Origin of the sequence: Burkholderia mycopellens, assembly GCF_964265025.1 — a bacterium.
Lineage (GTDB): Bacteria > Pseudomonadota > Gammaproteobacteria > Burkholderiales > Burkholderiaceae > Burkholderia.
In genome coordinates, this window is sequence record NZ_OZ183802.1 from 2,505,907 (window position 1) to 2,562,307 (window position 56,401).

Annotated in this window: 55 protein-coding genes (2 of these 55 running past the window's edge); 17 read left to right on the forward strand and 38 right to left on the reverse strand. The window is 66.4% G+C overall.

What is annotated here, in order from left to right; translation table 11 throughout:
• The 7 genes from ACPTTC_RS11560 to ACPTTC_RS11590 all read right to left on the reverse strand — a co-directional run.
• On the reverse strand, window positions 1-154 hold the 5' end (the start) of the coding sequence (locus ACPTTC_RS11560) for an aspartate/glutamate racemase family protein (protein ID WP_174960932.1). Its footprint begins 638 nt before the window's first position; 154 of the gene's 792 nt are visible here — the first part of the coding sequence; the start codon lies at window positions 152-154; the stop codon falls past the left edge of the window.
• 10 nt (window positions 155-164) lie between these two features.
• Window positions 165-1,649: an NCS1 family nucleobase:cation symporter-1 gene (locus ACPTTC_RS11565; RefSeq protein ID WP_423392560.1), complete on the reverse strand. Its 1,485-nt coding sequence runs from the start codon at window positions 1,647-1,649 to the stop codon at window positions 165-167.
• A 150-nt stretch (window positions 1,650-1,799) separates the two neighbouring features.
• A complete protein-coding gene (locus ACPTTC_RS11570; protein ID WP_175953363.1) occupies window positions 1,800-2,504 on the reverse strand; it encodes a GntR family transcriptional regulator in 705 nt (234 codons plus the stop codon).
• 307 nt (window positions 2,505-2,811) lie between these two features.
• Window positions 2,812-3,750 carry a muramoyltetrapeptide carboxypeptidase gene (ldcA, locus tag ACPTTC_RS11575; RefSeq protein WP_226196820.1) on the reverse strand — a complete coding sequence of 313 codons (939 nt, stop codon included), beginning with the start codon at window positions 3,748-3,750 and terminating at the stop codon, window positions 2,812-2,814.
• A gap of 109 nt (window positions 3,751-3,859) precedes the next feature.
• On the reverse strand, window positions 3,860-4,456 hold the full coding sequence (gene tadA / locus ACPTTC_RS11580) for a tRNA adenosine(34) deaminase TadA (protein ID WP_423392561.1): 597 nt from the start codon (window positions 4,454-4,456) through the stop codon (window positions 3,860-3,862).
• Window positions 4,453-4,854: a DnaJ family domain-containing protein gene (locus tag ACPTTC_RS11585; protein ID WP_012328731.1), complete on the reverse strand. Its 402-nt coding sequence runs from the start codon at window positions 4,852-4,854 to the stop codon at window positions 4,453-4,455. Before ACPTTC_RS11585 ends, tadA begins: the two co-directional genes overlap by 4 nt.
• Before the next feature lie 269 nt (window positions 4,855-5,123).
• Window positions 5,124-6,353: an MFS transporter gene (locus tag ACPTTC_RS11590; protein ID WP_423392562.1), complete on the reverse strand. Its 1,230-nt coding sequence runs from the start codon at window positions 6,351-6,353 to the stop codon at window positions 5,124-5,126.
• A 323-nt stretch (window positions 6,354-6,676) separates the two neighbouring features.
• On the opposite strand from ACPTTC_RS11590, the gene ACPTTC_RS11595 reads away from it, so the two are divergent.
• The 8 genes from ACPTTC_RS11595 (at window position 6,677) to ACPTTC_RS11630 (ending at window position 12,866) form a co-directional block, all read left to right on the forward strand.
• Window positions 6,677-7,447: a GntR family transcriptional regulator gene (locus ACPTTC_RS11595; RefSeq protein ID WP_423392563.1), complete on the forward strand. Its 771-nt coding sequence runs from the start codon at window positions 6,677-6,679 to the stop codon at window positions 7,445-7,447.
• Entirely contained in the window at window positions 7,444-9,183 is a 1,740-nt protein-coding gene (locus ACPTTC_RS11600; protein WP_423392564.1) for a fumarate reductase/succinate dehydrogenase flavoprotein subunit, read from the forward strand. The genes ACPTTC_RS11595 and ACPTTC_RS11600 overlap by 4 nt, the downstream gene beginning before the upstream one ends.
• Before the next feature lie 10 nt (window positions 9,184-9,193).
• Window positions 9,194-9,439, forward strand: coding sequence for a 4Fe-4S dicluster domain-containing protein (locus tag ACPTTC_RS11605; RefSeq protein WP_175969541.1), 246 nt, complete (start codon window positions 9,194-9,196; stop codon window positions 9,437-9,439).
• A gap of 31 nt (window positions 9,440-9,470) precedes the next feature.
• Window positions 9,471-10,466 (forward strand): HEAT repeat domain-containing protein, encoded by a 996-nt coding sequence (locus ACPTTC_RS11610; protein ID WP_423392565.1) that lies wholly within the window; start codon window positions 9,471-9,473, stop codon window positions 10,464-10,466.
• Entirely contained in the window at window positions 10,463-10,750 is a 288-nt protein-coding gene (locus ACPTTC_RS11615) for a gamma-butyrobetaine hydroxylase-like domain-containing protein (RefSeq protein WP_423392566.1), read from the forward strand. The genes ACPTTC_RS11610 and ACPTTC_RS11615 overlap by 4 nt, the downstream gene beginning before the upstream one ends.
• 97 nt (window positions 10,751-10,847) lie before the next feature.
• The gene (locus ACPTTC_RS11620; RefSeq protein WP_423392567.1) at window positions 10,848-11,732 is read left to right on the forward strand and encodes an NAD(P)-dependent oxidoreductase; all 885 of its coding nucleotides are present in this window, start codon (window positions 10,848-10,850) and stop codon (window positions 11,730-11,732) included.
• A 50-nt stretch (window positions 11,733-11,782) separates the two neighbouring features.
• Complete coding sequence (locus ACPTTC_RS11625; protein WP_423392568.1) at window positions 11,783-12,274, forward strand: NUDIX hydrolase; 492 nt, start codon at window positions 11,783-11,785, stop codon at window positions 12,272-12,274.
• A 127-nt stretch (window positions 12,275-12,401) separates the two neighbouring features.
• Window positions 12,402-12,866 carry an acetyltransferase gene (locus ACPTTC_RS11630; protein WP_423392569.1) on the forward strand — a complete coding sequence of 155 codons (465 nt, stop codon included), beginning with the start codon at window positions 12,402-12,404 and terminating at the stop codon, window positions 12,864-12,866.
• Window positions 12,867-12,979: 113 nt separating this feature from the next.
• Here the strand turns inward: ACPTTC_RS11630 and ACPTTC_RS11635 are convergent, their stop codons facing one another.
• Complete coding sequence (locus ACPTTC_RS11635; protein ID WP_423392570.1) at window positions 12,980-13,534, reverse strand: TetR/AcrR family transcriptional regulator; 555 nt, start codon at window positions 13,532-13,534, stop codon at window positions 12,980-12,982.
• 257 nt (window positions 13,535-13,791) lie between these two features.
• On the opposite strand from ACPTTC_RS11635, the gene ACPTTC_RS11640 reads away from it, so the two are divergent.
• On the forward strand, window positions 13,792-14,409 hold the full coding sequence (locus ACPTTC_RS11640; RefSeq protein ID WP_423392571.1) for a PolC-type DNA polymerase III: 618 nt from the start codon (window positions 13,792-13,794) through the stop codon (window positions 14,407-14,409).
• A 155-nt stretch (window positions 14,410-14,564) separates the two neighbouring features.
• Here the strand turns inward: ACPTTC_RS11640 and ACPTTC_RS11645 are convergent, their stop codons facing one another.
• The 6 genes from ACPTTC_RS11645 to ACPTTC_RS11670 all read right to left on the reverse strand — a co-directional run bounded on the left by ACPTTC_RS11645 (window position 14,565) and on the right by ACPTTC_RS11670 (window position 21,110).
• Window positions 14,565-14,858, reverse strand: coding sequence for a hypothetical protein (locus tag ACPTTC_RS11645; RefSeq protein WP_226196801.1), 294 nt, complete (start codon window positions 14,856-14,858; stop codon window positions 14,565-14,567).
• Between the two features lie 565 nt (window positions 14,859-15,423).
• Entirely contained in the window at window positions 15,424-17,043 is a 1,620-nt protein-coding gene (guaA, locus tag ACPTTC_RS11650) for a glutamine-hydrolyzing GMP synthase (RefSeq protein WP_175969535.1), read from the reverse strand.
• 116 nt (window positions 17,044-17,159) lie between these two features.
• Entirely contained in the window at window positions 17,160-17,762 is a 603-nt protein-coding gene (locus tag ACPTTC_RS11655; RefSeq protein ID WP_423392572.1) for a hypothetical protein, read from the reverse strand.
• Between the two features lie 6 nt (window positions 17,763-17,768).
• Entirely contained in the window at window positions 17,769-19,229 is a 1,461-nt protein-coding gene (gene guaB, locus ACPTTC_RS11660) for an IMP dehydrogenase (RefSeq protein ID WP_048020927.1), read from the reverse strand.
• Between the two features lie 278 nt (window positions 19,230-19,507).
• Window positions 19,508-20,368: a DUF2182 domain-containing protein gene (locus ACPTTC_RS11665; RefSeq protein WP_423392573.1), complete on the reverse strand. Its 861-nt coding sequence runs from the start codon at window positions 20,366-20,368 to the stop codon at window positions 19,508-19,510.
• Entirely contained in the window at window positions 20,346-21,110 is a 765-nt protein-coding gene (locus ACPTTC_RS11670) for a DUF899 domain-containing protein (protein WP_423392574.1), read from the reverse strand. The genes ACPTTC_RS11665 and ACPTTC_RS11670 overlap by 23 nt, the downstream gene beginning before the upstream one ends.
• 114 nt (window positions 21,111-21,224) lie before the next feature.
• On the opposite strand from ACPTTC_RS11670, the gene ACPTTC_RS11675 reads away from it, so the two are divergent.
• From ACPTTC_RS11675 to ACPTTC_RS11685, 3 genes are all read left to right on the forward strand, one after another.
• A complete protein-coding gene (locus tag ACPTTC_RS11675; protein WP_423392575.1) occupies window positions 21,225-22,445 on the forward strand; it encodes a helix-turn-helix domain-containing protein in 1,221 nt (406 codons plus the stop codon).
• A 31-nt stretch (window positions 22,446-22,476) separates the two neighbouring features.
• The gene (locus ACPTTC_RS11680; RefSeq protein WP_423392576.1) at window positions 22,477-23,163 is read left to right on the forward strand and encodes a DUF5074 domain-containing protein; all 687 of its coding nucleotides are present in this window, start codon (window positions 22,477-22,479) and stop codon (window positions 23,161-23,163) included.
• Between the two features lie 167 nt (window positions 23,164-23,330).
• Complete coding sequence (locus ACPTTC_RS11685; RefSeq protein WP_423392577.1) at window positions 23,331-24,314, forward strand: DMT family transporter; 984 nt, start codon at window positions 23,331-23,333, stop codon at window positions 24,312-24,314.
• Between the two features lie 54 nt (window positions 24,315-24,368).
• On the opposite strand, the gene ACPTTC_RS11690 is transcribed toward ACPTTC_RS11685, so the two are convergent.
• A complete protein-coding gene (locus ACPTTC_RS11690) occupies window positions 24,369-24,692 on the reverse strand; it encodes an RnfH family protein (RefSeq protein WP_175953379.1) in 324 nt (107 codons plus the stop codon).
• 4 nt (window positions 24,693-24,696) lie between these two features.
• The gene (locus ACPTTC_RS11695) at window positions 24,697-25,134 is read right to left on the reverse strand and encodes a type II toxin-antitoxin system RatA family toxin (protein ID WP_034181130.1); all 438 of its coding nucleotides are present in this window, start codon (window positions 25,132-25,134) and stop codon (window positions 24,697-24,699) included.
• Between the two features lie 98 nt (window positions 25,135-25,232).
• Here ACPTTC_RS11695 and smpB point away from each other — a divergent pair, with 98 nt between their 5' ends.
• A complete protein-coding gene (gene smpB, locus ACPTTC_RS11700) occupies window positions 25,233-25,679 on the forward strand; it encodes an SsrA-binding protein SmpB (RefSeq protein WP_006478511.1) in 447 nt (148 codons plus the stop codon).
• A gap of 245 nt (window positions 25,680-25,924) precedes the next feature.
• On the opposite strand, the gene ACPTTC_RS11705 is transcribed toward smpB, so the two are convergent.
• From ACPTTC_RS11705 to ppsA, 3 genes are all read right to left on the reverse strand, one after another.
• A complete protein-coding gene (locus tag ACPTTC_RS11705; RefSeq protein ID WP_423392578.1) occupies window positions 25,925-26,860 on the reverse strand; it encodes an SPFH domain-containing protein in 936 nt (311 codons plus the stop codon).
• 33 nt (window positions 26,861-26,893) lie between these two features.
• Window positions 26,894-27,328 carry an NfeD family protein gene (locus ACPTTC_RS11710; RefSeq protein ID WP_423392579.1) on the reverse strand — a complete coding sequence of 145 codons (435 nt, stop codon included), beginning with the start codon at window positions 27,326-27,328 and terminating at the stop codon, window positions 26,894-26,896.
• Window positions 27,329-27,581: 253 nt separating this feature from the next.
• Window positions 27,582-29,981 (reverse strand): phosphoenolpyruvate synthase, encoded by a 2,400-nt coding sequence (ppsA, locus tag ACPTTC_RS11715; RefSeq protein WP_226196785.1) that lies wholly within the window; start codon window positions 29,979-29,981, stop codon window positions 27,582-27,584.
• A 376-nt stretch (window positions 29,982-30,357) separates the two neighbouring features.
• Between ppsA and ppsR the strand changes: the two genes are divergently transcribed.
• Window positions 30,358-31,173, forward strand: a complete 816-nt coding sequence (ppsR, locus tag ACPTTC_RS11720; protein WP_006483812.1) for a posphoenolpyruvate synthetase regulatory kinase/phosphorylase PpsR — start codon at window positions 30,358-30,360, stop codon at window positions 31,171-31,173.
• 78 nt (window positions 31,174-31,251) lie between these two features.
• Here ppsR and ACPTTC_RS11725 read toward each other — a convergent pair whose 3' ends face one another.
• The 16 genes from ACPTTC_RS11725 to rpsB all read right to left on the reverse strand — a co-directional run bounded on the left by ACPTTC_RS11725 (window position 31,252) and on the right by rpsB (window position 46,885).
• Complete coding sequence (locus ACPTTC_RS11725) at window positions 31,252-32,034, reverse strand: TrmH family RNA methyltransferase (RefSeq protein WP_423392580.1); 783 nt, start codon at window positions 32,032-32,034, stop codon at window positions 31,252-31,254.
• Entirely contained in the window at window positions 32,031-32,675 is a 645-nt protein-coding gene (gene rnhB, locus ACPTTC_RS11730) for a ribonuclease HII (RefSeq protein WP_226196781.1), read from the reverse strand. The genes ACPTTC_RS11725 and rnhB overlap by 4 nt, the downstream gene beginning before the upstream one ends.
• Complete coding sequence (lpxB, locus tag ACPTTC_RS11735; protein ID WP_226196779.1) at window positions 32,672-33,841, reverse strand: lipid-A-disaccharide synthase; 1,170 nt, start codon at window positions 33,839-33,841, stop codon at window positions 32,672-32,674. The genes rnhB and lpxB overlap by 4 nt, the downstream gene beginning before the upstream one ends.
• Window positions 33,842-33,844: 3 nt before the next feature.
• Window positions 33,845-34,633 (reverse strand): acyl-ACP--UDP-N-acetylglucosamine O-acyltransferase, encoded by a 789-nt coding sequence (gene lpxA / locus ACPTTC_RS11740; protein ID WP_423392581.1) that lies wholly within the window; start codon window positions 34,631-34,633, stop codon window positions 33,845-33,847.
• 58 nt (window positions 34,634-34,691) lie between these two features.
• On the reverse strand, window positions 34,692-35,159 hold the full coding sequence (fabZ, locus tag ACPTTC_RS11745) for a 3-hydroxyacyl-ACP dehydratase FabZ (protein WP_011352450.1): 468 nt from the start codon (window positions 35,157-35,159) through the stop codon (window positions 34,692-34,694).
• A gap of 129 nt (window positions 35,160-35,288) precedes the next feature.
• Window positions 35,289-36,383, reverse strand: coding sequence for a UDP-3-O-(3-hydroxymyristoyl)glucosamine N-acyltransferase (lpxD, locus tag ACPTTC_RS11750; protein WP_423392582.1), 1,095 nt, complete (start codon window positions 36,381-36,383; stop codon window positions 35,289-35,291).
• A 16-nt stretch (window positions 36,384-36,399) separates the two neighbouring features.
• Window positions 36,400-36,897, reverse strand: coding sequence for an OmpH family outer membrane protein (locus ACPTTC_RS11755; protein ID WP_040144479.1), 498 nt, complete (start codon window positions 36,895-36,897; stop codon window positions 36,400-36,402).
• Between the two features lie 64 nt (window positions 36,898-36,961).
• Window positions 36,962-39,271, reverse strand: a complete 2,310-nt coding sequence (gene bamA, locus ACPTTC_RS11760; protein WP_175969519.1) for an outer membrane protein assembly factor BamA — start codon at window positions 39,269-39,271, stop codon at window positions 36,962-36,964.
• A 61-nt stretch (window positions 39,272-39,332) separates the two neighbouring features.
• Window positions 39,333-40,703, reverse strand: a complete 1,371-nt coding sequence (gene rseP / locus ACPTTC_RS11765; protein WP_423392583.1) for an RIP metalloprotease RseP — start codon at window positions 40,701-40,703, stop codon at window positions 39,333-39,335.
• A gap of 11 nt (window positions 40,704-40,714) precedes the next feature.
• Window positions 40,715-41,911, reverse strand: a complete 1,197-nt coding sequence (locus ACPTTC_RS11770; RefSeq protein ID WP_226196770.1) for a 1-deoxy-D-xylulose-5-phosphate reductoisomerase — start codon at window positions 41,909-41,911, stop codon at window positions 40,715-40,717.
• A 15-nt stretch (window positions 41,912-41,926) separates the two neighbouring features.
• The gene (locus ACPTTC_RS11775) at window positions 41,927-42,748 is read right to left on the reverse strand and encodes a phosphatidate cytidylyltransferase (protein WP_423392584.1); all 822 of its coding nucleotides are present in this window, start codon (window positions 42,746-42,748) and stop codon (window positions 41,927-41,929) included.
• Window positions 42,742-43,524, reverse strand: coding sequence for a polyprenyl diphosphate synthase (gene uppS, locus ACPTTC_RS11780; RefSeq protein WP_034207662.1), 783 nt, complete (start codon window positions 43,522-43,524; stop codon window positions 42,742-42,744). Before uppS ends, ACPTTC_RS11775 begins: the two co-directional genes overlap by 7 nt.
• Before the next feature lie 47 nt (window positions 43,525-43,571).
• Entirely contained in the window at window positions 43,572-44,132 is a 561-nt protein-coding gene (gene frr / locus ACPTTC_RS11785; RefSeq protein WP_021159105.1) for a ribosome recycling factor, read from the reverse strand.
• 91 nt (window positions 44,133-44,223) lie between these two features.
• Window positions 44,224-44,937, reverse strand: coding sequence for a UMP kinase (gene pyrH / locus ACPTTC_RS11790; RefSeq protein ID WP_011352459.1), 714 nt, complete (start codon window positions 44,935-44,937; stop codon window positions 44,224-44,226).
• A 163-nt stretch (window positions 44,938-45,100) separates the two neighbouring features.
• The gene (tsf, locus tag ACPTTC_RS11795) at window positions 45,101-45,982 is read right to left on the reverse strand and encodes a translation elongation factor Ts (RefSeq protein ID WP_034188848.1); all 882 of its coding nucleotides are present in this window, start codon (window positions 45,980-45,982) and stop codon (window positions 45,101-45,103) included.
• A 162-nt stretch (window positions 45,983-46,144) separates the two neighbouring features.
• On the reverse strand, window positions 46,145-46,885 hold the full coding sequence (rpsB, locus tag ACPTTC_RS11800; protein ID WP_006483818.1) for a 30S ribosomal protein S2: 741 nt from the start codon (window positions 46,883-46,885) through the stop codon (window positions 46,145-46,147).
• A 377-nt stretch (window positions 46,886-47,262) separates the two neighbouring features.
• Between rpsB and map the strand changes: the two genes are divergently transcribed.
• The 3 genes from map to ACPTTC_RS11815 are packed head-to-tail and all read left to right on the forward strand — an operon-like array spanning window position 47,263 to window position 52,750.
• Window positions 47,263-48,078, forward strand: a complete 816-nt coding sequence (gene map, locus ACPTTC_RS11805) for a type I methionyl aminopeptidase (RefSeq protein ID WP_021159103.1) — start codon at window positions 47,263-47,265, stop codon at window positions 48,076-48,078.
• 45 nt (window positions 48,079-48,123) lie between these two features.
• Complete coding sequence (locus tag ACPTTC_RS11810) at window positions 48,124-50,700, forward strand: [protein-PII] uridylyltransferase (protein ID WP_226196766.1); 2,577 nt, start codon at window positions 48,124-48,126, stop codon at window positions 50,698-50,700.
• 16 nt (window positions 50,701-50,716) lie between these two features.
• Window positions 50,717-52,750 carry a pseudouridine synthase gene (locus ACPTTC_RS11815; RefSeq protein WP_423392585.1) on the forward strand — a complete coding sequence of 678 codons (2,034 nt, stop codon included), beginning with the start codon at window positions 50,717-50,719 and terminating at the stop codon, window positions 52,748-52,750.
• Between the two features lie 101 nt (window positions 52,751-52,851).
• Here the strand turns inward: ACPTTC_RS11815 and def are convergent, their stop codons facing one another.
• The 3 genes from def to ACPTTC_RS11830 all read right to left on the reverse strand — a co-directional run.
• A complete protein-coding gene (def, locus tag ACPTTC_RS11820) occupies window positions 52,852-53,385 on the reverse strand; it encodes a peptide deformylase (RefSeq protein WP_226196762.1) in 534 nt (177 codons plus the stop codon).
• Window positions 53,382-55,457, reverse strand: coding sequence for an NAD-dependent DNA ligase LigA (gene ligA / locus ACPTTC_RS11825; protein ID WP_423392586.1), 2,076 nt, complete (start codon window positions 55,455-55,457; stop codon window positions 53,382-53,384). The genes def and ligA overlap by 4 nt, the downstream gene beginning before the upstream one ends.
• A gap of 166 nt (window positions 55,458-55,623) precedes the next feature.
• Window positions 55,624-56,401, reverse strand: partial view of a cell division protein ZipA C-terminal FtsZ-binding domain-containing protein gene (locus ACPTTC_RS11830; RefSeq protein WP_423392587.1) — the 3' portion only. The gene runs 497 nt beyond the window's last position; only the last 778 of its 1,275 coding nucleotides appear in the window; the start codon falls outside the window, past its right edge; it ends in the stop codon at window positions 55,624-55,626.

The window sequence follows — 56,401 nt, forward strand, 5'->3', positions numbered from 1 at the left end:
GCGCCTCGTCGTAATACCCTTCGATCGACGGCGGCCCCATCGGCGGGCTCACCGCGACGATCTCCGTACCGGCGGCCGCGACCTCGCGCGCGCAGCGGCCCATCGCGTCGGTCATCCTCTGGGTCGTATTCGGATTGATCAGTCGGATCTTCATCGCACGCTCCTCAGGCCTTCGCGCTCACGAGCAGCCGGTAAAACACGAAGCCGAGCCCCGCGCCGATGAACCACGAGAAGTTCGCGACGCCCTGCCAGCCCGGCACCATCACGCAGACGATCGCGATCACCGCGGCCGGCAACAGCGCGGCAAGCGCGCGGCGGTTCACACCGCCCGTGTACCAGTACGTGCCGCTTTCCGACATCGTGTACAGGTCGTCGCGCACGAGCCGGCCGCGCTTGACGAGGTAGAAGTCGGCGATCAGCACACCGTACAGCGGGCCGATGAACGCGCCGAGCACGTCGAGCGTGTAGTGGATCACGGCCGGGTTGTTGAACAGGTTCCACGGCGTGATGAAGATCGACGCGACGGCCGCGAGCATCCCGCCCGCGCGCCAGCTGATCAGCCGCGGCGCGACGTTCGAGAAGTCGAACGCGGGGGACACGAAGTTCGCGACGATGTTGATGCCGATCGTCGCGATCGTAAACGTCAGCGCACCGAGGATCACCGCGGTCGGATGGTCGATGCGGCCGACCGTCTCGACGGGATCGGTGATGAGTTCGCCGAACACGGGCAGCGTCGCGGCCGTCGTGATCACCGTAACGAGCGAGAACGCGAGGAAGTTGACCGGCAGCCCCCAGAAATTGCCGCGCTTCACTTCGCCGAACGAGCGGCAGTAGCGCGAGAAATCGCCGAAGTTCAGCATCGGCCCGGAGAAGTACGACACGACGAGCGACACAGCCGTGATCATCACCGGAATCACTTCCGCGCCGTGGTACTTCACGCCGCCGAGGTTGATGCCGATGTTGCGCCAGCCTGCGCGCCACACCATGTAGCCCGCGAGGATGAACATCACGACGTAGACGGCCGGCCCCGCGAAGTCGATGAACTTCTTGATCGTCTCCATCCCGTTCCAGAACACGAACGCCTGAAGCACCCACAGCAGCATGAAGCCGGCCCAGCCGACCGCCGAGAGCCCGAGGAAGCCGTAGCGATGCACGTCCGCGTAAGGCAGCCATTGCGGGAAGAATTTCAGGACGACGATCACGAGCGCACTCGATGCGAGATAGGTCTGGATGCCGTACCACGCGATCGCGATCAGCCCGCGGATCACGGCCGGCACGTTCGCGCCGAGCACGCCGAACGTCGCCCGGCACGCGACCGGATACGGCACGCCGATCTGCTGGCTCGGCCGCGCGATCAGGTTGCACAGCAGGTTGACGATGCCGATCCCGGCGATCAGCGCGATCAGCACCTGCCAGCTCGTCAGCCCGAGCGCGAACAGGCTGCCCGCGAACACGTAGCCGCCGACGCTGTGCACGTCCGACATCCAGAACGCGAAGATGTTGTACGAACCCCATGTCTGATTTTTCAGGGGTGCCAAATCTTCGTTGTACAAACGTTCGCTGTAACCATTCGGCGGTGCCGGGTCGCCGCCCTCGCCGCCTTCTTCCGCCGGATAGGCGCTGTCGTGCGCCACACTGAACTGAGCCATGACTTCTCCTTGACGCGGCCGGGCGGCCGCTCCACCGTCATCGATATCGCTCCGGATCAACGCCCGGAGTCGGACCAGCGGCCCGCGGCAAACACCGCGGGCCTGCATTTCGCTCGTTCTTGTGGCGCGCGGCCGGGTTCGCGTCGCCGCTCAGGCGCCGCCGAACACTTCGCGCAAATCGACCTGCCCTTGCGCGGGCCGGTCCAGCATCTTCAGTTCGACATGCTGCAGGTGGTGCGCCATCAGCGTCACCGCCCGCTTCGGATCGCCCGCCTCCAGCGCGGCGAGGATCTCGTCGTGGTCGTCGCACGAACACGGGCTGCGCCCGTGCGATTCGTACAGCGCCGACATCAGCGTCGAGCGTGCGACGAGCCCTTCGAGGCACTCGCTGAGCGTCGCATTGCCCATCAGCGTGGCGAGCGCCGTATGGAATTCGCCCGACAGGCGGATCCAGGCCGCGAAGTCGTGCCGCTCGAACGCCTTGCGTTCCTTCTCGATCAGCGACGCGACGCCCTTCAGCCGCTTCGCGCCGGGCCCGGTCGCCAGCCGCTCGACCACGGCGAGCTCGATGATCCGGCGCATCTCGAACACCTCGTGCACGTCCTGCAGCGTCGGGCTCGCAACGAACGCGCCGCGGTTCGGCTCGAGATCGACCAGCTTGTCGGTCGCGAGCTGCGCGAGCGCCTGGCGGATCGTCCCGCGCTTCACGCTGAATACGTCGCAGAGCTGCGCCTCCGTCAGCTTCGCGCCGGGCGCGAGTCGATGCTCGAGGATCGCCGTGCGGATCCTCTCGGCGATCGCTTCGGGACTGGCGGCACCGGACAGGTGGGATTCGGGCTCGTTCATGATCGGCATCGTGTGATGATCCTCATCCTAGGGCGGACATAAAGATTGTCAACAATTCTTTTCCGGCATTGCGCACAATCGTCGTGCATCGATGCGACCCCGTTCGGTGCACGATGCGCAGAATCCATGCACGGCAAGGCTGAGACATAAGACGGAGGCGCCTCTCGTCGTATACCCTCCAGGCAATTTTGTTGACAAAACTGGTGCAAGATCTGGCGCCGACCCGGTTGGCGTCGACGAAAATAATTGACCGTTAGTTGCGCGCCTACGTAAAGAAAAAGGCGGGAAACCCGCCTTTCGACCGACTGCGCCCGCGTCAACCGAGGTGCGGATAGTCCGACAAAGTGAGGCGGAAACCGTGCGCGTTCGCGACCAGTTGCGCCTGCGCGCCGAACGGCAGCGTCAACAGATCGGGAACGTGGCCGAACTGGAGGCCCGTCACGACCGGGATCCCGATCACCGCACGCACCTGGTCGATCATCGCCTGCATGTCGTAGCCGTTGTCGTACTCGAACGGACGAGCGCCGGTGAACTGGCCGAGCACGAGCGCCTGCTGGCGCGCGAGCAGCCCCGACAGGTGCAATTGATAAATCATCCGTTCGATCCGGAACGGCTGCTCGTTGACGTCTTCGATGAACAGGATGCCGCCTTCGATGTCAGGCATGTACGGCGTACCGACGAGCGACGTGAGGATCGCGAGGTTGCCGCCCCACAGCGTGCCCGTCACGTCCACGCTCTGCACCTGCGGCGCTTCGGCGACGATCGTCGTACTCGGCTGCGTCAGCGTCTGCCAGAAGTGCTGCATCGTGAAATCGCTCGGCGTTTCCGCGCCGAAATCGGCGGACAGCATCGGGCCGCCGAACGTCTTGATGCGCGCCTTCGCGTACAGCGCGAGCTGGAGCGCCGTGAAATCGCTGTGGCCGACGAGCGCGACCGGCTGGTCACGCAGCCTGCGTTCGAGCCCGCGATAGTCGAGCCCGTGCAGGATGCGTGCGGCGCCGTAGCCGCCGCGCACCGCGAGCGCGATGTCCGGCAGCGGCCGCTCGGGATCGGCAAGGCGGTTCAGGTCGCCTGCCCGCTCGCCGTCGGTGCCGCCGAACCGCTGGAAGCGCCGCTGCGTCGCTTCGATGTTCTCGATGCGATGCTGCGCGGTGCTGAGGCGCTCGAGCGCGCGATTGATCGCGTCCGGGTCGTGCGGATAGCCGGATGGCGCAAGCAGGCGGATGGTGTAGGACGCGGCGGGCTGGAAGGACATGGCGAAGAGAGGTGGGGTCGTCAAACCTGCTTAGAGGGTCCGAACGGTTGCCGGTTCACGGAACCGTGCGCGCCCGGCTCGCACCGTGCGACGGGCGCGGCGGGCGCGCCTATGACGCGCCGGATTCGGCATCGCGGGCCAGCCGCGCTTCGCGCAGCGCGCGACGGCGCTCGGCGAAGAACGACTTCAGCGCGGCGCCGCACTCGTCGGCAAGCACGCCGCCGGTCACTTCGGTATGGTGGTTCAGCTGAGGATTCGCGAAAGCGTCGATCACACTGCCGCACGCGCCCGTCTTCGGATCGGCGGCGCCGTAGACGACCCGCGCGATGCGCGCATGCATGATCGCGCCCGCGCACATCAGGCACGGCTCGAGCGTCACGTACAGTTCGCAGCCGGGCATCCGGTAATTCTGCAGTTGCTGCGCGGCCATGCGCAGCGCGGCCATTTCCGCGTGGGCCGACGGGTCGTGCCCGCCGATCGGATGGTTGAAGCCGCGTGCGATCACTTCGTCGCCACGCACGAGCACCGCGCCGACCGGCACTTCGCCGGCCGCGCGCGCCTCTTCGGCGGCCGCCTGCGCAAGACGCATGAAATGCAGGTCGCGCGCCGATACGGGCGCTGCTTCGGGAACGGGAGAATCGGCGGCGGGTTCGGACGCCGGGGCGGCTGCCGACCGGGCTGCATCGTGCAGCGCGTCGGACGTCACATCGGCCCCGCTTCGGCGGGCGCTTCGTCGAGCCCGCGCTCGCACAGGCGCTCCGCGATGCGCCGGCAGTAGTCGCGCGGCATCACCATCGGGCCGCCGCGCAGCGATTCGAGCGCCATGTCGAGTGCGAGGATCTTCGCCTGCAGCCGGCACCGCGCGGCACGGTCGCTGACCGCCTGCACTTCGTCATGCAGGTTGCGCAGCGCGCGCAATTGCTCGACGGCCGGCGGCACGAAGCCCGCATTCTTCAGGATACGGTTGGCCACCCGCACCTCCTCGGGCACGAGCAGGTCGTCATCCAGCGCCTGCGGCGCGCCGGTACCCGGCAAATCGTCGAACTCGCCCCGGGCGGCGGCGGCGGCAATACGTTGTTCGACCAGGGCGTCAAGCAATCTCATCAGTCAATCGGAACAATGCGGCAGGCCGAATTCTAGCAGGGTGACGCGGGTATGACAGGCCCTTCGAATATATGCTCGATATTGTATTTTTAGGGGCCGAATCGCAGCGCATGCGCGCCGATCGGTCTCTTTTGCCGCTCTGCTGCGCCGCAGCGGGCCGCGAGCCGTTCTGACACCCGCCAACGCGCACGATGTCGGGCCCTGATTTTTTCTTCAACAACGCGGATCAAGCCGCGCCGATCCGTTGAAACGGAGGCCGCGTCGACGGGTCACGCAGCCACCGTTTCCGGTCGTGCTTTCGCGAACGGGCGGAACATCATCGCCATCAGGAACGCGCCGACGCCGATCGCGAACGAACCGACGTACAGCCAGCCGTAGCTGCCGAACGTATCGACGATCAGGCCGCCGGCCACGGGGCCCGCGGCCATCCCGAGGCTGCCGGCCATCGCGCAGCCGCCGATCACGGTGCCCATCATCCGCAGCGGGAAGTTCTCGCGCGCAAGCACCGAATACAGCGGCATCACGCCCGCGTAGATGAAGCCGAACAAGGTCGCGACCGCATAAAACCCGTCGAGCGTGCGCACGAAGTCGTACCCGAGCGCGCCGAGCGCCTGCGCAAGCAGCCCGGCCACCAGCATCCGCTTCGCGCCGATGCGGTCGCCCAGGATCCCGAACGCGATCCGGCCGCCCATGCCGGCAAGCCCTTCGACGCTGTAGATCGACACCGCGGCGATCAGCGGGATCCCGCACGTCACCGCGTAGCTCACCGTATGGAAGATCGGGCCGGAATGCGTCGCGCAACAGAAGAAGTTGGTCAGCAGCAGCACGACGAACTGCTGCGAACGCAGCGCATCCGCGACCGACATCGCCGCAGGCTCGCCGGCGGGCGCTGGCGCTGCTGGTGCCGCCGGGGCCGCATTCGCGCCGTCGAGCGCGGGCGCCCGGCGCACCAGCAGCGACACCGGAATCATCGTGACGGCCGCCAGCGCCGCAATCAGCAGCATCGACGTGCGCCAGTCGCGCACCGACACCAGCCATGCGGCCAGCGGGGCCATCGTCATCGGCGCCATCCCCATGCCGGCCGACACGAGCGACACCGCAAGGCTGCGGTGCGTGTCGAACCAGCCCGTCACGCACGCCATCATCGGCGCGAATATCGCAGCCGTCGCGCCGCCGACGGCGAGGCCGAAAGTGAGCTGGAACGCGAGTAGCGACGGCGCGCGGCTCGCCAGCGCCAGGCTTGCCGACAACAGGACGGCGCCCGTCATGACGACCGGGCGCGTGCCGATGCGGTCCGACAGGCTGCCCCACGCCATGCTCGCGACGGCCATCGCGATGAAGCCGAGCGTCATCGCACCGGAAATACCGGTCATCGACCAGCCCGTGTCGCGCGCGATCGCGCGCAGGAACACCGGCAGCGAAAACATCGCGCCGATCGCGATGCAGCCCATCAGGCCGCCCGCGGCGACGATGATCCAGCGGTATCGGGAATCCGTCATGGGGTGCCTCCTTGTCGTGATGACGATCCTCGGGAACCGGGCCCCACCTGCTTCGCGCAATGCCCGGTCGATCTGGATACGACGGGCGACCCATCGGAAAATCGACATGAGCGGCACGCGCAACGTCGAATTTTTTGTTGTCCGCCGAGCCACTCCGCCCGCAACGGGCGAATCGGGCCGGCACCGCATGCCGGATCGTCCATTCGGTCAGCCCCCTGCCGTCGCGCTTTTCCGGAATCGGAAAGTCGAAATCAGAAATAGTTGGTTGGGACGCGCAATCACGCTGACTACACTCGAGCGATCTTGTCATAACAAGTTGATCGATGACCTCCCCCAACGTCGTGTCGCTGTCGGCGGCCCCGCTCTACGTGCAGATCAAGGACACGCTGCGCGCGCGCATTCTCGACGGCACCTATGCGCCGCACAGCCGGATGCCGTCCGAGCACGAACTCTGCGCGATGTTCGACGTCAGCCGTATCACGGTACGCCAGGCGCTCGGCGATCTGCAGAAGGAAGGACTGCTGTTCAAGCTGCACGGCAAGGGCACCTTCGTGTCGAAGCCGAAGGCATTCCAGAACGTGACCTCGCTGCAGGGCTTCGCCGAGGCGATGTCGTCGATGGGCTACGAGATCGTCAACCAGGTGCGCAGTTTCCGCACCGTCAAGGCCGACCGCCATCTCGCGACGAAGCTGAACGTGCCCGAGGGCGCGCCGCTCGTCGAGATTCATCGCGTCCGGCTGCTGAATCGCGAACCGGTGTCGCTCGAGCAGACCTGGCTGCCCGAAGCCCTCGGCAAGCGCCTCGCGGGCGCCGATCTTGCGACCCGCGACATTTTCCTGGTCCTGGAAAACGACTGCGGCATCCCGCTCGGCCATGCCGACGTGTCGATCGACGCGATCCTCGCCGACGACGAGATCGTCGATGCGCTACACGTCGAGGAAAGCAGCCCCGTGCTGCGCATCGAGCGCCTCACACACGACGCGTCGGGCTCGCCGATCGACTACGAAACCCTCTACTTCCGCGGCGACGCCTTCCAGTACCGGCTGCGCATCGACCGGCAGAAGCCGCGCAAACCTGCAAGGAAACAGCGATGACTACCCCTGTGCTCGAATACGACATCGTCGTGGTCGGCGGCGGCACCGCCGGCCCAATGGCGGCGATCAAGGCGAAGGAACGCGATCCGTCCCTGCGCGTGCTGTTGCTTGAAAAAGCCAACGTGAAGCGCAGCGGCGCGATCTCGATGGGGATGGACGGCCTGAACAATGCGGTGATCCCCGGACATGCGACGCCCGAGCAGTACACGCGCGAGATCACGATCGCCAACGACGGGATCGTCGACCAGGAAGCCGTGTACGCATATGCGACGCACAGCTTCGAGACGATCGAACAGCTCGACCGCTGGGGCGTGAAGTTCGAGAAGGACGGCACCGGCGACTACGCGGTGAAGAAGGTCCATCACATGGGCTCGTACGTGCTGCCGATGCCCGAAGGGCACGACATCAAGAAGGTGCTGTACCGGCAGTTGAAGCGCGCGCGCATCGCGATCACGAACCGGATCGTCGCGACGCGCGTGCTGACCGACGCGCAGGGCCGCGCGAGCGGCGTGCTCGGCTTCGACTGCCGCACCGCCGAGTTCCACGTGATCCGCGCGAAGGCCGTGATTCTCTGCTGCGGCGCGGCCGGCCGCCTCGGCCTGCCGGCCTCGGGCTACCTGATGGGCACGTACGAGAACCCGACCAACGCGGGCGACGGCTACGCGATGGCCTATCACGCCGGCGCCGCGCTCGCGAATCTCGAATGCTTCCAGATCAATCCGCTGATCAAGGACTACAACGGCCCCGCGTGCGCTTACGTGACAGGCCCGCTCGGCGGTTTCACAGCGAACGGCAAGGGTGAACGCTTCATCGAATGCGACTACTGGAGCGGCCAGATGATGTGGGAGTTCTACCAGGAACTGCAAAGCGGCAACGGCCCCGTCTTCCTGAAGCTCGACCATCTCGCGGAAGAAACGATCCAGACCATCGAGCAGATCCTGCATACGAACGAGCGGCCGAGCCGAGGCCGCTTCCACGCGGGACGCGGCACCGATTACCGCAGCCAGATGGTCGAGATGCACATCTCCGAGATCGGTTTCTGCAGCGGCCACAGCGCATCCGGCGTGTACGTGAACGCACGCGCGGAGACGACCGTGCCCGGGCTCTATGCGGCCGGCGACATGGCTGCCGTCCCGCACAACTACATGCTCGGCGCATTTACGTACGGCTGGTTTGCCGGGCAGAACGCGGCCGACTACGTGGCCGGCCGCGAGCACGCGCCGGTGGACGACGAACAGGTCGCCGGCGAACGCACCCGCGTGCTCGCCCCGCTGCTGCGCGAGCGTGGCCTGGCGCCGGCGCAGGTCGAATACAAGCTGCGCCGCATGGTGAACGACTATCTGCAACCGCCGAAGGTGACGCGCAAGATGGAAATCGGGCTGCAACGCTTTGACGCCATTACTGAGGATATCGAATCGATCAAGGCAAACCATCCACACGAGCTGATGCGCGCCGCCGAGGTGCGCGCGATCCGCGACTGCGCGGAAATGGCCGCGCGCGCGTCGCTGTTCCGCACCGAGAGCCGCTGGGGGCTGTACCACCATCGCATCGACTTTCCGCATCGCAACGACGCCGAGTGGTTCTGCCACACCTGGCTGCGCAAGGATGCCCACGGCGAGATGCGCAGCGAGAAGCGGCCGGTCGAACCGTACGTCGTGCCGCTTGCCGACGACGATCGCGCCGCCTACACGAATCTGCGCATCCGCGAACCGGCCGCACTCGCGGCCGCCCGTTGAGGAACCTGCCATGCCCCATACGCCACACGACATCTTCCAGCGCAGCAGCGCCCCCGTCACGATCGACGAGGCCCGCTGCATCGCCGACAAGGGCTGCACCGTCTGCGTCGACGTGTGCCCGCTCGACCTGCTCGCGATCGACGTGACCAAAGGCAAGGCCTATATGCAATTCGACGAATGCTGGTACTGCATGCCGTGCGAGCGCGATTGCCCGACCGGCGCAGTCAAGGTCGACATCCCTTACCTGCTGCGCTGACCGCGTCCCTCAACGCTCTCTCCCGTCGCCCATGACCGACTCCTCCTTCGCTGCCGCGCTGCCCCGCGCACACGCCTGCGACGAAGCTGCACTCGTCGCCCGCCTCGCCGCGCCCGACGCCTCCGTGCGCCGCGTCGCGTTGTTCGAACTCGCCGATCTCGAGGCCCCCGGATTCGTGCCCGCTTTCATCGCCGCGCTGCGCGACGATCCGTCGGCCGACGTGCGCGGCGAAGCCGCCCGCGTGCTCGGTGCGTGGGAGCAGCCCGACGTCGTCGACGCACTGTGCGGCGCATTGCTCGATCCGGACAACGACGTGCGCACCGCCGCGGCGCAAAGCCTGTCCGAACTGAAGGACGCGGCATCGGGCGCTGTGCTGTGTCGCTGGGCCGACCGGCCCGAGCCGATCGTGCGCCGTGCCGTACTGCGCGGATTGCGCGAGTTGCGCGACCCCGGCGCATTCGCGCCCGCGCTGCATGCGCTCGACGCCGAACACGCCGCGGTGCGCGCCGAAGCCGTGGCGGTGCTCGGCTGGCTCAAGGATCCGCGTGCGCTACCGCCGCTCGCACGCATCGCGACCACCGATGCCGCCGCGGACGTGCGACGCGTCGCCGTCGGTGCGATCGGGTTCGCGACGCCCGACGATGCATCCGTCATCCACGCACTGTTCGCCGCGTTGCGCGACCGCGAATGGCAGGTGCGCGAGGAAGCGGCCACGACGCTCGGCAAGCTGCGCGTCGCGACCGCGCGCGAACCGCTCGTCGCCGCGCTCGGCGACGACTACTGGCAGGTGCGCTTGCGTGCCGCGCGCGCGCTCGGGCAACTGCGCGATGCGGCCGCGGCGCCGGCCGTCGTCGCGCTGCTCTCGCATGCGATCAGCAACCTGCGCAAGGAAGCCGCGCTTGCGCTCGGTGAGTTGCGCGACCGCGCGACGTTGCCCGCCCTGACCCACGCACTGCAGGATCGCGATCCGGAAGTACGCAAGGCCGTGCGGATCGCGATCCGGCAAATCGACGAGGCGTCGCAATGATCGCCCCGACCGAAATCGTGCTCGATCATCCGGCGCGCACGTTGACCCTCCGCTGGCCGGACGGTCGCACGCAACGCGTCAGCTATGCACGCCTGCGCGGCGATTGTCCGTGTGCGGAATGCCGAAGGATCCGGCTCGACGGCGGTCGTGTCGATGCGCTGCCCGACCTGACGCTGGACAGCCTTGAAACAGCCGGCTACGGCGTCCGCGCGGTGTTCGGCGACGGTCATGCCCGTGGCATCTATCCGTGGCCCTATCTGGCGGACATGACGGCGCGGCCGTGACGTGGCTCGCGCGGGTGATCGGGCGAAATAGCGGGCGTACGCAAACGCTGCGATACTGACGCCCACGATCGTCTCCACCCACCGTGGGAGCCAGAACATGCAAACCGCAGTCGGATTCATCGGCCTCGGCGTAATGGGCACGCCGATGGCGCTCAATCTCGCGCGGGCCGGCACGCCACTCGTCGTGTGGAGCCGGTCGCACGGCAGCGACGATGCGCTGCGCGACGCCGGCGCGCGCGTCGTCGAGCACATCGACGACGTGTTCGCGGCCTGCAGCACCGTGATCCTGATGCTCGCGAACGACGCGGCGATCGACGCCGTCCTCGCGCGCGGCACGCCCGGTTTCGCTGCCCGTGTCGGCGAACACACCATCGTGAACATGGGCACGAACGCACCCGAGTATTCGCGCGCACTGGCCGATGACATCGCTGCCGCGTCGGGCCGCTACGTCGAGGCACCCGTGTCGGGGTCGCGCAAGCCGGCCGAAGCCGGTCAACTCGTCGTGATGCTCGCCGGCGCACCGGACGACGTCGACGCCGTCCGCGCGCTCGTGAAGCCGCTGTGCCGCGACAGCTTCGTGTGCGGCGACGTGCCGTCGGCGCTGACGATGAAACTCGCCGTGAACCTGTTCCTGATCACGATGGTCACCGGCTTGACCGAAGCCGCGCATTTCGCGCAACGCCACGGCATCGACCTCGCCCGCTTCGCCGATGTGCTGAACGCAGGCCCGATGGCGAGCGACGTGTCGCGCGTGAAACTCGGCAAACTCGTCGCGGCCGATTTTTCGGTGCAGGCCGCGATCACCGACGTGCTGAAGAATGCACGCCTCGTCGCCGAATCCGCCCGCGGCATCGGCATCGCGTCACCGCTGCTCGACATCTGCCATGCGCTGTACGGCGAAACCGAGCGGGCCGGACATGGCGCGCACGACATGGTCGCCGTGATCCGCGCGATCGAGCAACGCACCGACGACGCACGATGAATCGTCGCCGGCCGCCCCGCACACTCGAACGCTTCTGCACGTAGCAACTCATGCCCGATTCTCCCCGCTCACCGACCGGCGTCACCGCTTCCGTCCGCGCTGTTCCCGCCGTGATCGGCATCGTCCTGCGGGAGCGCGACGTGCTGCTGGTACGCCGCGCCAATCCGCCCGATGCGGGCTGCTGGGGGTTTCCCGGCGGCAAGATCGAGGCGGGGGAATCGATTGCGCACGCGGTCGTGCGCGAGATCGCCGAAGAAACCACCGTCGACGTCGAAGCGCTCGACGCCTTTACCGCGCTGGATGCGTTCGATTACGATGCTGACGGCAACGTGCGTCAGCATTTCGTGATGGTCGCGGTGCTGTGCAGATGGTTGCGCGGTACGCCTGCTGCCGGCGACGATGCGCTCGATGCGCGCTGGTTCGATCTCGTCGAACTCGACCGCGATGACTTGCCGATGAGCGCGGGTGTTCGAGATGTCGCGCGACGCGCGATTGAGCATGCGGCGGCCGTTGGCAACGCGCAACGTCCGGCCAACAGCTGAATGCCCGAATACCTGAAGAAACACCGTCGTCTTTCTCGCCGCCCTTGCGAGCAGCCCGATCGGGGCCATGACGGTGACGGCTACCCGCCGACGAATTTCCAATTACAAATCAAAGCTGGGCCAAACCATGATCAGAATTCGCCAGTCCACCCAGGCCGACGGTGCACGCGTGCTGGATATCTGGCGCAACGCGGTCGACGCCACGCACCACTTCCTCAGCGACGACGATCGTCGCGCGATCGAATCCGAAGTCGTCGCGTTCCTGCCTGGTGCACCGCTCGATCTCGCCGTCGATGAAGGCGGCCGCGCGATCGGCTTCATGCTGCTCGACGGCAGTCACATGGAGGCGCTGTTCGTCGATCCCGCTCACCATGGCGCGGGGGTCGGGCGCCTGCTCGTCGAAGAGGCGCTCAAGCGTCATCCCGACCTGTCGACCGACGTCAACGAACAGAACGAATCGGCAGCGGGATTCTATGAACGGCTCGGCTTCGAGCGCATCGGGCGATCGGCGCTCGATGGACAAGGGCGGGCCTATCCGCTGATTCACCTGCGCTACCGCGCGGCACCGCTGTCCTCGCCGCCGCGCGCATAACAGTGGCTGGTGCGGGATATCGCGCCGCCTGCCACGTCATGCGCGCCGGGCATGCGACCGCGGCTGCCCGATATCGAGCCCGCGCCACGCGTGCAACACGCGCGCGTGACACGTCATGCGCGACGCATCGGCAGCACGCGTTCGACCATTGCAGCCGCGCGCTGCATGAACCCGTTGAACCGGTCGGCATCGCGCCGCAGCCCGGCCTGTTGTCCGCCGATCAGGCACAGGTGCACGGCCTGCCCGACGAGCTCCGCCTCGCTCGACGTACGCACCAGCCCGCGTGACGTCTCGATCGCAAACGCGAGCCGCGCCGCATCGACGCGCTGCTGGAATTCCGCGACCAGCGGATCGTGCAGCGCCCATGCGCGAATCGCGATTTCGCGCCCCGGCCGCTTTTCGGCGGCAACGCGCAGATAGCGCACCAGCGTGTCGCCGGCACCGTGGCCGCCCGCCGCATACGCAAGCATGCGCGCGGTGTAGTCGTCCTCCCACGCGGTCAGCAAGGTCCTGACGAAGTCCTCGCGATTGCGGAAGTGGTGATAGAACGATCTGCGGGTCACGTTCAGCCGTCGCGCGAGGCTCTCGGCCGAAATGCCCGTGTACCCTTCCCCGTCGAGGGCGTCGAAACCCGCTGCAATCCAGTCGTTACGCGTCCGTGTGCTCATCGTCATCGCCATACAGGCTGTGTATGGTGCGGCATGGACAGATAGGCTGCGAACTCTATCACGGCCGCCGCCGCTCCCGGCAGCGCGCCACGACGCATGGAGTCCGCTTTGAAAGACATTGCGCTCGTCGCCTTCGACCGGGTCGGCGTTCGCCGCAAGGATGGCCGTTTCTCGAGTTGAACGAGTCTGTCGCGGGCCTGGAGATGCTAACCTCTCGGCCACTCTAACGACACCGCGTGAAGCAACAGGATTCGACCATGCAAACCGTTGCGGTACTGGACTTCGAAACAACCGGACTTTCGCCGAACATGGGCGACCGTGCGACCGAAATCGCCGTTATCCTGCTCCGGGACGGACAAGTCGTCGACCGTTTCCAGAGCCTGATGAATGCAGGCAGGCGCATACCGTCCGATGTCGTTGCGCTGACCGGCATCTCGAACGAGATGATCGCATCGGCGCCGCCGGCGTCGAAAGTCATGAAGGAAGCCGCGGCGTTCGTCGGCAAGCATGCGGTCGTCGCTCACAACGCCGGTTTCGACAAACGGTTCTGGCAGGCGGAACTCGGGCTTCTTGGCGTGTCGGCCGAGCATGCCTTTGCCTGCACGATGCTCGTGGCACGACGCATCTACCCGGACGCCCGGAGTCACCGCCTGTCGAACCTGGTGGATATGCTGCGACTGCCGAAATCGGGCCGGGCGCACCGGGCGATGGTCGATGCCGAGATGGCCGGCCATCTGTGGTGCCGGCTGCAGCAGGACATTGCGCGGACCTACGGACTGGGTCGCATCGATCACGCGCTCATGACACGCGTGCAGGCAACGGCGAAGGCGAAGGTGCCGATGTACTTGCGTTCGCTCGTGGGCTCGCACGCGTGAGAATCCGGGGCGCGACGGCCCTGGCTTGTGCAATCCGTCAACGGAAAACGGCTTGGCAGCCTGCCAAGCCGTTTTCTTGCCGCGACAGTCATCCGGTTGATTCCGTCGTGACCTGCTCCGACGCTGACCAGCCGGGTCGCGGCTTGGCTTTCGAACTAATCAAGGCCGATAAGAAGGACCTTGAGGGTACCGCCGTGGTTGAGGTCTCCCAGATAGGCCACGACCTTCTGCTTCTGTCCAAGCGCCGTGAGTGCGTTTCCGATCTGGATCAGCAACGCCGTATTCGAGGCATTCACTGCAAACGAATTCCCGCCCTCGTTATTGAGCATGAAAGGAAGGGTATCGTGATTGTCCCAATAGCCCAGTTGAATTGACTCAACGTCTACGCGTTTCAAACCGTCCGCCTGCTCCGCGAACTTCTGAATTTCACTGAAATTTTCGTTCGACATGACAATTCCTCCTGCTGTGAGTTGAAAAACCGAGAACCAGGGCCGTATAGGTCGAATCTGGCTCGCGCGAGTCACGCATCGACAACGTTCATCACAACCTCCGCAGTGGCTTGGGTCAGCCATCCGCGAAGCGCACCTGCCGGGAAGAAATTAGGCTGAGCGCGCGGAGCAATCAATTACACTCGATTACAGTCGCGGTGAGACTGGGCGGGGTAGCCGCACCGCGTTTACCGACTTCACTGCCAGGCGGTCTCGCTACGCAACCCGCGAACGCTGTTTCAAATCCGCGCCTTTTGCGCTGCAACTGATTGCAGGCACCGATCGAGTACGGCACGGTGCAATCGATGAGCAAAGTCGCTGGTTGGACGAGTGTGGAAATAGAAGCACCCGCGACACCACATGGCGCACGAATGCTCGGGTGTGTTCCAGTCAATGAAACACGAGATCCGCGCGATGTTCCAATCGGGCGGTGGCGCCGGTCGGGCCAAAAACAAAAAAGCCCGCTGTGAAGCGGGCTTTGATGTGTTCTGCTGTCAGGTCGTACCGGTACGTGCCGGACGGCCGATCACTCCCATTCGATCGTCGCCGGCGGCTTCCCCGAGATGTCATACACCACACGGTTGATCCCGCGCACCTCGTTGATGATCCGGTTCGACGCGCGGCCGAGCAGCGCGTACGGCAGGTGCGCCCAGTGTGCGGTCATGAAGTCGGTCGTCTGCACCGCGCGCAGCGACGTCACGTAATCGTACGTGCGGCCATCGCCCATCACGCCCACCGACTTGACCGGCAGGAACACCGCGAACGCCTGGCTCGTCAGGTCGTACCAGCTCTTGCCGACATCGGCTTCACCGCACAGGCCGGCAGCCGCATCGTGCGCGGTCGCGGTCGTGTTGCGCAGTTCCTCGATGAAGATCGCGTCCGCGCGGCGCAGCAGATCCGCGAACTCGCGCTTCACTTCGCCGAGAATCCGCACGCCGAGGCCCGGGCCCGGGAACGGATGGCGGTACACCATCTCCGGCGGCAGGCCGAGCGCGACGCCCAGCTCGCGCACTTCGTCCTTGAACAGGTCGCGCAGCGGCTCGAGCAGCTTCAGGCCGAGCGTTTCCGGCAGGCCGCCGACGTTGTGGTGGCTCTTGATCGTCGTCGCCTTCTTCGTCTTCGTGCCGCCCGATTCGACCACGTCCGGGTAGATCGTGCCCTGCGCGAGCCACTTCGCCTTCGACAGCTTCTTCGCCTCGGCCTGGAACACCTCGACGAACTCGCGGCCGATGATCTTGCGCTTCGCTTCCGGATCGGTCACGCCGGCCAGGTGGCCGAGGAACTGTTCGGACGCGTCGACGTGCACGACCTTCGCATGCAGGCGGCCCTCGAACATGTCGAGCACCATCTTGCCTTCGTTCAGGCGCAGCAGGCCGTGGTCGACGAACACGCAGGTGAGCTGGTCGCCGATCGCGCGATGGATCAGCGCAGCCGCGACGCTCGAATCCACACCGCCCGACAGGCCGAGAATCACTTCCTCGTCACCGACCTGCTCGCGGATCTTCGCGACGGCTTCCTCGATGTGGTTGCTCATGATCCAGTCGGGCTTCGCGCCTGCGATCTGCAGCACGAAGCGCTCGATGATCTGGCGGCCCTTCACCGTGTGCGTGACTTCCGGATGGAACTGCACCGCGTAGTAGCCGCGCGCCTCGTCGGCCATGCCGGCGATCGGGCAGCTCGGTGTCGACGCCATCAGCGCAAAGCCCGGCGGCAGCTCGGCAACCTTGTCGCCGTGGCTCATCCAGACCTTCAGCATCCCGTGGCCTTCGTCCGTCTTGAAATCCTCGATGCCGTCGAGCAGGCGCGTGTGGCCGTGCGCGCGCATTTCCGCGTAACCGAATTCGCGGTGGTCGCTCCACTCGACCTTGCCGCCGAGCTGCACGGCCATCGTCTGCATGCCGTAGCAGATGCCGAGCACCGGCACGCCGAGATCCCACACGGCCTGCGGCGCGCGCAGCTGATGGTCTTCGTACGTGCTCGCGTGGCTGCCCGACAGGATCACCGCCTTCGGCGCGAACTCGCGGACGAAGTCGTCGGACACATCGTTCGGATGGATTTCGCAGTAGACGTGCGCTTCGCGCACGCGTCGCGCAATCAGTTGGGTGACTTGCGAACCGAAGTCGAGAATCAGGATTTTGTCGTGCATGGCTGCGGACGGGATGAAGAGAATAAGAAAGGCAGCGCATCATTTTCATCATGCGCTGCGTCAATAGCATGGACTACGGCGTCGGGCGGGAGGCAGCACGCTCGACGCATGGCCGGTCAATCCTGCATCGGCGGGCGCTCGTCGAGTGCGACGCCGCCCGACGATGATTGGCCGGATGCGGCAGGCGAAGGCGCCGCTGGCGCCGCGGAACGGCTGACGACAGGTTCGACGCGCTGCGGTGCGGACGACGACGCAGGCGCCATCGCCGTCTCGGCCGGACGCTGCGCCGGCGCGCGCGCCTCGAGCGCCTGCGCCTTTTCGCGCCGGCGCACGGCCGATGCGAGCCGCACGCCGCCGAGGCCGAGCACGATCAACGCGACGCCGGCCACGGCCGACAGCACCCTGCCGGCGGCCGCGAGCGCGGGACCGCTGCCGGTGCCGATCGACCAGACGATCGTCAGCGCGCCGGTCAGCCAGTACACATGCCCGACCGCTCGCGCGACCGGCGCCGTGAGATCGCCGTTGAACGCTGCATGAAACGCGAGCCACGCGAGCCCGAGCAGCGCGATGCCGAACGCCTGGCCGAGCATCGCCGGCTGGACGTTCGCGAGCTGCAGCGCGTTGAAGAGCGACTGCCAGGGCGTCAGCACGAACAGCACGCCGAACGCCAGCAACAACACGGCATCGATGATCAGCACGGCTCGCAGCAGCGGTTTCATCGGCGATCAGTCCACGTGGTAGTTCGGCGCTTCCTTCGTGATCTGCACGTCGTGCACGTGCGACTCGCGCATGCCCGCCGCAGTGATCTGGACGAATTCGGCCTTGTCGTGCAGTTCGTCGATCGTGCGGCAGCCGCAGTAGCCCATGCTGGCGCGCACACCGCCGACCAGCTGGAACAGGATCGCGTTGACCGAGCCCTTGTATGCGACACGGCCTTCGATGCCTTCCGGCACGAGCTTGTCGATGTTCGCCGAGTTGTCCTGGAAGTAGCGGTCTGCCGCGCCGTCCTTCATCGCACCGACGGAACCCATGCCGCGATACGACTTGTACTGGCGGCCCTGGTAGAGGAACACGTCGCCCGGCGCCTCTTCGGTGCCCGCGAACATGCTGCCCATCATCACCGCGTTCGCGCCGGCCGCGAGGGCCTTCGACACGTCGCCCGAGAAGCGCACGCCGCCGTCGGCGATGCACGGCACGCCCGTGCCCTTCAGCGCTTCCGCGACGTTCGCGATCGCGCTGATCTGCGGCACGCCGACACCGGCGACGATCCGCGTCGTGCAGATCGAGCCCGGGCCGATGCCGACCTTGACCGCATCCGCGCCGTATTCGACGAGCGCCTTCGCGGCGGCGGCCGTCGCGATGTTGCCGCCGATCACTTCGACGTGCGGGAAGTTCTGCTTGACCCAGCGAACGCGCTCGAGCACGCCCTTGCTGTGGCCGTGCGCGGTATCGACGACGATCACGTCGACGCCGGCCTGCACCAGCAGCTCGACGCGCTCTTCGTTGTCGGGACCGACGCCGACTGCCGCGCCGGCGCGCAGCTTGCCGTGTTCGTCCTTGCACGCGTCCGGGTGCTCGGTCTGCTTCGTGATGTCCTTGACGGTCATCAGGCCGCGCAGTTCGAACGCGTCGTTGACGACCAGCACGCGCTCGAGGCGGTGGCTGTGCATCAGCGCCTTCGCTTCGGCGAGCGGCGTGCCTTCCTTGACCGTGACGAGGCGCTCGCGCGGCGTCATGATCGACTTGACCGGCTCATCGAGGCGGGTTTCGAAACGCAGGTCGCGGTTCGTGACGATGCCGACGAGCTGCGGGCCTTCGACGACCGGGAAGCCCGAGATGCCATGCTGGCGCGACAGCGCGATCACGTCGCGCACCTTCATTTGCGGCGGCACCGTGATCGGGTCGCGGACGACGCCCGATTCGAAACGCTTGACCTTCGCGACCTCGCGGGCCTGTTCGGCCGGCGTCAGGTTCTTGTGGACGATACCGACGCCGCCCTGCTGTGCCATCGCGATCGCAAGGCGACCTTCGGTGACCGTGTCCATCGCGGCGGACACGAGCGGCATGTTCAGGGAGATGTTGCGGGTCAGCTTGGTCTTGAGGCTGGTGTCGCGCGGGAGAACGTCGGAGAAGGCAGGAACGAGGAGCACGTCATCGAAAGTGAGTGCTTTTTGGATCAGACGCATGGCAAATCCTATGGGCGCAAAATCGAATTATACGCGAAGCGCCGCGAATTTTCACAACACGAACAACGGCTTAGCCGGTTTCGGCCGTTCGGGGGCCGAATCGTTCGGATCGCCGTTCGGTTCGTTTTCGATCGCCTTTCGTTTCACCGCCGCATCGAGCCATTCGCGCAACCGGCCGCGAAACGGCCCATCCGCCTGTTGCGGACGGGCCACGCGGCGGTAACGGCGACGGTGAAGCGCGGCCCGGCAGCACGCCGCACGGGCACGCCCTCCCCGTCCTACAGCAGCCCGGCCGCGCGGACAAGCATCGCCGCGCCGCCGCCGATCGCGACCCAGCCGACGATCCGCGCAACCCGCGCGCCGGCCGGCGCAAGGCGCTCGGCGGCGATCGCAACCGTCACGGCCGCCATCACGCGCGGATTCATCATGCCGGCGGCCAGCGCGACCGCCATCAGGTTCCCGCAACACATCCCGCATCGCATGGCCGTTCGCACGCCGTGCCGCCATGCCGCGCCGGCCGCCGCGCGCGGCGGGGGCACACCGGTCGCGACGTGCCGGCAGCACGCCAGCCGGCGCGCCTTCCATCCGGAGAATTGCAGGACGCCGGCAGCCAATACGACCGCGCCAGCCGCGAACGGCATCGCACCGGCAAGCGCCGGCAGCCTTGCGGCGGCGCCCGTCAGTGCGGCGCCGGCCGGAAACACGAGCGCCCCCACCGCCATCCACACCGCGAAATACCCGGCACCCGCGACGACGACGAGCCCGGCCGAACGCGCCGCCGCCTGCAGACCGACGCACTGCCGGTATCGCCAGAGCACCGGCGCCAGCACGGGCAGCATCATCGTCACCATCATCGTGCCCCACATGCCGGCGAACTCCGCGAACGCACGGCCGGCGCCCCATCCGCACGGTCGCTGCCATGCCGCCGACGTCATCGTCCAGCCGCCGGACACGGGAGCGCCGCCCATCGCGGCCATCGACGCGTACTGCGTCACGGTCGCCATCGCGGCGACGGCGAACACCGCCACGAGCGCCACCGCGAAGGCCCGCGGATCGGGCCCCGGCGCACCGGCCGCAGGCTCCGTCGTCGCCCGCCCCCGCCCGTCGCCGGCGCGCTCAGCCGCGTGCGTACTCGTCATGACGGCGCCACCACGGGCCGGTCTCGTTGCGCCCGCGCGGCGCACGATCGAGCCACTGGTACATCCCCCACAGCCCGTCGAGCCCGCGCGCATAGGTCGAGTACGTGTGATAGACGATGCCGTCCTCGCGCACGAACGCGCTCATCCCCGGCCGGTCGAGCGAATACGTGACCGCGTCGGTGCCGCATGTCGCCGCGAACTGCACGACGGGTGCCGGCGGCGGATCCCTGTCCATCGCGTGGCCGGCCCGCGCGTAGTTGTACTCGACGTCGCCGGCGCGCTGCTGCGTTTCGGTGAACGACACGTTGAAGTCGAAGTTGAAATCGCTGCCGACCGACGATGCCCACGGGAAGCGCCACCCCATCCGCTGCCGGTACGCGCGCAGCTTCGCGACCGGCGCGCGCGACACGGCGGCGAGCGTCACGTCGTGGTTCGCCAGGTGCACGGCGAAGCCGTCGAAACCGTCGGCAAGCGACGAGCACGACGGACAGCCGGCCTGGTAGTCGGGGCCGAACATGAAGTGATAGACGAGCAGTTGCGAACGGTCGAGAAACAGGTCGTCGAGTGTTGCCTGCCCGTCCTCGGTGTCGAACCGGTAGGTCTTGTCGACGCGCACCCAGGGTAGTGCCTGGCGCCGCCGCGCGAGTTCGTCGCTTTGCCGTGTCAGCGCCTTTTCCGCGTCGAGCAGCGCGCGGCGCTCGGCCAGCCATTCGTCGCGGGTTCCGGTGAGATGGGTCGTCATGGCGGGTTTCTCCTTCCGATGGGTATCCAGGCACGGCATCCGGTGCCGTGTGCGTGGTGCTAGATTAGTGGCGGGCATCGAACCGAAGGGAGTGACAAGTGTGTCGGGATTCGGATGGATTCGCTGATCACGGCGGCCGCGCGCGCGCTCGCGGCCGGTGACGCGCTCGGCGCGCTGAATCGCGTCGCGCTGCGCGACGATGCGCCGGCGCTCGCACTGCGCGGGATCGCGATGGCGCAGCTCGGCGATTTCGAACGCGCGCGCGCACTCGTGCGCGGCGCCGCTCGTGCGTTCGGCCCGAAGGAGGCCGTGGCGCGTGCGCGCTGCGTCGTCGCGGAAGCGGAGATCGCACTCGCGTCGCGCGACCTGCGCTGGCCGACGCGCGCGCTCGATGCCGCGTGCGCGACGCTCGACGCGCACGGCGACCGCGCAAACGCCGCGCATGCACGCTATCTCGGCGTGCGCCGGCTACTGCTGATCGGCCAGCTCGACGATGCCGAGCGGATGCTCGCGAATCTCGATCCCGCGCCACTGCCGGCTGCATCGCGCGCCGCCCATGAGCTGATCGCGGCCGGCATCGCGATGCGCCGCATCCGCACGCACGCGGCGCGCGCTGCGCTCACCCGGGCACGCGCAGCGGCCCGCGACACCGGCATCGCCGCGCTGACGGCCGAGGTCGACACTGCGGCACGCGTGCTCGACGCACCGGCCGCGCGCCTCATCACGCGCGGCACATCGCGGCTCGTGCAACTCGACGAAGTGGAGGCGCTGTTCGCATCGAACGCGCTCGTCGTCGACGCGTGCCGCCACACGGTGCGCGACGCGCGCACGACCGTGTCGCTTGCGCGGCGGCCCGTGCTGTTCATGCTCGCCCGCGCGCTCGGTGAAGCGTGGCCGGCCGACGTGTCGCGCAACGCGCTCGTCGCTGCCGCGTTCCGCGCAAAACACGCGGACGAGTCGCATCGCGCACGCCTGCGCGTCGAGATCGGCCGGCTGCGCGCGCTGCTGCGGCCGCTCGCGAACGTCATCGCAACCCCGCGCGGCTTCGCGCTCGAACCACTCGGCATACGCGAGACCGTCGTCCTGGCGCGCCCGGTCGACGATCGCCACGCGGCCGTGCTCGCGCTCCTCGCCGATGGCGAGGCGTGGTCGAGTTCCGCGCTGGCGCTGGCCCTGCGCACGGGCCAGCGCACCGTGCAGCGCGCGCTCGACGCGCTCGCCGACGCGGACAAGGTCCAGGCGCTCGGCCGCGGCCGCGCACGCCGCTGGATGACGCCGCCGCTGCCCGGTTTCGCGACGACCTTGTTACTCCCTGCCCCGCTGCCGGGCGATTAGGATGGCCTCACCGAACGACGAGGTGACGAACATGAAGCGCTCCAGGGCAGAGATCCTTCGCGAATATGGCCCGTTTCCGGGCGTCGACGGCGTACACGGCGTCACGTACGACGGGCAGTACGTGTGGTACGCGTGCGGCGACAAGCTGAATGCGCTCGACCCGGAACGCGGCACGACCGTGCGCTCGATCGACGTCGCCGCGCATGCGGGCACGGCGTTCGACGGCCGCCACCTGTACCTGATCGTCGAAGACCGCATCGAGAAGATCGATCCGGAATCGGGCCGCGTGCTCGCGACGATCCCCGCACCCGGCGGCGGCGCCGACTCGGGGCTCGCGTGGGCCGAAGGCACGCTGTGGGTCGGCCAGTACCGCGAACGCAAGATTCATCAGATCGATCCGGAATCGGGCGCCGTGCTGCGCACGATCGAGTCGAACCGCTTCGTCACCGGCGTGACGTGGGTCGACGGCGAGCTGTGGCACGGCACCTGGGAAGCCGACGAGAGCGAATTGCGGCACATCGATCCGCGTACGGGTCGAGTGCTCGAGCAGGTCGCCATGCCGCCCGGCGTCGGGGTGTCGGGGCTCGAATCCGACGGCCGCGACCGTTTCTACTGCGGCGGCGGCAACAGCGGCAAGCTACGCGCCGTGCGGCGCCCGGCGCGAGTGCGGGCGTCAGGCGACGGCGCCGGTGCGACGCCCGATCCGGCCGACGGCTGATCCGCGACCTGCCGCGGCCGCGAACCCTCGATAATCAGGAACGGACCGCGGCCGCTCCGTCGCACAGCACGTCGAAGCCCAGCCATGCCCCGAGTGCAGGAATGAACAAGACGCCGCCGAACCGGCGTCGCTAAGATGCCCGCTCGTTCATGTATTCGGAGCGGTCGATGCAGCGCGGTGTGGTCTATGGTGTTCTGGCAGGTGCCCTGTGGGGCATGGTCTTTCTCGTTCCGCGGCTGCTGACCGACTTCTCGCCGCTGCTGCTGAGCGCCGGCCGCTACGCGATGTACGGCCTCGTATCGCTCGCGGCCGCGCTGCCGGCCGCCCGCTCGTTGCTCGCGCGGCTGACACGCGAGGATCTCGTCGCGCTGGTCAGGCTCGCCGTCGTCGGCAACGTCGCGTACTACATGCTGCTGTCAGGCGCCGTGCACCTGATCGGCATCGCGCCCAGTTCGCTGATCGTCGGCGTATTGCCCGTCACGGTCACGCTCGCGGGCCTCGGCGACCACGGCGCCGTGCCGCTGCGGCGGCTCGCTATGCCGCTCGCGCTGGTGATCGCGGGCATCGTCTGCATCAACGTCGACCTGTTCACGTCCGAGGCAGCACACGCGACGACGCTCGGCCAGAAGCTCGCGGGCATCGCCTGCGCGGCCGGCGCGCTCGCGAGCTGGACCTGGTATGCGGTTGCGAACGCACGCTATCTGCAGCGCCATCATCATTTCGGCGGCAACGAATGGTCGGTGCTGTGGGGCGTCGTGACCGGCCTGATCGGCGGGCTCTGCTGGATCGCTATCCTCGCGCTGCCGGCCGGCACGGTGCAGGCAGCCGTCCCGGCGTCGCGCTGGCAACTGTTCTGGCTGCTGAACCTCGTGCTCGCGATCGGCGCGTCGTGGCTCGGCAACGGGCTGTGGAATGCCGCGTCGAAACGGTTGCCGCTCACGCTGTCGGGCCAGCTGATCGTGTTCGAAACCGTGTTCGCGATGCTTTACGCGTTCGTCTACGACCAGCGGATGCCGCATGCGCTCGAGATCGCCGCGCTGGTGCTGCTGCTCGCGGGCGTCTACGGATCGGTGCGGCAGCACGGCAACACGCCCGCCGGCGGCGGCACGTCGGGAAGCCCGCCGGCAAGCGCAAACGCCGCGGCCCACTGAGCGCCACGGCGTTTGATCAGACGATTCGGGGCGAAAGCCGCGGATCGGTCCGCGTCAGCGCGCGTCCTTGTGCATCCACTTGCGGCCCTCGATGGAGCCTTCGCGACGCGACTTGTCGACGCGCCTTTGGCGCGCGAGCTTCGGATCGACGATCAACGGGCGGTATATCTCGACGCGGTCGTGGTCGGCGAGCGGCGCGTCGAGCGGCGCAAGCTTGCCGTACACGCCCGTCTTCGCGTTCGCGAGATCGATTTCCGGGTGCAGCGCGAGTACGCCGCTCGCATCGATCGCCGAACGAACGGTCGCCCCTTCCGGCAGCGACAGCGGAATCAGCGTCTGGCGATCCGGCAGCGCGTAGCAGACTTCGATCGACAGCATCGCGTCACCCCTTCCCGTAGCGCTGGTCGGCGCGCTTCACGAACGAATCGACGAACGTGTTCGCGATATGGCTGAACACGGGCCCGATGATCTTCTCGAGCAGGATGCTCGAGAACTCGTAGTGCAGCGCGAATTCGATCTTGCACGCATCGGCACGCAGTGCCGTGAAGCGCCACGAGCCCGTGAACTTCTTGAACGGGCCGTCCGTGAACTCCATGTCGATCCGCGTCGGACGCTGCTGCGTGTTGCGCGTCGCAAAATGCTGCTTGATGCCCTTGAAGTTGATGTCGATGCGCGCTTCCATCCCGCTATCGTCCTGACGGCGAATCTCGACGCCGCCGCACCAGGGCAGGAAATTGGGGTAATCGGCCACGTCGGTGACGAGGTCGAACATCTGTTCCGCCGAATGACGGATCAATACTGTTTTCTGGACATCTGCCATAAATCGCGCGGCATCGCTTAAGGTGAGAACGCAAGCCGGGCGATTCTCGCCCCGCTTTGCTAAAATCGTGATTTTAAACGAGTTGGCCCAATCCATTCATGAGCATCATCGACAACAGGAAGGCGCACTTCGATTATCACATCGAGGAACGCTACGAGGCGGGGCTCGTGCTGGAGGGCTGGGAAGTCAAGGCGCTGCGCGCCGGGCGCGGCCAGATCAAGGAAGGCTACGTCGTGGTGAAGAACGCCGAGATCTTTCTGATCGGCACCCATATCAGCCCGCTGCCCGAAGCCTCGACGCACATCAAGCCTGACCCGGTTCGCACGCGCAAGCTGCTGCTGCACCGTGAGGAAATCAAGAAACTGATCGGCAAGGTCGAGCAGCGCGGCTACACGCTCGTGCCGCTGAACTTCCATTACAAGGGGGGGCGCGTAAAGTGCGACATCGCGCTCGCGAAGGGCAAGAAGCTGCACGACAAGCGCGAAACCGAGAAAAAGCGCGACTGGGAACGCGAAAAGGCACGCATCATGCGCGCCGGCACCTGACCCGCGCAACACCGGGCATCGCAAACGACACGGCCCGCTCGAAGCGGGCCGTGTTGCTTTGGGTGACGTGAATCCTGCATGCCGGCTGCCCGGCAGTGGCCGGATCGGCGCTCCGCGCGCCACGCTGCCCGTTTCGATTGAAGAAAGGGGCCGACTGCGGGGCCACACGGCATCATCCGCGCCCGGCTACGCGACGATTCGCCGCACGCGGCAAGGCGACCTCCTGCGCATCGCGCAGGTCCGACTCAGGCCTTCCCGGCCGAAGCCGCCCCCGCGTTCTTGACGATCGACATCGCCGATGCGATCGCACTGCCGAGATCGGACAGGTTCGCCGGCACGATCAGCGTGTTGCCCTGCTTCGCGAGATTCGAGAATGCGCTGACATACTGCTCGGCAACCTTCAAGTTCACCGCGTCCATCCCGCCCTGCGATTGCATCGCGTTCGCGATCTTCTGGATCGCCTGAGCGTTCGCCTCGGCCACCGCCAGAATCGCAGCGGCCTCGCCCTGCGCCTGGTTGATCGCGGCCTGCCGCTCGCCTTCCGATTTCTGGATCGCCGCTTCGCGCGCACCCGACGCGAGGTTGATCTGCTCCTGCTTGCGGCCTTCGGAGGCAGCGATCAGCGCGCGCTTTTCACGCTCCGCGGTGATCTGCGCCTGCATTGCATGCAGGATTTCCTTCGGCGGCGTCAGGTCCTTGATCTCGTAGCGCAACACCTTCACGCCCCAGTTCGCGGCGGCCTCGTCGAGCGCCGACACGATGCTGTGGTTGATGAAGTCGCGCTCCTCGAAAGTCTTGTCGAGCTCCAGCTTGCCGATCACCGAGCGCAGCATCGTCTGCGACAACTGCGTGATCGCAAGCACGAAGTTGCTCGACCCGTACGACGCCTTCATCGGGTCCATCACTTGGAAATACAGCACGCCGTCGACTTGCAGCTGCGTGTTGTCGCGCGTGATGCAGATCTGGCTCGGCACGTCGAGCGGGATTTCCTTCAGCACATGCCGATACGCGATGCGATCGACGAACGGCAGCACGATATTGAGACCGGGCGACAGCGTCGCGTGATAACGACCGAAGCGCTCGAGCACCCACGCATGTTGCTGCGGCACGATCTTCACCGTCTTCGACACGATCACGATCGCGATGACGAGCAGGACAACCCAGATGATCAGCGAATCCATGAAGTATTCCCTCCTTGTTGTATCGGCGGACGATCAGCCCGCGGGTTTCGCCACGACCACGAGACAGCTGCCGCGCACGGCGCTTACCTGATATACGTGCGCATCGTCGCGCTCGCCGTTCGCAAGCTCGACGTCCCAGTCGGCCCCGCGATACTGCACGCGCGCGCGGCCGTCGTGCCACGCGTCGACCGTGACGGTCGCGCCGATATCGAGATTGACGTCGGGATTCGTCGACGTGTCGCGCTTCTGCTTGCGGCCGAGCCCCGAACGGCGCAGCACGATCATCGCGACGATCGCGACCACCGCCGCCGCACCGAACTGCACGTGCGGCGCAAAACCGGCCAGTTGCAGCAGCCCGCCCGCGAGAAAGCCGAGCGCGATCATCAGCAGGTAGAACGTGCCCGTCAGCACCTCGGCCACGACCAGCACACCCACCGCGACCCACCAGAACAGATGCCCCGACATCATTGTGGTCTCCAGAAAAACATCCCCCGCGCTCACTTGCGTTGCATGGAACCAGAGTATGCGTTGGAGCGCTACTCCGGTGCGACATGCGCGCTGCCCCCGAGGGGGCGGTCGGCACGCTTGAGGCGGCCCGGGAGGTACCGACAAACAAAAACACCCCGGTGCCTACCGGGGTGTTTATAGCATGAAGCTTGCATTTTGCCTTCAACGAAAGCACGGCGCCGCCGCACTTTCGCCGATGGTGCGTTACCGGCCGTTACTTCCGGTTGGCAAGCGCCTGCCACGTATCGATGATCGTGTCGGGGTTCAGCGAGATCGACACGATGCCTTCGTCCGTCAGCCATTGCGCGAAGTCCGGGTGATCGGACGGACCCTGGCCGCAGATACCGACATACTTGCCCATCTTGCGGCAGGTATCGATCGCGCGCTTCAGCAGGAACTTGACGGCCGGGTCGCGTTCGTCGAAGTCGACAGCCAGCAGTTCCATGCCCGAATCACGGTCGAGGCCCAGCGTGAGCTGCGTGAGGTCGTTCGACCCGATCGAGAACCCGTCGAAGAACTGCAGGAAGTCTTCGGCGAGGATCGCGTTGGTCGGGACTTCGCACATCATCACGAGGCGCAGGCCGTTTTCGCCGCGCTTCAGGCCGAACTTCTCGAGCAGGCCGACGACGCGCTCCGCCTGCTTCACGGTACGTACGAACGGCACCATGATCTCGACGTTGGTCAGGCCCATCTCGTCGCGCACGCGCTTCAGTGCACGGCACTCCATCTCGAACGCCTGCGCGAAGTCTTCAGCGATGTAACGCGACGCGCCGCGGAAGCCCAGCATCGGGTTTTCCTCGTCCGGCTCGTAACGCGAACCGCCGATCAGCTTCTTGTACTCGTTCGACTTGAAGTCGGACAGACGCACGATCACGGGCTTCGGATAGAACGCCGCCGCGATCGTCGCGACACCTTCCGTCAGCTTGTCGACGTAGAACTGACGCGGCGATGCGTGACCGCGCGCGACGCTCTCGACGGCCTTCTTCAGGTCCTGGTCGATGTTCGGGTACTCGAGGATCGCCTTCGGGTGAACGCCGATGTTGTTGTTGATGATGAACTCGAGACGTGCGAGGCCCACGCCTGCGTTCGGCAACTGCGAGAAGTCGAACGCGAGCTGCGGGTTGCCGACGTTCATCATGATCTTGACCGGGATTTCCGGCAGTTCGCCGCGCTGCACTTCGGTGACTTCCGTCTCGAGCAGGCCGTCGTAGATCTTGCCTTCGTCGCCTTCCGCACACGACACGGTGACGAGCGCGCCGTCCTTCAGGATGTCGGTTGCATCGCCGCAGCCGACGACTGCCGGCACGCCGAGTTCACGCGCGATGATCGCCGCGTGGCAGGTCCGGCCGCCACGGTTCGTGACGATCGCGGCTGCACGCTTCATCACCGGCTCCCAGTTCGGGTCCGTCATGTCGGCCACGAGCACGTCGCCCGGCTGCACGCGTTCCATTTCCGACGGATCCTGGATCACGCGCACGGGGCCCGCGCCGATCTTCTGGCCGATCGCACGACCCGTCGCGAGCACCTGCGACTGGCCCTTCAGCTTGAAGCGCTGCTCGGCCTTGCCGGTCGCTTGGCTCTTCACGGTTTCCGGGCGTGCCTGCAGGATGAAGATCTTGCCGTCGCGGCCGTCCTTGCCCCACTCGATGTCCATCGGACGCTGGTAGTGCTTCTCGATGATGACCGCGTACTTCGCCAGCTCGATCACGTCTTCGTCGGTGATCGAGTAGCGGTTGCGCTGCTCGTGCGGCACGTCGACCGTCTTCACGCGGCCCGGCTCGCCCGGCTGCGTGAATTCCATCTTGATCAGCTTCGAGCCGATCGAACGGCGGATGATCGGGTACTTGTCCTGCGCGAGCGTCGTCTTGAACACATAGAACTCGTCCGGGTTCACTGCGCCCTGCACGACGGTTTCACCCAGGCCATAGCTCGACGTGATGAATACGGCGTCCTTGAAGCCCGATTCGGTGTCGATCGTGAACATCACGCCGGCCGCGCCAACGTCCGAGCGAACCATGCGCTGCACGCCGGCCGACAGTGCGACTTCCGCGTGCGTGAAGCCCTTGTGCACGCGATACGAGATCGCGCGGTCGTTGTACAGCGACGCGAACACGTGCTTCATGCGGTCGAGCACGTCATCGATGCCGACGACGTTCAGGTACGACTCCTGCTGGCCGGCGAACGATGCGTCGGGCAGGTCTTCCGCGGTCGCGGACGAACGCACGGCGAACGACAGCTCGCCCGGCGAGCTCTTCGTCAGGATTTCGAACTGCTCACGGATTTCCTGCTCGAGACGTGCCTGCATCGGCGCATCGACGATCCACTTGCGGATTTCGGCACCGGCTTCGGCGAGCGCCTTCACGTCGTCGATGTCGAGCGACTCGAGACGCTTGGCGATGCGGTCGGTAAGGTCGTTGTGCTTGAGGAAATCGCGGAACGCGAGCGCGGTCGTGGCAAAACCGGTGGGTACGCGAACGCCAGCTTCGGAAAGCTGGCTGATCATTTCGCCAAGCGACGCATTCTTGCCGCCGACGATCTCCACATCGGTCATCCGCAACTGCTCGAACGGAATTACATACGCCTGGTCCTTTGCGACGTTTGCTGCGTTAGTCATACAAGCCCCTAAGTGTGAAAAAAATGCTCGATTGCGCAAGTGGGCTTGGACGCGGGCGCTTGCAAAAAGGCGCGGCGCGTCTTGCGCAACCTGTTAGATAAACAATCGCAGCGGCGGATAATCTTCCGACCCGATTTACAAAAATCCCGGCAGAAGGGCGATATTTGCAGACAAATCGCCAAACTTGCCGGGAATTTTGGAATCAAGCGGCGAAGCCCGCGGCGCCGTTCGCGCGCTGCCCCCGCAATTGCTTATCCAACAGGTTGCCGCTATTCTACCGTGCCGGCTGCCGGATGTGGCGCGACCTTGTCACTGCGTCTGGAGGCGGACCTCCAGCCGCCCGCGCAACCGCCCTTCACGCTCGACGCCCAGATTCATGCTGCCTACCGTATTCATCGTCTCCGACGGCACCGGGATCACTGCCGAAACCTTCGCGCATTCGATCCTCTCCCAGTTCGACCAGAAATTCCGCCTCGTGCGCGTGCCGTTCGTCGACTCGCTCGACAAGGCCTATGCGACCGTCGAGAAGATCAACGAGGCCGCCGTGCACGACGGCCGCCGCGCGATCGTGTTCACGACGCTCGTCGACAGCGAGTCGAACGACATCGTCAAACGCTCGAACGCACTCGTGCTCGACATGTTCCAGCGCTTCGTCGAACCGCTCGAGCAGGAACTGGAGCTCAAGTCGAGCCACGCGATGGGCCGCGGCCACCAGAACGCGGACACCGAGGAATACAAGACCCGGATCGAGGCGATCAACTTCTCGCTCGCGCACGACGACGGCCAGTCGAACCGCAACCTGTCGGAAGCCGACGTGATCCTCGTCGGCGTGTCGCGCAGCGGCAAGACGCCGACGAGCCTGTATCTCGCGATGCAGTACGGCGTGAAGGCAGCAAACTATCCGCTGATTCCGGAAGATTTCGAGCGCGGCAAGCTGCCTTCGGCGCTGTCGCCCTACAGCGAGAAGCTGTTCGGGCTGTCGATCGACCCGCAGCGCTTGTCCGAGATCCGTAACGAGCGTCGGCCGGGCAGCAAATACGCGGCGCCCGAGAACTGTCGCTACGAGATCAACGAAGCCGAAGCGATGATGCGCCGCGAGGGGATCAAGTGGCTGTCGTCGACGCACAAGTCGATCGAGGAAATCGCGACGACGATCCTGCAGGAAATCCGCCTCGACCGGCAGTCGTACTAAGACTGGCCGCCGCCGGAAACAACAAGGCCGCGTCGAACGCGGCCTTTTTCATGGTGCGGAGCAAGCACGCGTGTGGCGTCACGCACGCCGCTGCTGACGCACCTGCTCGAACAGGCAGACCGCAGCCGCGGCCGCGACGTTCAGCGACTCCATCCCGCCCGGCTGCGGGATCGTTACGCGCAGCGTGGCCGCGTCGCGCCAGAACGCCGACACGCCGGCACCCTCGTTGCCGAACACCCATGCAACCGGCCCCGACAGGTCGCAGTCGTAGACCGCCCGCGCACCGTGCGAGTCGGTCAGCGCGACCGGCACATCGAGGCGCTCGGCGAGCGCGGCGGCTTCGACGTCCTCGTGGATCGACAGCAGGAAATGCGCACCCATGCCCGAGCGCAGCACCTTCGACGACCATGCGTACGCGGTGCCCGGCGCACAGAACACGTGGCGCACGCCCGCGGCCGCCGCGCTGCGCAGGATCGAGCCGACGTTGCCGGCGTCCTGCACGCCGTCGAGCACGACCGACGTATGCGTCACGCGCGCCGGCAGCGGCTGCGCCGGCCGGTCGACGAGCAGCAGGAAGCCGACGCCGCTGACGACGTTCGACAACTGCCCGAACAGCGCGTCGGGCAGCGTGATGATCCGTTGCGCATCGATGCGCGCGACGATCGCCTGGGCCTCGGCGTGGCCGAGTGCGCCTTCGGTCGTGACGCACAGCTCGGGCGTCGCGCCCGTGTCGAGGTACGCGCTTGCGAGATGGAATCCTTCGAGCAGCGCCTGGCCGCCGCGGCGCTGATGGGACGTCGAACCCGCGAGCGCCTTCAGGCGCTTGTACAGCGGGTTGTCGCGGGAAGTAATGCTTTTCATCGAATCAGGTCGAACGCCGCACGCACCGGTGCGAACGAGCGCCGATGGGCCTCGCACGGGCCGTGCTCGCGCAGTGCGGCAAGGTGTTTCGCGGTGCCGTAGCCCGCATGCACGTTGAAGCCGTACACCGGGAAGCGTTCGTGCAGGTCGACGAGCATGCGGTCACGGGTGACCTTCGCGAGGATCGACGCGGCCGAGATGCTCGGCACGAGCGCATCGCCGCTGACGATCGCTTCGGCACGCACCGTCAGCGTCGGGCAGCGGTTGCCGTCGATCTGCGCGAGCGTCGGCAGGACCGACAGCCCCTCAACCGCCCGCTTCATCGCGAGCATCGTCGCGTGCAGGATGTTCAGCGTGTCGATCTCGTCGACGCTCGCCGATGCGACGCAATACGACAGCGAGCGCGCGACGATCAGCTCGTACAGCGCCTCGCGCTTCTTCGCGGACAGCGCCTTCGAATCGTCGAGCCCGTCGATCGGCTGCGCCGGATCGAGGATCACCGCGGCGGCCACCACCGGCCCCGCGAGCGGGCCACGGCCCGCTTCGTCGACGCCGCAGACGATCTCGTCGGGACGGCTGAAATCGAAACCGCCCTGCCCGTCGCTCGATGCGCGACGGCGTGGTGCACGTACTGCGGTCATGCGCGCCCCTTGCGTTGTTCGAGCACGCGCACGACCGCTTCGGCCGCCTTCGCGGCCGTGTTCTGCCGCAGCGAAAGATGCATTTCGGTAAATACTTCGGTCAGCGTGCGGCGGTTCGCGTCATCGCGCAGCTGCGTGAGCGTCGCATCGGCGAGCGCCTCGGGCGTCGCGAAATGCTGCAGCAACTCGGGCACGACGAAACGCCCCGCCAGGATGTTCGGCAAGCCGACGTACGGCAGGTAGCCCTGCCGGCGCATGATCTGCCCGGTCAGCCAGGGCACCTTGTACGAAATCACCATCGGCTTCTTCAGCAGCGCGGCTTCCAGCGTCACCGTGCCGCTCTTCACGAGGATCGCGTCGGCAGCCGTCATCGCAACCTGCGAGCGGCCGTCGGTGATCGTCAGCGCGAGCTGCGGATGCGCATCGACGAGCGGCTGCAGCAGCGCGCGCAGCGCCGGCGTCGCCGCCGGCATCACGAACCTCACGCCGGGCTCGCGCTGCTGCATCAGCGCCATCGCCGCGAAGAACGTCGGGCCGATCAGCGCGATTTCCGAGCGCCGGCTGCCCGGCAACACGGCGATCACCGGGCCGTCGGCCGGCAGTCCGAGCGCGATGCGCGCACCGTGCGTGTCGGGTTCGAGCGGGATCTCGTCGGCGAGCGGATGGCCGACGTAGGTCGAGGCAACGCCTGCCTTGTCGAGGATCGCCGGTTCGAACGGGAACAGGCACAGCATGTGATCGACGGACTTCGCGATCTTCTTGATCCGGCCGCCGCGCCATGCCCAGATCGACGGGCACACGAAGTGAATCGACGGGATGCCCGCGTCGCGCGCGGCCTGTTCGACGTTGAAGTTGAAGTCGGGCGCGTCGATGCCGATGAAGGCGTCCGGCCGCTCGGCGAGCAACTGGCGCTTCAGCTCGCCGCGAATCCGCAGGATCTCGGGAATCTGGCCCAGCGCCTCGACGTAGCCGCGCACGGTCAGCTTGTCCATCTGCCAGTGCGAGTCGAAGCCATGTGCGATCATCCGCTGCCCGCCGATCCCGTAGTACTGGGCCGATTCGGGCAGCCGCTCGCGCAGCCCGCCGAGCAGCGACGCGCCGAGCAGGTCGCCCGACGGTTCGCCGGCCACCATCGCGAGCCGGAGCTGAGTGGTCGGAAGCGGCATCGCTTAGCGGATGATGCCGCGTTGCGACGCGTCGATGAACTCGACGAGCGCCTTCACGGGTGCGTCGCCTTCGCCGCCCGCCGCCGCCAGCTCGCGCAACTGCACTTTCGCTTCCTCGAGCGACAGGCCGTTCTTGTACAGCAGACGATACGCGCTGCGCAGCGCGGAGATCGCGTCGGGCGAGAAGCCGCGCCGGCGCAGCCCTTCGACGTTGATCCCGTGCGGCTCGGCCTTGTTGCCTGCCGCGATCACGAACGGCGGAACGTCCTGCACGAGCGCCGACGCGCCGCCCAGCATCGAGTGCGCACCAATGCGCACGAACTGGTGGACGCCCGACATCCCGCCGACGATCGCCCAGTCGCCGATCTCGACGTGGCCGGCCATCTGCGCGTTGCTCGACAGGATCACGTGATTGCCGACGGTGCAGTCATGACCGATGTGCACATAGGCCATGATCCAGTTGTCGTCACCGAGCGTCGTCACACCGGCGTCCTGCACGGTGCCCGTGTGGATCGTCGTGAATTCGCGGATCGTGTTGCGGTTACCGATCACGAGCTTCGTCGGCTCGTCCTTGTACTTCATGTCCTGCGGACGACCCCCGACCGATGCGTAATGGCCGATACGGTTGTCCTCGCCGAGCGTCGTATGGCCTTCGATCACGCTGTGCGAGCCGATCTTCGTACGCGCGCCGATCGTGACGTGCGGACCGACGATTGCGTACGGGCCGATCTCGACCGATTCGTCGATCTGTGCGCCCGCCTCGACAATCGCGGTGGGATGAATCCTGGTCATGCGCCGTTGCCTCTCGATGTGATGTGTCGCGTTGCGTTGCCTGTCCGTGCCGCGTCGCTCAGGGCGCCACGTCGGTCGTCTTGACCGTGCACATCAATTCGGCTTCCGCCGCCACCTTGCCGTCCACTTCCGCCACCGCCTTGAACTTCCAGATGCCGCGGATGTAGCGTTCGAACGTCACGTTCAGAATCAGTTGGTCGCCCGGCTCGACCGGACGCTTGAAGCGCGCGCCGTCGATCCCGACGAAGTAGTACAGCGTGTTCTCCGGATCCTTCGGCTGCTCTTCCGAGAAGGTCAGCAGCGCCGCGGCCTGCGCGAGCGCCTCGAGGATCAGCACGCCCGGCATCACGGGCCGCTTCGGGAAATGCCCCTGGAAGTACGGCTCGTTGATCGACACGTTCTTCAGCGCTTTGATTCCCTTGTGCGGTTCGAGTTCGAGCACGCGATCGACGAGCAGAATCGGGTAGCGATGCGGCAGCAGCGTGAGGATCTTGTGGATGTCGAGATTGATTTTTTCAGTGCTCATGATGGTTCGTCTCACGCAGAGGCTGCGCGGTGGTGATGCAAAGGCTGAAGCGGGCCGCCGTGCGGCCCAGTCTGGCAAACCGGGCCGGTTGCGCTGGCCGTGCCCGGTTCGAGGTCTCGCATGATGCGCTCAGGCGTCCATGCCGCCCTGGGCGGCGAGCGCGGCTTCGAGCGCCTTGATGCGCTCGCGCAGCTTGTCGAGATTGCGCACGAGCGCGGCGCTCTTGTTCCATTCGCCGTGGTCGACGGCCGGGAACGCGCTGGTATAGATGCCGGCCTTCGGCAGCGACTTCGATACGCCCGATTTCGCGGTGATGATGACATAGTCGCCGAGCGTCACGTGGCCGGCGATCCCGGCCGCGCCGCCGATCATGCAATGGCGGCCGATCGTCGTGCTGCCCGCGATCCCGGCGCTGCCGGCGATCACCGTATAGGCGCCGATCCGGCAGTTGTGGCCGATCTGCACCTGGTTGTCGATCTTCACGCATTCCTCGATGACGGTATCCGCCATCGCGCCGCGGTCGATCGTCGTGTTCGCGCCGATCTCGACGTCCGGGCCGATCGTCACGCCACCGACCTGAGGGATCTTGACCCAGCTGCCGGTGCGCGCGTCGCCGTCACCGACGAAATCCGGCGCGAAGCCGAAGCCGTCGGAGCCGATCACCGCACCCGCATGGATGATCGCGCGCGGGCCGATCTTGCAGCCGTGGTATACCGACGCGTTCGGATACAGGTGCGAGCCCGCGCCGATCGTCGTGCCGCGGCCGACGAATACGTTCGCGTCGAGCTGCACGCCGTCTTCGATCACCGCACCGGCCTCGACCGTCACGTGCGGGCCGATCACCGCGCTCGCGGCAACCTGCGCGGCCGGATCGATCGTCGCGCTCGGATGCACGCCGGCGGCGCGCGGCGGCGTGGCCAGGTCGATGAACATCTGCGCGACGCGCGCGAAGTACGCGTACGGATTCGGCGTGACAATGAAATTGCGGGGGCCGTCCGGCCGGCCGCTCGCGGCCGCGCCCAGCTTTTCCAGATCCTTCGGCGCGATCAGCACCGCGCCGGCGCGGGTCGACTCGACCTGCGACAGGTACTTCGGATTCGCGAGGAACGCGAGTTGCTGCGGGCCTGCCTGGTCGAGCGGTGCGAGCCCGTTGACCTTGCACTGTGCGTCGCCGGCGATCTCGCCGCCGAACCGCTTTACGAGTTCCTCAAGCGTCAATGCCATTCGTCGTCTGCTCCGTTCAGTTCGTCGAGCCGGACGCGAGCGCCTTGAGCACCTTGTCGGTGATGTCGATGCGCGGGCTGACGTACACGGCCTCCTGCACGATCAGGTCGTAATTCTGCTGCTCGGCGATCTGCTTGATGACCTTGTTCGCCCGCTCGAGCACGGCCGCCAGTTCCTCGTTGCGGCGCTGGTTCAGGTCTTCGCGGAACTCGCGCTGCTTGCGCTGGAAGTCGGTATCGAGCTGGGCGAGATCGCGCTGCTTCTGCGCGCGGTCGGCCGCCGACAGTGACGCACCGTTCTTGTCCAGCGAATCGGACATCGACTTCAGACGCGCCGCCAGATCCTGCAGATCCTTGTCGCGCTTCGCGAACTCGGCTTCGAGCTTCGTCTGCGCCGCCTTCGCGGGCGCCGACTCGCGCAGGATCCGATCCGAATTGACCGCCGCGATGCGGGCGACGTCCTGTGCGTGCGCCGTTGCCGCGCCCAAGGCCAGCGCAACGGTCAGCGCGCACATCACTCGTTTCGAAAACTTACCGGTTAGCAAAATTACCCTCTCGTTGCTGTTGTCATGCGTTCGGTCAGAACGCCGTCCCGATCTGGAACTGGAATTTCTGGTACTGGTCGCCTTCGTGCTTCTGCAGCGGGAAGCCGAGGCTCAGCTTCAGCGGGCCGATCGGCGAGATCCACGCGAGACCCACGCCGTAGCCGTAACGCAGGCCGTTGGCGCCCGTACTCGTGCCGCCCGGCGCGTTGCCCCACACGTTACCGCCGTCGAGGAACGTGAACACGCGCAGCGTGCGGTCGTAGCCCGTGCCCGGCAGCGGGAACGTCAGTTCGATGTTACCGACGACCATCTTCGAACCGCCGATCGGGTCGTTCGTCTTCGTGTCGCGCGGGCCCAGCGAGCTCGGCTCGTAGCCACGCACGGAGCCGATACCGCCCGCATAGTAGTTCTTGAAGATCGGGTACGGGTTGCCGATACCGTTACCGTAGCCGCCTTGCAGGTTCAGGCCCAGAATGAAGCCGCGCGAGAACGAATAGTAGTACTGGGCCTGCAGGTCGGCCTTGTAGTACTGGATCTTGCCGACCGGCACGCCGTACTCCATGTTCGCCTGCGTGAAGTAGCCGCGGCTCGGAATCAGCGCGCTGTCACGCGCGTCGCGCGACCACGCGACCGTCAGCGGCACCGTGTTCGACACGCGGCCGAACTGGTTCACGTAATCCTGGTAGCTCTGCGGCGTGTTCGAATCGACGTCGAGACGGTTCTGCTCGAAGCCCGCGCCAAAGTAGACGGTGTCGACTTCCGAGAACGGGATGCCGAACTTCATGTTGCCGCCCGCGCTGATGATCCGGAAGCTCGAGCTCGTCGAATAGTAGAGCGGCTGGTACGTGCGGTAGTAGACGTCCGTGATCCGCTTGATGCCGTCGACCGTGAAATACGGGTCGACCTGCGTGACGGTCAGCGTGCGGTAGCTCTTCGCGGTGTTGACGTTCACCGACAGGCTGGTACCCGAACCGAACACGTTGTCCTGCGACACGCCGGCCGACAGCACGACCTTGTCCGTCGACGAGAAGCCGGCACCCAGCGTGATCGCGCCAGTCGGCTTTTCGTCGACCTTCACGTTCACGTCGACCTGGTCGTTCGTGCCTTCGACCGGCACCGTCGTCACGTCGACGTTGGTGAAGTAGCCGAGACGGTTCACGCGATCCTTCGACAGAGCGAGGCGGTTCGAGTCGAACCACGAGCTTTCGAGCTGGCGCATTTCGCGGCGCACCACTTCGTCGCGCGTGCGCGTGTTGCCGACGACGTTGATGCGGCGCACGTACACACGGCGGCTCGGATCGACGACGAGGTTCAGGTTCACCTTGTGGTTCGCCTGGTCGATGTCCGGCTGCGCGTTGACGGTCGCGAATGCGTAACCGTATTCGCCGAGCTTGTCGACGATCGACTTGGTGGTCTGCTGCAGCTTTTCGGCCGAGAAGCGGTCGCCCGGCTTGATCTTGATCAGCTTGTTGAGTTCGGCTTCGCGATCGAGCAGGTTGCCCGACAGCTTGATGCCCGACACCGTGTACGGCTCGCCTTCGTGCAGCGTGACCGTCAGGTACATGTCCTTCTTGTCGGGCGAGATCGACACCTGGGTCGAATCGATGTTGAACTCGAGATAGCCGCGGTTCAGGTAGTACGAGCGCACCGCTTCGAGGTCGCCCGTCAGCTTTTCCTTCGAGTACAGGTCGTTCTTCGTGTACCAGGAGAACCAGTTCGGCGTCGACAGCTGCATCTCGTCGCGCAGCGTGCTGGTGCTGAATGCCTTGTTGCCGATGAAGTTGATCTGGCGGATCTTCGCGCTCGGGCCTTCGGCCACCGCGAACAGGATCGACACGCGGTTCGCGTCGACCGGCGTGATCGTCGTCTTGACCTCGGCCGCGTAGAAGCCGCGTGTGAGGTACTGGCGCTTGAGCTCCTGCTCCGCCTTGTCGACGAGCGCCTTGTCGTAGTAACGGCCGTCGGCGAGGCCGACAGCGCGCAGCGCCTTCGTCAGGTTATCCTTGTCGAATTCCTTCGTGCCGGTGAAGTCGATCGACGCGATGGCCGGACGCTCCTGCACCTGCACGATCACGACGTTGCCCTGCGTGGCGATGCGTACGTCGTTGAAGAAGCCCGTCGCGTACAGCGCGCGGATTGCTTCGGATGCCTTGTCGTCCGTGAAGGTATCGCCCTGCTTGATCGGCAGGTAGGCGAACACCGAACCCGCTTCGACGCGCTGCAGCCCCTCGATCTTGATGTCTTGCACCACGAACGGTGCCGCTGCATGCGCCGCGAGGCCGTGCGCGGCGAGCGCGGCCGCTGCAACTGTCTTAGGTACAAAGCGATGAGGTTTGAACAACATGCATCCCCAATATTTAGCTGCATCAAATCAGGCGGCTGCCCAGCGGCGGCCGCCTGACGCTTCAGAAATGGATTAACCGAGCCAGATCGTTGAACAGCGCGATCGCCGATAATGCGACGATGCAGATCAACCCGGCTCTTTGCAGAATCAGCTGCCAGCGCTCCGAGACGGCTTTCCCGGTCGCGGCTTCAACCGCATAATATAACAGATGCCCCCCGTCCAAAACGGGAATCGGCAACAAGTTCAGGACGCCAAGGCTAATGCTGACAAGGGCGAGGAACGACAGGAACGCCGACGGGCCAAGCCGCGCACTCTTGCCCGCGTAGTCCGCGATCGTTACCGGGCCGGACAGGTTCTTCAGCGACGCGTTGCCCGTGATCATGCGCCCGAACATCCGCAGCGAATACACGGAGATGTCCCACGTGCGGTGCGCGCCGAGCCGTAGGCTCTCGATCGGCCCGTACCGTACGTCGACGGACGGCGCATGCATCGACAGCGCCGCGCCGATACGGCCGACCTCCTGCCCCGACTCGTCGTCGCGCTGCATCTGCGGCACGATCGACACGGTCTGCGCGGCGCCGTCGCGCTCGATCTGCAGATCGAGCGGCTTGCCCGCATGGTGTTTCACGAAATCGATGAAACGCGACGCGCCGCCGATCGGCTTGCCGTCGAGCGCGACCAGCTTGTCGCCGGACTTCAGCCCCGCCTGCTCCGCCGCGCTGCCGGGCTGCACCGACGCGACCGACAGCGTGCCGCCGCCGGTCTCGAAGCCCAGATGGGCCATGAAATCGTCGTCGAGCTGACTTTCGGGAACATTGCGCAGGTCGACGCGAAAATCGAACGTCGTGTTGCCGTCTCGTGCACCCAGCACGATCTCGCGGTGATCGAACGCAGCCGCCAGCAGCTTCCAGCGCAGGTCCGACCACGACCGCACCGGCTCGGACTCGCCGCCCTGCCCGTTGCGGATCGACACGATCGTCTCGTTGCCGTCGAAGCCCGCGCGCGCCGCCACCGTGCCGGCGGCCGGCGGTGCGACGATCGCGGCGGGCTCGGTTACACCGGTGGCGAATACGATGGAAAACAGCGCAATTGCCAACAGAAAGTTGGCAATCGGTCCGGCCGCGACGATCGCGATGCGCTTGTAGACGGACTGCCGGTTGAACGCCTGGCCGAGTTCCTCGGGCGGGATGCCGGGGCCGGGATCGCGCTCGTCGAGCATCTTCACGTAGCCGCCGAGCGGCAGCGCCGACAGCGTCCACTCGGTGCCCGTCCTGCGGCTGACCCAGCGCGCGACGGGCTGGCCGAAGCCGATCGAGAAACGCAGCACCTTCACGCCGCACCAGCGCGCGACGCGATAGTGTCCGTACTCATGCACGACGACCAGCACCCCGATCGCCACCGCAAACGCGATCAGTTCGACCAGCACGTTCATGAGCACTCCATTCAGACAGTGCGCTCCACGCGTGGCGCAGGCGCTTTCGCAATGATGTCGGCGGCAAGGCGGCGTGCCTCGGCATCCGCCGCCAGGACGTCCTCGAGCCCGTCGGGCGTACGGTTCGGCAGCGTGTTGAGCACGGCGTCGACCGTCGCCGCAATCGCCATGAAGCCGATGCGGCGCTCGAGAAACGCTTCGACCGCGACTTCGTTCGCCGCGTTCAATGCGGCGCTCGCGATACCGCCTTCCTCAAGCGCCTTCAGCGCGAGCGCGAGGCACGGGAAGCGCGCGTAATCGGGCTTCTCGAACGACAACTGGGCGATCTGCGCGAGATCGAGCTGCTCGACGCCCGCATCGACACGCTCGGGGAATGCGAGCGCGTGTGCGATCGGCGTGCGCATGTCGGGGTTGCCGAGCTGTGCGAGCACCGAGCCGTCGCGATACGACACGAGCGAATGGATCACGCTCTGCGGGTGGATCAGCACGTCGATCCGGTCGCCCGGCAGCCCGAAGATCCAGTGCGCCTCGATCACCTCGAGGCCCTTGTTCATCATCGTCGCGGAATCGACCGAGATCTTGCGGCCCATCACCCAGTTCGGATGCTTGCACGCCTCGTCCGGCGTCACGTCGACGAGCGTAGCCGGTTCGCGCGTGCGGAACGGGCCGCCCGACGCGGTCAGGATGATCTTCGCGATCCCGCCGTGCTCGGCCGCGTCGCGCGGCATGCACTGGAAGATCGCGTTGTGCTCGCTATCGACCGGCAGCAGGATCGCGCCATGGTCGCGCACGGCGTCCATGAAGATCGCGCCCGACATCACCAGCGCTTCCTTGTTCGCGAGCAGGATGCGCTTGCCGGCGCGCGCGGCCGCAAGGCTCGGCGCCATGCCGGCCGCACCGACGATCGCCGCGACCACCGTATCGCAGCCATCGCTCTTCGACACGTCGACGAGCGCCTGCGGCCCGTACAGCACGGTCGTCTTGCTGCCCGCCGCGCGCAGTTTCGCGTCGACCTGCGCGGCCGTCGCGGCATCGCCGACCACGGCCACTTCGGGTGCGAAGCGCAGGCACTGCTCGACCAGCTTGTCGCCGTTGCGATGTGCGGTCAGCGCATAGACCGAGAAACGCTCGGGATGGCGCGCGACCACGTCGAGCGTGCTGTCTCCGATCGAGCCCGTGGAACCGAGCAATGTCAGACGTTTTTGCATAACAGAATTAATGGTTTAACCAAGCAGCAGCATCGCGAGCGGCAGCACCGGCAGCAACGCGTCGACACGATCGAGTACGCCGCCATGGCCAGGCAGCAGTCCGCTCGAATCCTTCACGCCCGCCTGCCGCTTCAGCAACGACTCGAACAGGTCGCCGATCACGCTGTACGCGACCAGCAGCGTCAGTGCGGCCCACGCGCCGGGCATCCCGTAACGCACGGCGAACGCGGAAAACAGGGTCGGCTCGAACGCATGCGCGGCCATCGCGACACCGGCGACGACCATGACGGCGAGCCAGCCACCGATCGCGCCTTCCCAGCTCTTGCCGGGGCTGATCGTGATGGCCAGTTTACGCTTTCCGAACGCCTTGCCCGCGAAGTATGCGCCGATATCGGCGAGCCAGACGACCAGAAGCAGCGACAACACGAACGGCACGCCCTGCGCGCGGGCCGCGACAAGCGCATGCCAGCAGGCCGCAAAGACCACGAGGCCGGCCGCAAGCAGGAACGGCCGCCATACGCCGCCCGCGAGCTCCGGCTTGCGCCGCAGCGCGAACGGGCCGACCAGCAGCCAGAACACGCCGGCTGCCATGAAAAGGGGACGGGACGAAGCCGCATCGACGCCGAGCGGCACCGTTGCCGCGAGCGCCAGCGCCGCGACGGCTGCATAGACGACCGGGCCGACGCCGCCGAGCTTGAGCAGGCGCGCCCACTCCCACGCGGCAAACACGAGCACGACGCCGATCAGCGCGCCGAACGCGGTGAGCGGCGCGAACAGCGTCACCGGCAGCAGTACCGCCAGCATCACGATCGCCGTGATCACACGGGTTTTCAGCATGAAAGGGAGTCGGCGTTCTGCGATTGTGGTTCGAGCTGTGCGCTCGTGCGGCCGAAACGGCGCTCGCGCTCCGTATACGACGCCATTGCGTCGGCCAGTGCCGCGCCGTCGAAATCCGGCCAGTATTTGTCGGTGAAATAGAATTCGGCGTACGCGAGCTGCCACAGCAGGAAGTTGCTGACGCGCTGCTCGCCACCGGTACGGATGAAGAGATCGGGCTCCGGCGCATAGGCCATCGCCAGGTGCGGCGCGAACGCGTCCTCGGTCACCTCGACCTCGCGACCTTCGCGCACGGCCTGCTCGACGAGCTTCTTCGTCGCCTGCAGGATGTCCCACCGGCCGCCGTAGTTGGCCGCGATGGTGAGCGTAAGACGGGTATTGCGCGCCGTCTTGGTCTCGGCGCGGCGAATCAGTTCGCGGATGCGCGGCTCGAAGCGCTCGAGATCGCCGACGACACGCAGGCGGATCCCGTTCGCGTGAAGCTTGCCGACCTCGCGCTCGAGCGCGGTGATGAAGAGACGCATCAGGAACGACACTTCGTCGTTCGGACGGCGCCAGTTCTCCGAACTGAACGCGAACAGCGTCAGGTATTCGACGCCGGCGCGCGCGCAGCCTTCGACCACCGCCCGCACGGCATCGACGCCGCGGGTGTGCCCCGCGACGCGCGGCAAGCGGCGTTCGGTGGCCCAACGGCCGTTGCCGTCCATGATGATCGCGATGTGACGCGGCACGACGCCGACGTCAGGCACGCGAACGGTAGAGCTGGTATAGGTCATGGCCGTTGAGACAGTTGCGGGAAGAAGGCGGCGCGCGAGGACGGTCGTCAGACCGTCATGATCTCGGCTTCCTTGGTCTGCACGAGCTTGTCGATTTCGGCGACGTGCTTGTCGGTCAGCTTCTGCACGTCGTCGCTCGCACGGCGCTCGTCGTCTTCCGAGATTTCCTTGTCCTTCACGAGCTTCTTGAGCGCTTCGTTCGCGTCGCGGCGCAGGTTGCGGATCGCGACCTTGGCCGTTTCGCCTTCGCTCTTGACGACCTTGGTCAGCTCGCGGCGGCGCTCTTCCGTCAGCGCGGGCATCGGCACGCGGATCAGGTCGCCGGCAGTGGCCGGGTTCAAGCCCAAGTCGGCTTCGCGGATGGCCTTCTCGACCTTCGCGACCATGTTCTTTTCCCACGGCTGCACGCCGATCGTGCGCGCATCGACGAGCGTCAGGTTAGCGACCTGCGAGATCGGCACCATCGACCCGTAGTAGTCGACCTGCACGTGATCGAGCAGACCGGTGTGTGCACGGCCCGTACGGATCTTGGCCAGATCGTTCTTGAACGCTTCGATCGAGCGCTGCATCTTTTGCTCGACGCCCTTCTTGGTATCAGCGACACTCATTTCAACCTCCGAACCTTCTAACCTTCAAAGAACGCGGACCCTGCCCGGCGCATCCGGTGCGCCGCGGCCAACGACCCGCATCCGCGGGAGTTTACACGTGGACGAGCGTACCTTCGTCCTCGCCCAGCACGATGCGCTTGAGCGCGCCCGGCTTGTTGATCGAAAACACGCGAATCGGCAGCTTCTGGTCGCGGCACAGCGCAAAGGCCGTCGCGTCCATCACCTGCAGGTTGCGGCTGATCGCCTCGTCGAAAGTGATCGTCGTGTAACGCGTGGCCGACGGATCCTTCTTCGGATCGGCAGAATATACGCCATCGACCTTGGTCGCCTTCAATACGACCTCGGCGCCCACTTCCGAACCGCGCAGCGCGGCGGCCGTGTCCGTCGTGAAGAACGGGTTGCCCGTACCGGCCGCGAAGATCACGACGCGGCCTTCCTCGAGCTGGCGGATCGCGCGGGGCCGGATGTACGGCTCGACGACCTGGTCCATCCGCAGCGCGGACTGCACGCGCGCCTCGATGCCGGCGTGGCGCATCGCGTCCTGCAGCGCCAGCGCGTTCATCATCGTCGCAAGCATCCCCATGTAGTCTGCCGTCGCGCGATCCATGCCGGCCGCGCCGCCCGCGACACCGCGGAAAATATTACCGCCACCGATCACGACCGCGAGCTGCGTACCGAGACGCACGACTTCGGCGATATCGGCCACCATCCGTTCGATCGTCGCGCGATTGATGCCAAAGGCATCGTCGCCCATCAGTGCTTCGCCGGAGAGTTTGAGGAGAACGCGTTTATAGGCATTGGACATAGGGGCTTCCGAGCGACGAGAGGATGACAACCACGAACTGTAGGGGCGAAATACTGATTCGGGCAAGCGCCGACGGTCGGACCGGGTTTCCCGGCCGGCCGGCGGCGGCGCCGACCGCGGCGGAGCGGACGCCCGCCGCGGATACTGCCTGACTGCTTACGGCTTACTGCTGCTTTGCTGCTGCGACTTGCGCGGCCACTTCGGCGGCGAAGTCGTCCTGGCGCTTCTCGATGCCTTCGCCGACGACGAACAGCGCGAACTTCTGCACTGCGGCATTCGCTGCCTTCAGCATCTGCTCGATCGTCTGCTTGTCGTTCTTCACGAACGTCTGGTTCAGCAGCGACACTTCCTTCAGGTACTTCTGGACGCTACCGTCGACCATCTTCGCGACGATTTCGGCCGGCTTGCCCGATTCCGCAGCCTTCTGCTCGGCCACGCGGCGTTCCGTCTCGATCAGTTCTGCCGGCACGTCGGCCGACGACAGCGCGACCGGCTTCATTGCCGCGATGTGCATCGCGACGTCCTTGCCGACCTGCTCTTCCGCGCCCGTGTACTCGACGATCACGCCGATACGCGCGCCGTGCAGGTACGTTGCGATCTTGTTTGCGGTTTCGAAACGGACGAAACGGCGGATCGAGACGTTCTCGCCGATCTTGCCGATCAGCGCCAGGCGCACTGCATCGACCGTCGAGCCGTCGAGCGGCAGCGCCGACAGCGCAGCCACGTCGGCCGGGTTTTGCGTCGCGACGAGTTCTGCAACCGTCTTCGAGAATGCGAGGAAGTCGTCGTTCTTCGCGACGAAGTCGGTTTCGCAGTTCAGTTCGACCAGCGCGCCTGCGTTGCCGCCGACGAACGATGCGACGACGCCTTCTGCCGTCACGCGCGATGCCGCCTTGCTCGCCTTGTTGCCGAGCTTGACGCGCAGCAGCTCTTCAGCCTTGGCCAGATCGCCGTCGGCTTCCGTCAGCGCCTTCTTGCATTCCATCATCGGTGCGTCGGTCTTTGCGCGCAGTTCTGCCACCATGCTTGCGGTAATTGCCGCCATCATTCGCTCCTTGAGTCTGTATTCACAACGCCGCCCGCTTGGACGCGAACGGCCGAGATTCGTTTCCGGACCCGCGCCGATTCGGCGCGATCAGGTCCGGCGCACAAGCTTAAAAAAAGGGGGCCTGTTGAGAGCCCCCTTTTTGCGCCGGCTCGGGGCCAGTTACGCGTTTTCCTCGACGTACTCGTCGTCGCCGCGAGCAGCCTGGACCACTTCGTTGACCGCGTTCGCACGGCCTTCGAGGATCGCGTCGGCCACGCCTTCAGCGTACAGTGCGACTGCCTTGCTCGAGTCGTCGTTACCCGGGATCACGTAATCCACGCCTTCCGGCGAGTGGTTCGTATCGACCACGGCGATGACCGGCACGCCCAGCTTGTTCGCTTCGGTCACGGCAATCTTGTGGTAGCCGACGTCGACGACGAAGATTGCGTCCGGAATGCCGCCCATGTCCTTCACGCCGCCGATCGACTTCTGCAGCTTCGCGATTTCGCGTTCGAACAGCAGCGCTTCCTTCTTGCTCATCTTCTCGAGCTCGCCTGCCTCGACTGCCGCTTCCATGTCCTTCAGGCGCTTGATCGAAACCTTCAGCGTCTTGAAGTTGGTCATCATGCCGCCGAGCCAGCGTGCGTTGACGTACGGCATACCTGCGCGCTGCGCTTCCTGGGCGATCGTGTCACGCGATTGACGCTTCGTGCCGACGAACAGGATCGTGCCGCGGTTCGCTGCCAGCTGGCGCACGTACTTCTGTGCGTCCGTGAACATCGGCAGCGTCTTTTCGAGGTTGATGATGTGAATCTTGTTGCGGTGACCGAAAATGAACGGAGCCATCTTCGGGTTCCAGAAGCGCGTCTGGTGACCGAAGTGGACACCCGCTTCCAGCATTTGGCGCATCGTAACTGCCATGTAAATTCTCCACGAGGGTTGGGTCTTAAGCCGGCTGCCGTACCGCCGCGCGATCCCACCCCGAAGGGCGCGAATGCCGCGCGGCCGACACCCTGGTTGCGCCGGCTTGCGATTCGACACGTGCGAAATGCGCGTGCCGCAAGCCTTTCACCGCCATGCCGCCCCAAAACGGGGCACATCGGCATTTGGATATCGACTTAGCCAAAGAGTATAGCACGCCGATTTGTCCGCTCTCAAGTCGCCCGCCACTTTCGCTTGCCGCGCGGCATGCGGCCGGACAATCCGCGAAAACCCGCACCCGCACCGCCGGCAGGGGCTGCGACGCCTGCCAGAAGGTGCGATAATCCGTCAATTCACCGCATTCCAGGCATACCTCGATGGCTATTACGCTCAAAAACGAACACGATATCGCCGAGATGCGCGTCGCCTGCCGTCTCGCGAGCGAAGTGCTCGACTTCATCACGCCGCACGTTGTCGCGGGCATCACGACCGCCGAACTCGACCGCCTCTGCCACGAGTTCATGCTCAACGAACAGGGCACGATCCCCGCGCCGCTGAACTACCAGCCGCCCGGCTACCCGCCGTACCCGAAGGCCACCTGCATTTCGGTCAACGACGTGATCTGCCACGGCATTCCCGGCGAGAAGGTGATCAAGAACGGCGATGCGCTGAACATCGACATCACCGTGATCAAGAACGGCTACTTCGGCGACACGAGCCGCATGTTCATCGTCGGCGAGGGTTCGATCCTCGCGAAGCGCCTCGTGCAGACCACCTACGAATGCATGTGGCTCGGCATCGACCAGGTCAAGCCCGGCGCGCACCTCGGCGACATCGGCTACGCGATCCAGAAGCACGCCGAAGCGCAGGGCTACAGCGTCGTGCGTGAATACTGCGGCCACGGCATCGGCACGGTGTTCCATGAGGATCCGCAGGTCGTCCACTACGGCCGCCCGGGCACCGGCATCGAACTGAAGGCCGGGATGATCTTCACGATCGAACCGATGATCAACGCCGGCAAACGCGACATCCGCACGATGCCCGACCAGTGGACGGTCAAGACGCGCGACCGCAGCCTGTCGGCCCAGTGGGAGCACACGGTGCTCGTCACCGAAACCGGCTACGAAGTGCTGACCGTGTCGGCCGGCACGCCGGCGCGCCCCGTGTTCGCGCAACCGGCCGCCGCCGTCTGAGCGCCGTCGCGCCAGCCCGCCCCACCCGCACCTGAACGGCCGCCCATGAGCGCTCACGCTGCCCCCTCGCCCGAAGCGCTGTCGCGGCGCGCCGAATTCAAGGCCGCCAAGACGGAGATGCTCGAGCGCTTTCGCCGCGCGGCGAACGTCGCGTCGCTGATGCACGCGCTGTCGAAGCTCACCGACGAAGCGCTGAAGCGCGTGTGGGACGACTGCGGGCTGCCCGCGACGCTCGCCCTCGTCGCCGTCGGCGGCTACGGGCGCGGCGAGCTCGCGCCCTATTCCGACGTCGACATCCTGGTATTGCTGCCCGATGCGCACGACCCGGCGCTCGATGCACGCATCGAACGCTTCATCGGAATGGCGTGGGATCTCGGCCTCGAGATCGGCAGCAGCGTGCGCACGGTCGCGCAGTGCATCGAGGAGGCGTCGCAGGACGTCACGGTGCAGACCTCGCTGCTGGAAGCGCGCCGCATCGTCGGCAGCACCGCGCTGTTCGAACGCTTCACGGTGCGCTACCACGAGGCGCTCGACGCCCGCGCGTTCTTCACCGCGAAGGTGCTCGAGATGCGCCAGCGCCACGCGAAGTTCCAGGACACGCCGTACAGCCTCGAACCGAACGTGAAGGAAAGCCCCGGCGGGTTGCGCGACCTGCAGACGATCCTCTGGATCGCGCGCGCGGCCGGTTTCGGCAGCAGCTGGCGCGAACTCGACACGCGTGGCCTCATCACCGATCGCGAAGCGCGGGAGCTGCGCCGCAACGAAGGCTTCCTGAAGACGCTGCGCGCGCGGCTGCACGTGATCGCCGGCCGCCGCCAGGACATGCTCGTGTTCGACCTGCAGACGCAGGCTGCCGAGAGCTTCGGCTACCAGCCGACGCAGACCAAGCGCGCCAGCGAGCAACTGATGCGCCGCTACTACTGGGCCGCGAAAGCCGTCACGCAGCTCGCGACGATCCTGATCCAGAACATCGAGGCGCAGCTCTTCCCCGCGACGAGCGGCATCACGCGCGTGCTGTCGGCCGATCGCTTCGTCGAGAAACAGGGGATGCTCGAGATCGTCGACGACGGCGTGTTCGAACGCCACCCCGACGCGATCCTCGAAGCGTTCCTGTTGTACGAGACGACCCGCGGCGTGAAGGGGCTGTCCGCCCGCACGCTGCGCGCGCTGTACAACTCGCGCGAGATCATGAACAACACGTGGCGCCGCGATCCGCAGAATCGCGACATGTTCATGCGGATCCTTCAGCAACCCGAAGGGATCACGCACGCGTTCCGGTTGATGAACCAGACGAGCGTGCTCGGCCGCTACCTGCTGAACTTCCGCCGCATCGTCGGCCAGATGCAGCATGACTTGTACCACGTGTACACGGTCGACCAGCACATCCTGATGGTGTTGCGCAACATCCGCCGCTTCGCGGTGGCCGAGCACGCGCACGAATATCCGTTCTGCAGCCAGCTGATCGGCAACTTCGAGCGCCCGTGGGTACTGTATGTCGCGGCGCTGTTCCACGACATCGCGAAGGGCCGCGGCGGCGACCATTCGACGCTCGGGATGGCCGACGCACGGCGCTTCTGCCGCGAGCACGGTATCGCCAGCGACGACGCGGCGCTGATCGTGTGGCTCGTCCAGCATCACCTGACGATGAGCCAGGTCGCACAGAAGCAGGACACGAGCGACCCCGAAGTCATCAAGCGCTTCGCCGAAGTCGTCGGCAACGAACGGTACCTCACCGCGCTGTACCTGCTGACCGTCGCCGATATCCGCGGCACGAGCCCGAAGGTGTGGAACACGTGGAAGGGCAAGCTGCTCGAGGATCTGTACCGCATCACGCTCGCGGTGCTCGGCGGGGCCAACCCCGACGCGCATTCGGAGCTGAAGTCGCGGCAGGAGCAGGCGCTCGCGCTGCTGCGCCTCGAGACCGTGCCCGAGGACGCACATCGCGCGTTGTGGGATCAGCTCGACGTCGGCTTCTTCCTGCGTCACGACGCGGCCGACATCGCATGGCAGACACGCGTGCTGTACCGGCACGTGAATGCCGAAACCGCGATCGTCCGCGCGCGACCGTCGCCGATCGGCGATGCGCTGCAGGTCCTCGTGTACGTGAAGGATCGCCCCGACCTGTTCGCGGGCATCTGCGCGTATTTCGACCGCAACGGGCTGTCGGTGCTCGACGCACGCGTCAGCACGACGCGGCACGGCTATGCGCTCGACAACTTCATCGTCACGCAGACCGAAAGTGACGTGCGGTACCGCGACATCGCGAATCTCGTCGAACAGCAGCTCGCGTCGCGGCTCACCGAAACCGCACCGCTGCCGGAGCCGTCCAAGGGCCGCCTGTCGAGGCTGTCCCGGACGTTTCCGATCACGCCGCGCGTCGACCTGCGGGCCGACGAGCGCGGCCAGTACTACATCCTGTCCGTGTCGGCCAACGACCGGCCGGGCCTTCTCTATTCGATCGCGCGCGTACTCGCCGAGCACCGGATCGGCGTCCACGCGGCGCGGATCAATACGCTCGGCGAACGCGTCGAGGACATCTTTCTGCTCGCGGGTGCCGGCCTGTCCGACAGCCGCCTGCAGATCCAGCTCGAAACCGAATTGCTGCGTGCGATCGCAGTCTGAATGAATTCCAGCGTTTATGCGCACCAAACTAACCGTCAAGAACCCGAAGCCGGCGTCGCCGACCCGCGCCCCTGTCCGCTCCGGCAGCCTCGTCGCCCGCAAGGCGGTACGCCCCGCCGCGCCGCCCGCAGGGGACAAGCCGGCCCGCCCGAAGAAGGCGGCCCCGGCCACCGCCGGCGAGCGCACGTTCAAGCCGCGCGCTGCCGCGGGCGCCGAACGCCCGGGCGCGGATCGCGCACCGTCCAAGCGGGCGCCGCGTGACGGCGGTGCCGAACGCGGCACGCGTGCCCCTTATCGCGACAACGCATCCGGCGAAGGCGCGAAGCGCGGCTTTGGCGACCGTCGCACGTCGTCCGATCGCCCGCCCCGCCGCGATGACGATGCACGTCCGCGTCGCTCAGGCGCAGGTGAAGGCGGCGCACGCGCGCCGTATCGCGACAGCGCATCCGGCGAAGGCGCAAAGCGCAGCTTCGACGACCGTCGCACGTCGTCCGATCGCCCGCCCCGTCGTGATGACGATGCACGTCCGCGTCGCTCAGGCGCAGGTGAAGGCGGCGCACGCGCGCCGTATCGCGACAACGCATCCGGCGAAGGTGCGAAACGCAGCTTTGGCGACCGTCGTACGTCCTCGGATCGCCCGCCCCGCCGCGATGACGATGCACGCCCGCGCCGCGCAGGTGCCGGTGAAGGCGGCGCGCGCGCACCGTATCGCGACAACGCATCCGGCGAAGGCGCGAAACGCAGCTTTGGCGACCGTCGTACGTCGTCCGATCGCCCGCCCCGCCGCGATGACGATGCACGTCCGCGTCGTGCAGGTGCCGGTGAAGGCGGCGCACGCGCGCCGTATCGCGACAACGCAGCCGGCGAAGGCGCGAAACGCAGCTTTGGCGACCGTCGCACGTCGTCCGATCGCCCGCCCCGCCGCGATGACGATGCACGTCCGCGTCGCGCAGGTGCCGGTGAAGGCGGCGCACGCGCACCGTATCGTGACAACGCATCCGGCGAAGGTGCGAAACGCAGCTTCGGCGACCGTCGCACGTCGTCCGATCGCCCGCCCCGTCGCGATGACGATGCACGCCCGCGCCGCACAAGTGCCGGCGAAGGCGGCGCTCGCGCACCCTATCGCGACAAGGCAGCCGGCGAAGGCGCCAAGCGCAGCTTCGGCGACCGCCCTGCCCGTCCCGCCCGCGACGGCGAGCGTGGCAGCACCGAACGCCGCTCGTCCGGCGCGGGGATGAAGACCGCGAAACCCGTCAAGAAGCCGGCCGCCGACATCGACTACGGTGACGAATCGGGCCTGATGCGCCTGTCGAAACGGATGTCCGAGCTCGGCATGTGCTCGCGCCGCGAAGCCGACGAATGGATCGAAAAGGGCTGGGTCCTCGTCGACGGCGAACGCATCGACACGCTCGGCACCAAGGTACGCGCCGACCAGAAGATCGAGATCGACGAGCGGGCCAGCGCCGCGCAGGCCGCGCAAGTGACGATCCTGCTGCACAAGCCGGTCGGTTACGTGTCGGGCCAGGCGGAAGACGGCTACGAGCCCGCGGCCGTGCTGATCACGCGCGCGAACCGCTGGAGCGGCGACCATTCGCCGGTGCGCTTCTCGCCGCAGCACCTGCACGCGCTCGCACCGGCCGGCCGCCTGGACATCGATTCGACCGGCCTGCTCGTGCTGACGCAGAACGGCGTGATCGCGAAGCAGTTGATCGGCGAGCAGTCGGATATCGACAAGGAATACCTGGTGCGCGTGCGCTTCGGCGAGCGGCTCATCGACATCGACCAGCACTTCCCCGCGGAATCGCTCGCGAAGCTGCGCCACGGCCTCGAGCTCGACGGCGTCGCGCTGAAGCCCGCGATGGTGAGCTGGCAGAACGGCGAGCAGTTGCGCTTCGTGCTGCGCGAAGGCAAGAAGCGCCAGATCCGCCGCATGTGCGAACTGGTCGGCCTCGACGTGATCGGCCTGAAGCGCGTGCGCATGGGTCGCGTGATGCTCGGCGCGCTGCCGCAGGGTCAATGGCGCTATCTGTCGGCCGACGAGACGTTCTGACCGCGGGCGCACACACGTGCGCCACGCAATGAAAAAGCCCGCGTAAGCGGGCTTTTTCGTTTCCTGCGAGAAACCGGGCAAGCGCCGGGCAAGCCGGCGGATCAGTCGTCGGATGCCGGATCGAGCCCCGGGAACAGCACTTCCGTGAAGCCGAAGCGCGTGAAGTCGGTGATCCGCATCGGATACAGCTTGCCGATCAGGTGATCGTATTCGTGCTGGACGACGCGTGCGTGAAAACCGTCGGCAACGCGATCGATCTTCTCGCCGAACTGGTCGAAGCCGCTGTAGCGCACCTTCGCATAGCGGCTGACGACGCCCCGCATACCCGGTACCGACAGGCAACCTTCCCAGCCCTCTTCCATGTCCGGCGGCATGTATTCGACCTTCGGGTTGATCAGCACGGTCTCGGGTACCGGCGGCGCATCCGGGTAGCGGTTGTTGTTACCGAAGCCGAAAATGATGATCTGCAGCCCGACGCCGATCTGCGGCGCGGCCAGGCCGGCACCGTTCGCATGGTGCATCGTCTCGAACATGTCCGCGACGATCTCGTGCAGTTCGGGGGTATCGAACCGCTCGACCGGCTTGGCGATTTCGAGCAGGCGCGGATCGCCCATCTTCAGGATCTCGCGAATCATGGCGTATTGCCCTCCAGGAGTTGGTGCAGACCGTCTTCGTCCAGCACGGGGATGCCGAGCTCCTCGGCCTTCGCGAGCTTGCTGCCGGCTTCGGCGCCCGCGACCACGTAATCCGTCTTCTTCGATACCGAACCGGCCACTTTCGCGCCGGCCGCTTCGAGCATTTCCTTCGCGGCATCGCGCGTGAGCGTCGGCAACGTGCCCGTCAGCACGACCGTCTTGCCGGCCAGCACACCCTGCGGCGCCTTCGGCGCGGGCGGCCCTTCCGGCCACGTCACCTTGCCCGGCGCTCGCAATTGCTCGATCACGGTCCGGTTGTGCTCTTCCGCGAAGAACTGATGCAGCGACTCGGCGACGATCGGCCCGACGTCGTTGACTTCGAGCAGCTCTTCGATCGATGCATCCATGATCGGCGTCAGCGAGCCGAAATGCTTCGCGAGATCCTTCGCGGTCGATTCGCCCACGTGACGGATACCGAGCCCGTAGATGAAGCGCGCGAGCGTCGTATGCTTCGCCTTCTCGAGCGAGTCGAGCAGATTTTGCGCCGACTTCTCGGCGAAACGGTCGAGCTCGGCGAGCGTCGCGAAGCCGAGATTGAACAGGTCGGCCGGCGTGCGCACGAGATTCAGCTCGACGAGCTGGTCGATGATCTTCTCGCCGAGTCCGTCGATGTCGAGCGCGCGGCGCTGCGCGAAGTGCCACAGCGCCTGCTTGCGCTGCGCCGGGCAGAACAGGCCGCCCGTGCAGCGCGCGATCGCCTCGTCGGGCAGGCGCTCGATCTTCGAGCCGCACACCGGGCATTCGGTCGGCATCACGAATTCGGCCGCATCGGCCGGGCGCCGGTCGAGCAGCGCGCCGACCACCTCGGGGATCACGTCGCCCGCGCGGCGCACGATCACGGTATCGCCGATCCGGATGTCCTTGCGGCGCACCTCGTCCTCGTTGTGCAGCGTCGCGTTGGTGACGGTCGCGCCGCCGACGAACACGGGCTCGAGGCGCGCGACCGGCGTGATCGCGCCCGTACGGCCGACCTGCACGTCGATCGCGACGAGCTTGGTCAGCGCTTCCTGCGCGGGAAACTTGTGCGCGAGCGCGAAGCGCGGCGCACGCGACACGAAGCCCAGGCGCTCCTGCTCGTCGCGCCGGTTGACCTTGTAGACGACGCCGTCGATGTCGTACGGCAGCGACTCGCGCTTCTCGCCGACCTTGCGAAAGAAGTCGAGCAAGCCTTCGGCGCCGTGCACGACCGCGCGCTCCCGGTTCACGGGCAGGCCGAGCGACTCGTACCAGTCGAGCAGCGCGCTGTGTGTGTCGGGCATCGGCATCCCGTCGAGCACGCCGATCCCGTACGCGAAGAACGACAGCGGGCGCTGCGCGGTGATCTTCGAGTCGAGCTGGCGCAGGCTGCCGGCCGCCGCGTTGCGCGGGTTCGCGAATTCGCGCTGCTCGGCCGCGCGCTGCCGTTCGTTCAGGCGTGCGAAATCGCGCTTGAACATCAGCACCTCGCCACGCACATCGAGCACGGCCGGCACCTTCGTGCCCTTCAGCTTCAGCGGAATCGAGCGGATCGTGCGCACGTTCTCGGTCACGTCCTCGCCCGTCGTCCCGTCACCGCGCGTCGACGCCTGCACGAATACGCCCTGCTCGTAGCGCAGCGAAATCGCGAGACCGTCGAACTTCAGTTCGCATGCGTATTCGACGGGCTCCGTTACCGAGCCGGCGAGATCGGTCGTCTTGTCGAGCGCGTCGGCGACACGCTTGTCGAATGCGACGATATCCTCGTCGGCAAAGCCGTTGTTGAGCGACAGCATCGGCGCGTCATGGACGACCGGGGTGAAGCCGCCGGCCGCCTCGCCACCGACGCGCTGCGTCGGCGAATCGGGCGTCACGAGTTCGGGATGGTCGGTTTCGAGCTGCTGCAGTTCGCGGAACAGCCGGTCGTATTCGGCGTCGGGCAGATCCGGCTGGTCGAGCACGTAGTAGGCGTAGTTCGCCCGCTCGAGTTGATCGCGCAGCCACGCGGCGCGCGCGTCGGGCTGGCTGGCTGGCGGTTCGGCTTGGGTTCGGGCCATGCTGGCGGCAGATTCGTTCTGAGAAAATCGGATGCCCGATTATCTCAGTTTGCCGCCGTGGCGGGGCGTGCAATGCGCGCCCGACGCGCGTGCTGCAGCGCAAACGGCAAGGTGTGCGCCGCAGCGACGAACGGCGGCGCCGACGCCCGCCGTCCGCGCGTTCGCGTTACTGGCTGAAGAGGCGGCGCGTGACCGGCGAACCGGCCGGAATGCCGGCTTCCTCGAGCTTCGCGTACAGCTTCATCAGCTGCTGCTCGATCGCCAGCAGCGTCGACTCCGGCAACGGCCGGCGCGAATCGTCGACCACGCGCGCGCCGATCCGTTCGGACAGCGATTTCGCGTAATCGCACATCAGCCGGAACGGCAGGATGTCCTCTTCGGCAACCGGCACGTCGAGCACCAGCGTGATCATGTTGCCGCCCTTGTACGTGAGGTCGTCACGCAGGAAGTTCGTGTCGCCGAACTGCAGCATGAACACGGGGTTCTGCTTCGCGTCGAGCTTCACGAAACGCGTGCCGTCGCGCGACAGCAACAGCCCGTCCTGCGATGCAACCGCCTGTACGTAGTTCGCCGACCACGGCGCGCCGTCCGACATCACGTTGATCGACAGTTGCGCGTCGCATTGCGCGGCAAACGCGTCGAGCTCGCGCGCCATCGCGACCGTTTCCATCATGTCCGGGAATTCGGGCGCGCCGTCGATCGCGTCGGCGAACTGCTGGACGCCCGTCACGAATTCGGAGAACTCGAGCTCGTTCAGCGCGCCGCTGCGGTTCGCGAGCTGCGCGGCCGCGCGCAGTTCCTCGTAGCGCACGCCGTTCTGCAGCAACTCCCACTGGCCGCCTTCCGGCTTTCCTTCGATGTGCACGGGCTTGCTGCCCGCGCGGCGCAGCCGCTGCGCGGCCGGCAGGATCTTGTCGCCCGGCAGCGACCCGCCGAGGCGGATC

Coding starts and splice junctions, on each gene's coding strand:
- ppsR (WP_006483812.1), top strand. CDS start 30,358: ATGCTGCCTACCGTATTCATCGTCTCCGACGGCACCGGGATCACTGCC.
- lpxB (WP_226196779.1), bottom strand. CDS start 33,841: ATGCCGCTTCCGACCACTCAGCTCCGGCTCGCGATGGTGGCCGGCGAA.
- rnhB (WP_226196781.1), bottom strand. CDS start 32,675: ATGACCGCAGTACGTGCACCACGCCGTCGCGCATCGAGCGACGGGCAG.
- ACPTTC_RS11675 (WP_423392575.1), top strand. CDS start 21,225: ATGGATTCGCTGATCACGGCGGCCGCGCGCGCGCTCGCGGCCGGTGAC.
- pyrH (WP_011352459.1), bottom strand. CDS start 44,937: ATGTCCAATGCCTATAAACGCGTTCTCCTCAAACTCTCCGGCGAAGCA.
- ACPTTC_RS11670 (WP_423392574.1), bottom strand. CDS start 21,110: ATGACGACCCATCTCACCGGAACCCGCGACGAATGGCTGGCCGAGCGC.
- tsf (WP_034188848.1), bottom strand. CDS start 45,982: ATGGCGGCAATTACCGCAAGCATGGTGGCAGAACTGCGCGCAAAGACC.
- bamA (WP_175969519.1), bottom strand. CDS start 39,271: ATGTTGTTCAAACCTCATCGCTTTGTACCTAAGACAGTTGCAGCGGCC.
- ACPTTC_RS11685 (WP_423392577.1), top strand. CDS start 23,331: ATGCAGCGCGGTGTGGTCTATGGTGTTCTGGCAGGTGCCCTGTGGGGC.
- ACPTTC_RS11565 (WP_423392560.1), bottom strand. CDS start 1,649: ATGGCTCAGTTCAGTGTGGCGCACGACAGCGCCTATCCGGCGGAAGAA.
- lpxA (WP_423392581.1), bottom strand. CDS start 34,633: ATGACCAGGATTCATCCCACCGCGATTGTCGAGGCGGGCGCACAGATC.
- ppsA (WP_226196785.1), bottom strand. CDS start 29,981: ATGACTAACGCAGCAAACGTCGCAAAGGACCAGGCGTATGTAATTCCG.
- ACPTTC_RS11570 (WP_175953363.1), bottom strand. CDS start 2,504: ATGCCGATCATGAACGAGCCCGAATCCCACCTGTCCGGTGCCGCCAGT.
- ACPTTC_RS11770 (WP_226196770.1), bottom strand. CDS start 41,911: ATGCAAAAACGTCTGACATTGCTCGGTTCCACGGGCTCGATCGGAGAC.
- ACPTTC_RS11810 (WP_226196766.1), top strand. CDS start 48,124: ATGAGCGCTCACGCTGCCCCCTCGCCCGAAGCGCTGTCGCGGCGCGCC.
- ACPTTC_RS11610 (WP_423392565.1), top strand. CDS start 9,471: ATGACCGACTCCTCCTTCGCTGCCGCGCTGCCCCGCGCACACGCCTGC.
- ACPTTC_RS11640 (WP_423392571.1), top strand. CDS start 13,792: ATGCAAACCGTTGCGGTACTGGACTTCGAAACAACCGGACTTTCGCCG.
- ACPTTC_RS11695 (WP_034181130.1), bottom strand. CDS start 25,134: ATGGCAGATGTCCAGAAAACAGTATTGATCCGTCATTCGGCGGAACAG.
- ACPTTC_RS11710 (WP_423392579.1), bottom strand. CDS start 27,328: ATGATGTCGGGGCATCTGTTCTGGTGGGTCGCGGTGGGTGTGCTGGTC.
- ldcA (WP_226196820.1), bottom strand. CDS start 3,750: ATGTCCTTCCAGCCCGCCGCGTCCTACACCATCCGCCTGCTTGCGCCA.
- uppS (WP_034207662.1), bottom strand. CDS start 43,524: ATGACCTATACCAGCTCTACCGTTCGCGTGCCTGACGTCGGCGTCGTG.
- ACPTTC_RS11755 (WP_040144479.1), bottom strand. CDS start 36,897: ATGTGCGCGCTGACCGTTGCGCTGGCCTTGGGCGCGGCAACGGCGCAC.
- ACPTTC_RS11645 (WP_226196801.1), bottom strand. CDS start 14,858: ATGTCGAACGAAAATTTCAGTGAAATTCAGAAGTTCGCGGAGCAGGCG.
- ACPTTC_RS11665 (WP_423392573.1), bottom strand. CDS start 20,368: ATGACGAGTACGCACGCGGCTGAGCGCGCCGGCGACGGGCGGGGGCGG.
- ACPTTC_RS11690 (WP_175953379.1), bottom strand. CDS start 24,692: ATGCTGTCGATCGAAGTCTGCTACGCGCTGCCGGATCGCCAGACGCTG.
- guaA (WP_175969535.1), bottom strand. CDS start 17,043: ATGCACGACAAAATCCTGATTCTCGACTTCGGTTCGCAAGTCACCCAA.
- ACPTTC_RS11605 (WP_175969541.1), top strand. CDS start 9,194: ATGCCCCATACGCCACACGACATCTTCCAGCGCAGCAGCGCCCCCGTC.
- ACPTTC_RS11595 (WP_423392563.1), top strand. CDS start 6,677: ATGACCTCCCCCAACGTCGTGTCGCTGTCGGCGGCCCCGCTCTACGTG.
- ACPTTC_RS11600 (WP_423392564.1), top strand. CDS start 7,444: ATGACTACCCCTGTGCTCGAATACGACATCGTCGTGGTCGGCGGCGGC.
- rseP (WP_423392583.1), bottom strand. CDS start 40,703: ATGAACGTGCTGGTCGAACTGATCGCGTTTGCGGTGGCGATCGGGGTG.
- guaB (WP_048020927.1), bottom strand. CDS start 19,229: ATGCGTCTGATCCAAAAAGCACTCACTTTCGATGACGTGCTCCTCGTT.
- ACPTTC_RS11590 (WP_423392562.1), bottom strand. CDS start 6,353: ATGACGGATTCCCGATACCGCTGGATCATCGTCGCCGCGGGCGGCCTG.
- ACPTTC_RS11775 (WP_423392584.1), bottom strand. CDS start 42,748: ATGCTGAAAACCCGTGTGATCACGGCGATCGTGATGCTGGCGGTACTG.
- ACPTTC_RS11635 (WP_423392570.1), bottom strand. CDS start 13,534: ATGAGCACACGGACGCGTAACGACTGGATTGCAGCGGGTTTCGACGCC.
- lpxD (WP_423392582.1), bottom strand. CDS start 36,383: ATGGCATTGACGCTTGAGGAACTCGTAAAGCGGTTCGGCGGCGAGATC.
- ACPTTC_RS11725 (WP_423392580.1), bottom strand. CDS start 32,034: ATGAAAAGCATTACTTCCCGCGACAACCCGCTGTACAAGCGCCTGAAG.
- ACPTTC_RS11705 (WP_423392578.1), bottom strand. CDS start 26,860: ATGGATTCGCTGATCATCTGGGTTGTCCTGCTCGTCATCGCGATCGTG.
- def (WP_226196762.1), bottom strand. CDS start 53,385: ATGATTCGCGAGATCCTGAAGATGGGCGATCCGCGCCTGCTCGAAATC.
- smpB (WP_006478511.1), top strand. CDS start 25,233: ATGAGCATCATCGACAACAGGAAGGCGCACTTCGATTATCACATCGAG.
- ligA (WP_423392586.1), bottom strand. CDS start 55,457: ATGGCCCGAACCCAAGCCGAACCGCCAGCCAGCCAGCCCGACGCGCGC.
- map (WP_021159103.1), top strand. CDS start 47,263: ATGGCTATTACGCTCAAAAACGAACACGATATCGCCGAGATGCGCGTC.
- ACPTTC_RS11680 (WP_423392576.1), top strand. CDS start 22,477: ATGAAGCGCTCCAGGGCAGAGATCCTTCGCGAATATGGCCCGTTTCCG.
- ACPTTC_RS11655 (WP_423392572.1), bottom strand. CDS start 17,762: ATGAAACCGCTGCTGCGAGCCGTGCTGATCATCGATGCCGTGTTGTTG.
- rpsB (WP_006483818.1), bottom strand. CDS start 46,885: ATGGCAGTTACGATGCGCCAAATGCTGGAAGCGGGTGTCCACTTCGGT.
- ACPTTC_RS11815 (WP_423392585.1), top strand. CDS start 50,717: ATGCGCACCAAACTAACCGTCAAGAACCCGAAGCCGGCGTCGCCGACC.
- ACPTTC_RS11620 (WP_423392567.1), top strand. CDS start 10,848: ATGCAAACCGCAGTCGGATTCATCGGCCTCGGCGTAATGGGCACGCCG.
- ACPTTC_RS11625 (WP_423392568.1), top strand. CDS start 11,783: ATGCCCGATTCTCCCCGCTCACCGACCGGCGTCACCGCTTCCGTCCGC.
- fabZ (WP_011352450.1), bottom strand. CDS start 35,159: ATGAGCACTGAAAAAATCAATCTCGACATCCACAAGATCCTCACGCTG.
- frr (WP_021159105.1), bottom strand. CDS start 44,132: ATGAGTGTCGCTGATACCAAGAAGGGCGTCGAGCAAAAGATGCAGCGC.
- ACPTTC_RS11615 (WP_423392566.1), top strand. CDS start 10,463: ATGATCGCCCCGACCGAAATCGTGCTCGATCATCCGGCGCGCACGTTG.
- ACPTTC_RS11585 (WP_012328731.1), bottom strand. CDS start 4,854: ATGAGATTGCTTGACGCCCTGGTCGAACAACGTATTGCCGCCGCCGCC.
- ACPTTC_RS11630 (WP_423392569.1), top strand. CDS start 12,402: ATGATCAGAATTCGCCAGTCCACCCAGGCCGACGGTGCACGCGTGCTG.